This window comes from Bacillus sp. DWP3-1 (genome assembly GCF_049896565.1).
Lineage (GTDB): Bacteria > Bacillota > Bacilli > Bacillales > Bacillaceae > Bacillus.
In genome coordinates this window covers 857,746-914,259 of sequence record NZ_JAFCUN010000001.1, presented here as the reverse complement: position 1 = coordinate 914,259, position 56,514 = coordinate 857,746, and the positions used below count along the sequence as shown (strand labels likewise).

Annotated in this window: 64 protein-coding genes and 1 other annotated feature (2 of these 65 cut by a window edge); of the genes, 48 read left to right on the top strand and 16 right to left on the bottom strand. The window is 42.0% G+C overall.

Going from position 1 to position 56,514, the window contains the following annotated elements:
- From lpdA to ACP7A0_RS04695, 5 genes are all read left to right on the top strand, one after another.
- On the top strand, positions 1–698 hold the 3' end of the coding sequence (gene lpdA, locus ACP7A0_RS04715; protein ID WP_060596814.1) for a dihydrolipoyl dehydrogenase. It extends 727 nt beyond the left edge of the window; only the last 698 of its 1,425 coding nucleotides appear in the window; its start codon lies off the left edge, out of view; the stop codon is at positions 696–698.
- A gap of 17 nt (positions 699–715) precedes the next feature.
- Positions 716–1,708: a thiamine pyrophosphate-dependent dehydrogenase E1 component subunit alpha gene (locus tag ACP7A0_RS04710; protein WP_060596813.1), complete on the top strand. Its 993-nt coding sequence runs from the start codon at positions 716–718 to the stop codon at positions 1,706–1,708.
- A gap of 12 nt (positions 1,709–1,720) precedes the next feature.
- Positions 1,721–2,704, top strand: coding sequence for an alpha-ketoacid dehydrogenase subunit beta (locus tag ACP7A0_RS04705; RefSeq protein ID WP_034661229.1), 984 nt, complete (start codon positions 1,721–1,723; stop codon positions 2,702–2,704).
- 18 nt (positions 2,705–2,722) lie between these two features.
- Positions 2,723–3,979: a dihydrolipoamide acetyltransferase family protein gene (locus tag ACP7A0_RS04700; RefSeq protein ID WP_106039236.1), complete on the top strand. Its 1,257-nt coding sequence runs from the start codon at positions 2,723–2,725 to the stop codon at positions 3,977–3,979.
- A 65-nt stretch (positions 3,980–4,044) separates the two neighbouring features.
- On the top strand, positions 4,045–4,338 hold the full coding sequence (locus ACP7A0_RS04695) for a YesK family protein (RefSeq protein ID WP_034661226.1): 294 nt from the start codon (positions 4,045–4,047) through the stop codon (positions 4,336–4,338).
- 15 nt (positions 4,339–4,353) lie between these two features.
- Here ACP7A0_RS04695 and ACP7A0_RS04690 read toward each other — a convergent pair whose 3' ends face one another.
- A complete protein-coding gene (locus tag ACP7A0_RS04690) occupies positions 4,354–5,247 on the bottom strand; it encodes a YegS/Rv2252/BmrU family lipid kinase (protein WP_060596809.1) in 894 nt (297 codons plus the stop codon).
- A gap of 171 nt (positions 5,248–5,418) precedes the next feature.
- On the opposite strand from ACP7A0_RS04690, the gene ACP7A0_RS04685 reads away from it, so the two are divergent.
- From ACP7A0_RS04685 to ACP7A0_RS04660, 6 genes are all read left to right on the top strand, one after another.
- Complete coding sequence (locus ACP7A0_RS04685; protein WP_034661224.1) at positions 5,419–5,856, top strand: BrxA/BrxB family bacilliredoxin; 438 nt, start codon at positions 5,419–5,421, stop codon at positions 5,854–5,856.
- Positions 5,857–6,051: 195 nt separating this feature from the next.
- Positions 6,052–6,816: a transporter substrate-binding domain-containing protein gene (locus ACP7A0_RS04680; RefSeq protein WP_375565882.1), complete on the top strand. Its 765-nt coding sequence runs from the start codon at positions 6,052–6,054 to the stop codon at positions 6,814–6,816.
- 126 nt (positions 6,817–6,942) lie between these two features.
- On the top strand, positions 6,943–7,599 hold the full coding sequence (locus ACP7A0_RS04675) for an amino acid ABC transporter permease (protein WP_003215691.1): 657 nt from the start codon (positions 6,943–6,945) through the stop codon (positions 7,597–7,599).
- Positions 7,592–8,314, top strand: a complete 723-nt coding sequence (locus ACP7A0_RS04670; protein WP_034661222.1) for an amino acid ABC transporter ATP-binding protein — start codon at positions 7,592–7,594, stop codon at positions 8,312–8,314. The genes ACP7A0_RS04675 and ACP7A0_RS04670 overlap by 8 nt, the downstream gene beginning before the upstream one ends.
- Before the next feature lie 120 nt (positions 8,315–8,434).
- Positions 8,435–9,388 (top strand): aromatic acid exporter family protein, encoded by a 954-nt coding sequence (locus tag ACP7A0_RS04665; RefSeq protein ID WP_034661221.1) that lies wholly within the window; start codon positions 8,435–8,437, stop codon positions 9,386–9,388.
- A 53-nt stretch (positions 9,389–9,441) separates the two neighbouring features.
- Complete coding sequence (locus tag ACP7A0_RS04660) at positions 9,442–9,951, top strand: L,D-transpeptidase (RefSeq protein WP_034661220.1); 510 nt, start codon at positions 9,442–9,444, stop codon at positions 9,949–9,951.
- A gap of 38 nt (positions 9,952–9,989) precedes the next feature.
- On the opposite strand, the gene prli42 is transcribed toward ACP7A0_RS04660, so the two are convergent.
- Positions 9,990–10,082, bottom strand: coding sequence for a stressosome-associated protein Prli42 (prli42, locus tag ACP7A0_RS04655; protein ID WP_149865350.1), 93 nt, complete (start codon positions 10,080–10,082; stop codon positions 9,990–9,992).
- A 102-nt stretch (positions 10,083–10,184) separates the two neighbouring features.
- Between prli42 and mce the strand changes: the two genes are divergently transcribed.
- From mce to ACP7A0_RS04635, 4 genes are read left to right on the top strand one after another with little or no spacing between them, the layout of a single operon-like run.
- Positions 10,185–10,607, top strand: a complete 423-nt coding sequence (mce, locus tag ACP7A0_RS04650) for a methylmalonyl-CoA epimerase (RefSeq protein ID WP_034661218.1) — start codon at positions 10,185–10,187, stop codon at positions 10,605–10,607.
- Positions 10,594–12,063: an acyl-CoA carboxylase subunit beta gene (locus tag ACP7A0_RS04645; protein WP_426004397.1), complete on the top strand. Its 1,470-nt coding sequence runs from the start codon at positions 10,594–10,596 to the stop codon at positions 12,061–12,063. The genes mce and ACP7A0_RS04645 overlap by 14 nt, the downstream gene beginning before the upstream one ends.
- A gap of 16 nt (positions 12,064–12,079) precedes the next feature.
- A complete protein-coding gene (locus ACP7A0_RS04640) occupies positions 12,080–13,201 on the top strand; it encodes a M20/M25/M40 family metallo-hydrolase (protein WP_426004395.1) in 1,122 nt (373 codons plus the stop codon).
- Positions 13,202–13,215: 14 nt separating this feature from the next.
- On the top strand, positions 13,216–13,680 hold the full coding sequence (locus ACP7A0_RS04635; RefSeq protein WP_034661215.1) for a chemotaxis protein CheW: 465 nt from the start codon (positions 13,216–13,218) through the stop codon (positions 13,678–13,680).
- 36 nt (positions 13,681–13,716) lie between these two features.
- Here ACP7A0_RS04635 and ACP7A0_RS04630 read toward each other — a convergent pair whose 3' ends face one another.
- A complete protein-coding gene (locus ACP7A0_RS04630) occupies positions 13,717–14,535 on the bottom strand; it encodes a membrane protein insertase YidC (RefSeq protein ID WP_034661213.1) in 819 nt (272 codons plus the stop codon).
- Positions 14,536–14,562: 27 nt separating this feature from the next.
- Positions 14,563–14,844 carry a hypothetical protein gene (locus ACP7A0_RS04625; RefSeq protein WP_003215677.1) on the bottom strand — a complete coding sequence of 94 codons (282 nt, stop codon included), beginning with the start codon at positions 14,842–14,844 and terminating at the stop codon, positions 14,563–14,565.
- A 106-nt stretch (positions 14,845–14,950) separates the two neighbouring features.
- Between ACP7A0_RS04625 and ACP7A0_RS04620 the strand changes: the two genes are divergently transcribed.
- The 9 genes from ACP7A0_RS04620 to ACP7A0_RS04580 all read left to right on the top strand — a co-directional run bounded on the left by ACP7A0_RS04620 (position 14,951) and on the right by ACP7A0_RS04580 (position 23,912).
- Positions 14,951–16,207 (top strand): DNA polymerase IV, encoded by a 1,257-nt coding sequence (locus ACP7A0_RS04620; RefSeq protein ID WP_060596801.1) that lies wholly within the window; start codon positions 14,951–14,953, stop codon positions 16,205–16,207.
- Positions 16,208–16,305: 98 nt separating this feature from the next.
- Complete coding sequence (gene gndA, locus ACP7A0_RS04615; RefSeq protein ID WP_060596800.1) at positions 16,306–17,715, top strand: NADP-dependent phosphogluconate dehydrogenase; 1,410 nt, start codon at positions 16,306–16,308, stop codon at positions 17,713–17,715.
- 122 nt (positions 17,716–17,837) lie between these two features.
- Positions 17,838–18,686, top strand: a complete 849-nt coding sequence (locus tag ACP7A0_RS04610) for a GRP family sugar transporter (RefSeq protein WP_181185461.1) — start codon at positions 17,838–17,840, stop codon at positions 18,684–18,686.
- 12 nt (positions 18,687–18,698) lie between these two features.
- Entirely contained in the window at positions 18,699–19,484 is a 786-nt protein-coding gene (locus tag ACP7A0_RS04605; protein WP_034661209.1) for an SDR family oxidoreductase, read from the top strand.
- A gap of 143 nt (positions 19,485–19,627) precedes the next feature.
- The gene (locus ACP7A0_RS04600) at positions 19,628–19,939 is read left to right on the top strand and encodes a PTS sugar transporter subunit IIB (protein WP_003215713.1); all 312 of its coding nucleotides are present in this window, start codon (positions 19,628–19,630) and stop codon (positions 19,937–19,939) included.
- Positions 19,940–19,942: 3 nt separating this feature from the next.
- Positions 19,943–20,275 carry a PTS lactose/cellobiose transporter subunit IIA gene (locus ACP7A0_RS04595; protein WP_420734873.1) on the top strand — a complete coding sequence of 111 codons (333 nt, stop codon included), beginning with the start codon at positions 19,943–19,945 and terminating at the stop codon, positions 20,273–20,275.
- Between the two features lie 25 nt (positions 20,276–20,300).
- A complete protein-coding gene (gene celB / locus ACP7A0_RS04590) occupies positions 20,301–21,647 on the top strand; it encodes a PTS cellobiose transporter subunit IIC (protein ID WP_034661207.1) in 1,347 nt (448 codons plus the stop codon).
- Positions 21,631–23,037, top strand: coding sequence for a glycoside hydrolase family 1 protein (locus tag ACP7A0_RS04585; RefSeq protein WP_426004390.1), 1,407 nt, complete (start codon positions 21,631–21,633; stop codon positions 23,035–23,037). The genes celB and ACP7A0_RS04585 overlap by 17 nt, the downstream gene beginning before the upstream one ends.
- Before the next feature lie 152 nt (positions 23,038–23,189).
- Positions 23,190–23,912 carry a GntR family transcriptional regulator gene (locus ACP7A0_RS04580; protein WP_034661205.1) on the top strand — a complete coding sequence of 241 codons (723 nt, stop codon included), beginning with the start codon at positions 23,190–23,192 and terminating at the stop codon, positions 23,910–23,912.
- Positions 23,913–23,959: 47 nt separating this feature from the next.
- On the opposite strand, the gene zwf is transcribed toward ACP7A0_RS04580, so the two are convergent.
- Positions 23,960–25,435, bottom strand: a complete 1,476-nt coding sequence (gene zwf / locus ACP7A0_RS04575; protein ID WP_426004388.1) for a glucose-6-phosphate dehydrogenase — start codon at positions 25,433–25,435, stop codon at positions 23,960–23,962.
- A gap of 221 nt (positions 25,436–25,656) precedes the next feature.
- On the opposite strand from zwf, the gene rnz reads away from it, so the two are divergent.
- Complete coding sequence (gene rnz, locus ACP7A0_RS04570; protein ID WP_034661203.1) at positions 25,657–26,586, top strand: ribonuclease Z; 930 nt, start codon at positions 25,657–25,659, stop codon at positions 26,584–26,586.
- Positions 26,587–26,725: 139 nt separating this feature from the next.
- Positions 26,726–28,033 (top strand): aminotransferase class I/II-fold pyridoxal phosphate-dependent enzyme, encoded by a 1,308-nt coding sequence (locus ACP7A0_RS04565; RefSeq protein WP_066030694.1) that lies wholly within the window; start codon positions 26,726–26,728, stop codon positions 28,031–28,033.
- Positions 28,034–28,080: 47 nt separating this feature from the next.
- On the opposite strand, the gene ACP7A0_RS04560 is transcribed toward ACP7A0_RS04565, so the two are convergent.
- Entirely contained in the window at positions 28,081–28,845 is a 765-nt protein-coding gene (locus ACP7A0_RS04560) for an alpha/beta fold hydrolase (RefSeq protein WP_106036845.1), read from the bottom strand.
- A gap of 119 nt (positions 28,846–28,964) precedes the next feature.
- Positions 28,965–29,981 (bottom strand): NADPH dehydrogenase NamA, encoded by a 1,017-nt coding sequence (gene namA / locus ACP7A0_RS04555; RefSeq protein WP_095285364.1) that lies wholly within the window; start codon positions 29,979–29,981, stop codon positions 28,965–28,967.
- A gap of 140 nt (positions 29,982–30,121) precedes the next feature.
- Between namA and ACP7A0_RS04550 the strand changes: the two genes are divergently transcribed.
- Together ACP7A0_RS04550 and ACP7A0_RS04545 are read left to right on the top strand one after the other, a co-directional pair.
- A complete protein-coding gene (locus tag ACP7A0_RS04550) occupies positions 30,122–31,735 on the top strand; it encodes a M20/M25/M40 family metallo-hydrolase (RefSeq protein WP_426004385.1) in 1,614 nt (537 codons plus the stop codon).
- A gap of 126 nt (positions 31,736–31,861) precedes the next feature.
- Positions 31,862–32,344 carry a DinB family protein gene (locus ACP7A0_RS04545; RefSeq protein WP_060596791.1) on the top strand — a complete coding sequence of 161 codons (483 nt, stop codon included), beginning with the start codon at positions 31,862–31,864 and terminating at the stop codon, positions 32,342–32,344.
- A gap of 46 nt (positions 32,345–32,390) precedes the next feature.
- Here ACP7A0_RS04545 and proC read toward each other — a convergent pair whose 3' ends face one another.
- Entirely contained in the window at positions 32,391–33,218 is an 828-nt protein-coding gene (gene proC, locus ACP7A0_RS04540; protein WP_106036842.1) for a pyrroline-5-carboxylate reductase, read from the bottom strand.
- Positions 33,219–33,259: 41 nt separating this feature from the next.
- Positions 33,260–33,471: a binding site (T-box leader), on the bottom strand.
- 169 nt (positions 33,472–33,640) lie between these two features.
- Here proC and ACP7A0_RS04535 point away from each other — a divergent pair.
- Together ACP7A0_RS04535 and ACP7A0_RS04530 are read left to right on the top strand one after the other, a co-directional pair.
- Positions 33,641–34,591: an MBL fold metallo-hydrolase gene (locus tag ACP7A0_RS04535; RefSeq protein WP_106031027.1), complete on the top strand. Its 951-nt coding sequence runs from the start codon at positions 33,641–33,643 to the stop codon at positions 34,589–34,591.
- Between the two features lie 12 nt (positions 34,592–34,603).
- Entirely contained in the window at positions 34,604–35,380 is a 777-nt protein-coding gene (locus tag ACP7A0_RS04530) for an SDR family NAD(P)-dependent oxidoreductase (protein WP_106048344.1), read from the top strand.
- A gap of 64 nt (positions 35,381–35,444) precedes the next feature.
- Here the strand turns inward: ACP7A0_RS04530 and ACP7A0_RS04525 are convergent, their stop codons facing one another.
- A complete protein-coding gene (locus ACP7A0_RS04525) occupies positions 35,445–36,773 on the bottom strand; it encodes a CoA-disulfide reductase (protein WP_375565859.1) in 1,329 nt (442 codons plus the stop codon).
- Between the two features lie 187 nt (positions 36,774–36,960).
- Here ACP7A0_RS04525 and coaA point away from each other — a divergent pair, with 187 nt between their 5' ends.
- Positions 36,961–37,920 (top strand): type I pantothenate kinase, encoded by a 960-nt coding sequence (gene coaA / locus ACP7A0_RS04520; protein WP_034661193.1) that lies wholly within the window; start codon positions 36,961–36,963, stop codon positions 37,918–37,920.
- A gap of 30 nt (positions 37,921–37,950) precedes the next feature.
- Here coaA and ACP7A0_RS04515 read toward each other — a convergent pair whose 3' ends face one another.
- From ACP7A0_RS04515 to ACP7A0_RS04500, 4 genes are all read right to left on the bottom strand, one after another.
- A complete protein-coding gene (locus ACP7A0_RS04515) occupies positions 37,951–39,186 on the bottom strand; it encodes an MDR family MFS transporter (RefSeq protein WP_060596786.1) in 1,236 nt (411 codons plus the stop codon).
- A 188-nt stretch (positions 39,187–39,374) separates the two neighbouring features.
- Complete coding sequence (locus tag ACP7A0_RS04510; RefSeq protein WP_127687041.1) at positions 39,375–39,719, bottom strand: YolD-like family protein; 345 nt, start codon at positions 39,717–39,719, stop codon at positions 39,375–39,377.
- A 15-nt stretch (positions 39,720–39,734) separates the two neighbouring features.
- Positions 39,735–40,967 (bottom strand): DNA polymerase IV, encoded by a 1,233-nt coding sequence (locus ACP7A0_RS04505; protein WP_060596784.1) that lies wholly within the window; start codon positions 40,965–40,967, stop codon positions 39,735–39,737.
- Between the two features lie 150 nt (positions 40,968–41,117).
- Positions 41,118–41,567: a YfmQ family protein gene (locus ACP7A0_RS04500; RefSeq protein WP_127687037.1), complete on the bottom strand. Its 450-nt coding sequence runs from the start codon at positions 41,565–41,567 to the stop codon at positions 41,118–41,120.
- Between the two features lie 278 nt (positions 41,568–41,845).
- Here ACP7A0_RS04500 and ACP7A0_RS04495 point away from each other — a divergent pair, with 278 nt between their 5' ends.
- Both ACP7A0_RS04495 and ACP7A0_RS04490 read left to right on the top strand, forming a co-directional pair.
- Positions 41,846–42,325, top strand: coding sequence for a GNAT family N-acetyltransferase (locus ACP7A0_RS04495; protein ID WP_034661184.1), 480 nt, complete (start codon positions 41,846–41,848; stop codon positions 42,323–42,325).
- Positions 42,322–43,296: a GNAT family N-acetyltransferase gene (locus ACP7A0_RS04490; protein WP_106031032.1), complete on the top strand. Its 975-nt coding sequence runs from the start codon at positions 42,322–42,324 to the stop codon at positions 43,294–43,296. Before ACP7A0_RS04495 ends, ACP7A0_RS04490 begins: the two co-directional genes overlap by 4 nt.
- A 17-nt stretch (positions 43,297–43,313) precedes the next feature.
- Here the strand turns inward: ACP7A0_RS04490 and ACP7A0_RS04485 are convergent, their stop codons facing one another.
- Positions 43,314–43,976: an expansin EXLX1 family cellulose-binding protein gene (locus ACP7A0_RS04485; RefSeq protein WP_370876311.1), complete on the bottom strand. Its 663-nt coding sequence runs from the start codon at positions 43,974–43,976 to the stop codon at positions 43,314–43,316.
- Positions 43,977–44,233: 257 nt separating this feature from the next.
- Here ACP7A0_RS04485 and ACP7A0_RS04480 point away from each other — a divergent pair, with 257 nt between their 5' ends.
- The 3 genes from ACP7A0_RS04480 (at position 44,234) to ACP7A0_RS04470 (ending at position 46,380) form a co-directional block, all read left to right on the top strand.
- Positions 44,234–44,560: an iron-sulfur cluster biosynthesis family protein gene (locus ACP7A0_RS04480; protein WP_034661177.1), complete on the top strand. Its 327-nt coding sequence runs from the start codon at positions 44,234–44,236 to the stop codon at positions 44,558–44,560.
- 12 nt (positions 44,561–44,572) lie between these two features.
- Positions 44,573–44,812, top strand: a complete 240-nt coding sequence (locus ACP7A0_RS04475) for a YqkC family protein (protein ID WP_003215790.1) — start codon at positions 44,573–44,575, stop codon at positions 44,810–44,812.
- Positions 44,813–45,117: 305 nt separating this feature from the next.
- Positions 45,118–46,380, top strand: coding sequence for a tetratricopeptide repeat protein (locus tag ACP7A0_RS04470; RefSeq protein ID WP_034661176.1), 1,263 nt, complete (start codon positions 45,118–45,120; stop codon positions 46,378–46,380).
- Positions 46,381–46,406: 26 nt separating this feature from the next.
- Here the strand turns inward: ACP7A0_RS04470 and ACP7A0_RS04465 are convergent, their stop codons facing one another.
- Positions 46,407–47,333 carry an alpha/beta hydrolase gene (locus ACP7A0_RS04465; RefSeq protein ID WP_106031035.1) on the bottom strand — a complete coding sequence of 309 codons (927 nt, stop codon included), beginning with the start codon at positions 47,331–47,333 and terminating at the stop codon, positions 46,407–46,409.
- 124 nt (positions 47,334–47,457) lie between these two features.
- On the opposite strand from ACP7A0_RS04465, the gene ACP7A0_RS04460 reads away from it, so the two are divergent.
- Positions 47,458–47,682, top strand: coding sequence for a YqkE family protein (locus ACP7A0_RS04460; protein ID WP_106031036.1), 225 nt, complete (start codon positions 47,458–47,460; stop codon positions 47,680–47,682).
- A 322-nt stretch (positions 47,683–48,004) separates the two neighbouring features.
- Positions 48,005–48,286 (top strand): antimicrobial peptide LCI, encoded by a 282-nt coding sequence (locus ACP7A0_RS04455; protein WP_282066483.1) that lies wholly within the window; start codon positions 48,005–48,007, stop codon positions 48,284–48,286.
- Positions 48,287–48,728: 442 nt separating this feature from the next.
- Here the strand turns inward: ACP7A0_RS04455 and ACP7A0_RS04450 are convergent, their stop codons facing one another.
- Positions 48,729–49,652: an aldo/keto reductase gene (locus ACP7A0_RS04450; protein ID WP_060596776.1), complete on the bottom strand. Its 924-nt coding sequence runs from the start codon at positions 49,650–49,652 to the stop codon at positions 48,729–48,731.
- Between the two features lie 167 nt (positions 49,653–49,819).
- Between ACP7A0_RS04450 and ACP7A0_RS04445 the strand changes: the two genes are divergently transcribed.
- The 10 genes from ACP7A0_RS04445 to deoB all read left to right on the top strand — a co-directional run.
- A complete protein-coding gene (locus ACP7A0_RS04445; protein WP_060596775.1) occupies positions 49,820–50,377 on the top strand; it encodes an NUDIX hydrolase in 558 nt (185 codons plus the stop codon).
- A complete protein-coding gene (locus ACP7A0_RS04440; protein ID WP_106031039.1) occupies positions 50,374–51,555 on the top strand; it encodes a TIGR00375 family protein in 1,182 nt (393 codons plus the stop codon). Before ACP7A0_RS04445 ends, ACP7A0_RS04440 begins: the two co-directional genes overlap by 4 nt.
- Positions 51,542–51,994, top strand: coding sequence for a GNAT family N-acetyltransferase (locus tag ACP7A0_RS04435; RefSeq protein ID WP_034661163.1), 453 nt, complete (start codon positions 51,542–51,544; stop codon positions 51,992–51,994). The genes ACP7A0_RS04440 and ACP7A0_RS04435 overlap by 14 nt, the downstream gene beginning before the upstream one ends.
- 68 nt (positions 51,995–52,062) lie before the next feature.
- A complete protein-coding gene (locus tag ACP7A0_RS04430) occupies positions 52,063–52,284 on the top strand; it encodes a hypothetical protein (RefSeq protein WP_106031040.1) in 222 nt (73 codons plus the stop codon).
- Between the two features lie 109 nt (positions 52,285–52,393).
- Positions 52,394–53,524, top strand: coding sequence for a S8 family peptidase (locus ACP7A0_RS04425; RefSeq protein ID WP_106031041.1), 1,131 nt, complete (start codon positions 52,394–52,396; stop codon positions 53,522–53,524).
- 116 nt (positions 53,525–53,640) lie between these two features.
- Entirely contained in the window at positions 53,641–54,288 is a 648-nt protein-coding gene (gene spoIIM / locus ACP7A0_RS04420; RefSeq protein ID WP_060596772.1) for a stage II sporulation protein M, read from the top strand.
- Positions 54,289–54,406: 118 nt separating this feature from the next.
- Positions 54,407–54,859 (top strand): ferric iron uptake transcriptional regulator, encoded by a 453-nt coding sequence (gene fur, locus ACP7A0_RS04415; protein WP_003215577.1) that lies wholly within the window; start codon positions 54,407–54,409, stop codon positions 54,857–54,859.
- 118 nt (positions 54,860–54,977) lie between these two features.
- Positions 54,978–55,205, top strand: coding sequence for a YqzK family protein (locus ACP7A0_RS04410; protein ID WP_003215798.1), 228 nt, complete (start codon positions 54,978–54,980; stop codon positions 55,203–55,205).
- Between the two features lie 6 nt (positions 55,206–55,211).
- Positions 55,212–56,102 carry a site-specific tyrosine recombinase XerD gene (xerD, locus tag ACP7A0_RS04405; RefSeq protein WP_060596771.1) on the top strand — a complete coding sequence of 297 codons (891 nt, stop codon included), beginning with the start codon at positions 55,212–55,214 and terminating at the stop codon, positions 56,100–56,102.
- 151 nt (positions 56,103–56,253) lie between these two features.
- Positions 56,254–56,514, top strand: the 5' portion of a protein-coding gene (gene deoB, locus ACP7A0_RS04400) for a phosphopentomutase (protein ID WP_426004372.1). 924 nt of this gene lie beyond the right edge of the window; the window shows 261 of its 1,185 coding nt (coding positions 1–261); the start codon lies at positions 56,254–56,256; its stop codon lies off the right edge, out of view.

Below are 56,514 nucleotides of genomic sequence, written 5' to 3'. Positions count from 1 at the left end.
CGAAAGTACTGCCAGATACCATCAAAAAGCAGGAGAATCTCGTGACGATTCAAGCAGAAAAGGATGGAGACATTCAGACGTTTGAAGCGGAAAAACTTCTTCTTTCAGTCGGCAGAGTACCAAATATTGAAGGCATTGGTCTTGAAAACACGGACATCCAAACAGAAAAACAAGGCATTGTCGTGAATGAACATTATCAAACGAAAGAATCGCATATTTACGCAATAGGAGATGTCATTGGCGGGCTTCAGCTGGCACATGTGGCTTCACACGAAGGCATGATTGCTGTGGAACATATGGCTGGGAAAGATCCAAAGCCGCTCGATGAAACGCTCGTATCTAAATGTGTCTACTCTCACCCAGAAACCGCTAGTGTTGGACTCACTGAACAGGCGGCAAAAGAGCAAGGCTTCGAAGTGAAAATGGGAAAATTTCCATTTATGGCGATCGGTAAAGCGCTTGTGTACGGGGAATCTGATGGATTCGTCAAAATCATTGCCGATCAAAAGACAGATGATATTTTAGGGATTCATATGATTGGTCCTCATGTAACAGATATGATATCTGAAGCTGGATTAGCCAAAGTACTTGATGCAACGCCGTGGGAAGTGGGGCAAACGATCCACCCGCATCCAACCTTATCAGAGGCGATTGGTGAGGCAGCTCTTGCTGTTGACGGGAAGGCGATCCATTTTTAATCAAGGAGGGAAATAGGATGAGTAACATGCGTCATCAGGAATTAGGATTATCAGATGAACAAGCAATTGATATATATAGAACAATGCTTCTAGCAAGGAAAATTGATGAACGGATGTGGCTTTTAAACCGTTCTGGTAAAATTCCATTCGTGATTTCTTGTCAAGGGCAGGAAGCGCAGCAAGTCGGTGCTGCTTTTGCTCTCAATAGAGAAGAGGATTACGTCTTACCTTACTACCGTGATATGGGGGTTGTCCTCGCATTTGGGATGACAGCCAAAGATTTAATGATGTCTGGTTTCGCAAAACAAGACGATCCAAACTCGGGCGGAAGACAGATGCCAGGTCATTTTGGACAAAAATCAAATCGAATTGTGACGGGATCTTCACCTGTCACAACGCAGGTTCCTCATGCAGTGGGGATTGCACTTGCTGGACGTCTGGAGCAGAAAAACTTTGTCAGCTTTGTCACGTTCGGTGAGGGCTCTTCAAACCAAGGTGATTTCCACGAAGGCGCTAACTTCGCTGCTGTGCATAAGCTGCCTGTTATTTTCATGTGTGAAAACAATAAGTACGCGATTTCCGTGCCGTATGACAAACAAGTGGCATGTGAACGCATTTCAGATCGTGCAATTGGGTACGGAATGCCTGGTGTAACCGTTGATGGCAATGATCCGCTTGAAGTATATGCCGCTGTCAAAGAAGCGAGAGACCGTGCGGCAAGAGGCGAAGGGCCAACGTTGATTGAAACGATCTCTTACCGTTTAACTGCGCATTCAAGTGATGATGATGATTCAAGCTATCGAGAAAAAGAAGAAGTGCTCGAAGCGAGAAAGAAAGATCCGCTCATCCAATATGAAACGTATTTAATTGAAGGAAACGTCATGACTTCTGAAATGAAAGAAGAGATGACAAAAGAAATCATGCAAATCGTAAACGAAGCGACTGATGAAGCGGAAAACGCTGCTTATGCTGATGCAGAAAGCGCACTTCGTTACGTGTATGCGGAGTAAGGGGGAAGAAAAATGCCTGTTATGTCATATATAGACGCCATTACACTGGCGATGAAAGAAGAAATGGAACGAGATCCAAAAGTGTTTGTGCTCGGAGAGGATGTCGGGAAAAAGGGCGGCGTATTTAAAGCGACAGCGGGTCTTTATGAGCAATTCGGAGAGGCGCGCGTCATGGATACACCTCTTGCAGAATCAGCCATTGCTGGTGTAGGTATTGGGGCCGCGATGTATGGAATGCGCCCAATTGCGGAGATGCAATTTGCGGATTTCATTATGCCTGCAATCAACCAAATCATTTCAGAGGCTGCGAAAATCAGATACCGCTCAAATAACGATTGGAGCTGTCCAATGGTCATCCGCGCACCTTACGGGGGCGGTGTACACGGGGCGCTTTATCATTCACAATCGGTTGAAGCGATTTTTGCCAATCAGCCTGGTTTGAAGATTGTCATGCCTTCTACACCTTATGATGTAAAAGGTCTTTTAAAGGCTGCGGTGCGTGATCCAGATCCTGTATTGTTCTTTGAACACAAACGTGCCTACCGTCTCATCAAAGGAGAAGTACCTGAGGAGGATTACACACTCCCTATTGGAAAAGCAGATGTGAAACGTGAAGGCGATGATATCACGGTCATTACATATGGCCTCTGTGTCCATTTTGCGCTGCAAGCAGCAGACCGCCTTGCGAAAGACGGCATTTCTGCGCATATTCTCGATTTGAGAACAGTGTACCCGCTCGATCAGGAAGCCATTATTGAAGCGGCATCAAAAACAGGCAAAGTGCTTCTTCTAACGGAAGATACAAAAGAGGGCAGCATCATGAGTGAGGTAGCGGCGATCATATCAGAGCATTGCTTATTTGATTTAGACGCACCAATCAAACGTCTAGCCGGACCAGAAATCCCGGCAATGCCTTATGCGCCGCCAATGGAAAAATTCTTCATGGTCAATCCAGATAAGGTAGAAGCTGAAATGAGAGAGCTAGCGGCGTTTTAAGAAAGAGGAGGGTTTCAAGTGGCAATTGAACAAATGAAAATGCCTCAGCTAGGTGAAAGTGTAACAGAAGGAACCATTAGCAAATGGCTCGTTTCACCTGGCGATCATGTGAATAAATACGATCCGATTGCGGAAGTCATGACGGATAAAGTGAACGCAGAAGTCCCGTCATCTTTTACAGGAACGATTACAAAGCTATCGGCTGAAGAAGGCGATACGCTGCAAGTAGGAGAAGTGTTCTGTGAAATTGAAGTAGAGGGCAGCTCGCAGCAGAGTGCGAAAGAAGAAGCAGCACCTGAGCAAAGTGAAGCACCTGAAGCAGATCAAACAAAAGAGAATCAAAGTCAAAAGAAACGCTACTCTCCAGCAGTCCTTCGTTTAGCAGATGAGCACAGCATTGATTTAGCGGCTGTTCAAGGAACTGGAGCAGGCGGACGAATCACAAGAAAAGATTTACTTCAGCTCATTGAAAACGGCGGCGTACAAGAGAAGGCAGCACCTGTTAATGAACAGGCGGTAAAGCCGGAGCCTGCGCAGCCATCAAAACCAAAAGCGGCGCCTTCCGTCTCTACAATGCCTGGTGATGTTGAACTGCCAATCACGCCAATTAGGCAGGCGATTGCGGCAAATATGCTGAGAAGCAAACATGAAATTCCGCACGCATGGACAATGATGGAAGTCGATGTGACAAACCTTGTGACAAGAAGAAATCAGCTCAAGGACCAATTTAAAGCAAAAGAAGGCTTTAATTTGACGTTCTTTGCGTTCTTTGTCAAAGCAGTGGCTCAGGGCTTAAAGGAATTCCCAGAAATGAACAGCATGTGGGCTGGAGATAAAATTGTGCAAAAGAAAGCAATCAATGTCTCGATTGCTGTTGCGACTGATGACGCTCTTTTTGTTCCAGTCATTAAGGATGCGGATGAAAAAACGATTAAGGGCATCGCCAAAGAAATTCATGAGCTTGCTTCCAAGGTGAGACAAGGAACGCTGAATCAAAGTGACATGGAAGGCGGCACCTTTACTGTAAACAACACGGGATCATTTGGTTCTATACAATCCATGGGAATCATTAATTACCCGCAAGCGGCGATTTTACAAGTAGAATCGATCGTGAAGCGTCCAATGATTGTAAACGGCATGATTGCAGCAAGAGACATGGTCAACCTTTGTCTTTCATTAGATCACAGAGTACTTGATGGTCTTGTATGCGGCAGATTCCTTCAACGAATAAAACAAATCCTTGAAGGCATTGACGAGCAGACATCTGTTTACTAAAACAAGAATGTCCCCCTCCCGATATGGAGAGGGGGATTTCTACATAATGAGAAAGGAGCGGTGATATGTCTGGATTAGACTTTTTTGCGTTTTTAACGGTTGGGCTCATGTTTATCACAGCAATTGCGTTCGCTTTTCTTCGATATATTTCTAAATCACGCAATCATCCTGAAAGATTACTACTCATCATATCAATCGTTTCAATGATTCAAATTGTGTATTGCTTGCTGATTGTCGGTGGATTTAAAGGAGCAGCAAATAGCCTCTTAGGAATTTCTCTTCTTGCTGGGACGCTGCTTGGCTATGCACTTGAATATTTATACAGACGCTATATCAAAAAAACGCCCGAAAAAGAATGATCTCGGGCGTTTTCTTTATTCTGCTGGAACAATAAAGGTCAAATGCTGTTTTAACGCTTCTAAAGAAGTTGGGGCTGTCATATACACTTCGCCATCTGTATCAGCATCCATTTCCTCCTTTGTGTGGATCTGAATATTGGATGCTTGAATGAGGGAGAGGTCCCCGGTGAAATCCTCCAGTTCTTCCCGGTTCATAGAAAAGATTTCTTTTAGAGCAGAGAAGCTCGTATTTCTGCAAATTAAGATTTCCGCTTTCCCATCATCAATTGCTGCATTGGGCAAATCAATTTTATTTGTCCCGATGAAATGTCCATTCATGACAAGAACGATGACGGCTTCTTCTTCCCAGCTTTCCTCCTCTGTTTCAATTCGTACGTGAAAAGGATCTGTTTGCTGCAAGGTGCGCAGGGCACTTGTGAAGTAGCTGATTTTGCCGAGTACAGCTTTTTCCTTGTCATTAATATTGTTGGATGTGTCTGCAATCAGCCCGATGCCCCAAAAGTTTAACAAGTATCGATCTCCTGCTTTGATTAAGTCGACCTTCTTTTCTATGCCGTCTACAATTATTTGAGCGGCTTTTTGCATTTGTTGCGGAATACCAAGCGTTCGAGAAAAGTCATTGCATGTCCCGCCTGGTAATATCGCTACAGCCGGCCTTTTTTCTAAACCGCCGATGCCATTCATGCATTCATGCACGGTTCCATCTCCGCCTAATATGATCAGCAATTCTATCGTCTCATCAATTGCACGACAGAATTGATAAGCATCATTTGGCTGTTTTGTTGGTTTAAGAATGAGTTCATCAATATGTAGAGAAAGAAGAGGTACTGTTTGACCGAGAATTTTTTCCATGTTTTTTTGTCCAGCATTTCCATTATAAATGAGCATCGCTTTTTTGAATTGTGCCATCACGCAGTTCTCCCTTTCATCTCTTTATCATCACTTTTCCCCAATTTGACAGCTCATAAACGATGTTCGGAAAAAGTGGGGGGATGAAAAGACAACACATTTGCCCGCAGGCGTTTTCCTTGATATGATGTTGTTAAAATGGTTTTGGCATGCTAAAGGAGTGGACGGACAATGAATATTGATTTTAATTTATTTATGAATGATATTGTGAAACAAGCGAGAGAAGAGATCAAACAGGCAGGCTATACTGAGCTTACATCATCTGAAGAGGTAGATGAAGCACTGTCTAAAAAAGGCACAGCACTTGTGATGGTGAATTCAGTATGCGGATGTGCTGGCGGTATTGCAAGACCAGCTGCAGGCTATTCTGTTCATTACGATAAGCGTCCAGATCAATTGTTGACAGTGTTTGCTGGACAAGACAAAGAGGCAACAGCAAGAGCCCGTGAATACTTTGAAGGCTTCCCGCCATCTTCACCATCCTTTGCATTATTAAAAGATGGAAAGATCATTAAAATGGTCGAACGTCATGAAATTGAAGGACACGAGCCAATGGAAGTCGTGTCAAAGCTTCAAGCTGCATTCGATGAGCATTGCGAAGAAATTTAATGTGTGACGTTTGAATGATGAAATAAAAAGCAGTCCGGTCTTTAGATCGGTCTGCTTTTTGTTTTATAAGACCATTGAATCAAAATAATTTTAGCAAAATACTATTGCATCTTAAAAAGAAAGTGTTTAAAATACATTATAGTGAATAAATATTCAAAACAATACATGATTTTAAATACTGGGAGGCATTATCTTATGAAAAAGTGGTTATTATTACTTATGACAGCTGGTCTTGCAGCTGCACTCGCAGCTTGCGGAACTTCTTCTAATAATTCAAACGCATCAGGAGATGACAAAACACTCGTTATGGCGACATCAGCAGATTATCCGCCATTTGAATCAAAAGACGGAGATGAAATTGTCGGTTTTGATGTCGATCTTGCAACAGCACTAGCGAAAAAGAACGGCTACAAGCTAGAAATTCAAGATATGGATTTTGCAAGCCTTGTATCAGCGCTTAAAACAAATAAAGCTGATATCGTCCTTGCAGGCATGACCCCTACAGAAAAACGAAAAAAACAATTAGATTTCTCTGATCTTTATTACAATGCTAAAAACTTAGTTGTCTCAAAGAAATCTAGCGGAATGAAAACAGAGAAAGACTTAAAAGATAAAACAGTCGGCGTTCAATTAGGTTCAATCCAGCAGGATGAAGCAAACGGTTTGCAAAAGAAATATAACTTAAAAGTGGAAGACCGTAATAAAATCTCTGATATCATTCAAGAAATCAAAGCAGGTCGTTTTGATGCAGCCATTATTGAAGATAAAGTAGCTGCTGGTTATTTGAAAAAAGAAAAAGACTTCCAAGCATTTGGATTGAATAGTTCAAACGAAGGTTCAGCCATTGCATTCAAGAAAAATAGCGACTTAACAGCTAAATTTAATCAATCATTAAAAGAAATGCAAGACAATGGCGAACTTGATAAATTAATTAAAAAATGGTTTGGTGATGAAAAATAAGTCAGGAAAAGGATCAGCGTCATTCATGAAAATTCAGTAGAAAGCGCTGAAAAGTTCAACTTATGTTGAACTTTTTTCCTGTTTTATTTTTTGATTTCGTATGAAGGCATAAAAAAGGAGACTGTCATGTTAGATTTTAAAGATGTAATACCTCAGATGCCCTTTATTTTAGAAGGGCTTAAGGTCACACTTTCTATTGTTGTGGTATCACTTTTTCTTGGATTTATCTTAGGGATTTTATTAACGCTTTGCAAAATTAGTGTATTTAAGCCGCTCATTTGGCTTGCAGATTTTTATACATCCATCTTCCGAGGCACACCGCTTGTGCTTCAATTGCTCATTATTTATTTTGGTCTGCCTCAGCTTCTCGGGTTTCAAATCGATCAATACTGGGCTGCTGTAGCCGCATTTTCACTAAACTCTGCGGCATACGTATCTGAAATTATTCGTGCTGGTATTAATGCTATTGATAAAGGTCAAAAAGAAGCAGCCGTTGCTTTAGGCATCCCTTATGCTAAAATGATGAAGGACTTATTGCTTCCGCAGGCATTTAAAAATATTTCACCTGCACTTGTGAACGAAACGATTACACTGACAAAAGAATCAGCTATTGTGACAGTCATTGGACTGGGAGATGTCATGAGACGAGCTTACCAAGCAGGTGCCGTCACGTATAATTATCTTGAACCGCTTATTTTTGCAGGTCTCATCTATTATGTCATCGTGCTTGTTCTCACCTTTGTCGGCAAATCGGTGGAAAGGAAGTTAAAATCAAATGATTAACATAGAGAAACTCACAAAATCTTTTGGCAAAAATGAAGTATTAAAAGGGATCGACACCACCATTAAAGAAGGGGAAGTTGTGGCAGTCATTGGACCATCTGGTTCAGGAAAATCGACGTTTCTTCGCTGCATCAACTTGCTTGAAAAGCCGACTTCTGGTGTCATTACAATTCAGGATACTGAAATCACAAACCCAAAAACCAATGCACTCAAAGTGCGTGAGAACATCGGAATGGTGTTTCAGCATTTCCACCTGTTCCCGCATAAAACCGTGCTGGAAAATATCACGTATGCGCCAATGAATGTGAAGAATCAATCGAAGGAAGACAGCATCAAACAAGCTGAAGATCTGCTGAAAAAGGTAGGGCTTTTAGAGAAAAAAGATGATTTTCCGAACCGTTTGTCAGGCGGTCAAAAGCAGCGTGTGGCAATTGCACGTGCGCTTGCGATGACTCCAGACATCATGCTGTTTGACGAACCAACTTCTGCACTAGATCCAGAAATGGTCAAGGAAGTCCTAGAGGTCATGAAAGAGCTTGCTCAATCTGGAATGACACTTGTGATCGTCACACATGAAATGGGCTTTGCAAAAGAAGTGGCTGACCGCGTGATCTTTATGGATGATGGGAAAATTGTAGAGGATGCAAACCCTGTGCAATTCTTTGAATCGCCGTCGTCACAGCGCGCGCAAGACTTCTTACAAAAAATATTATAAAGAAAAAAGAGAAGGCGACTTAACATCTCCTTCTTTTTTTGATTATAATGGGGAAAGTAAAAAAAGTTCATCATTTCACAAAAGTGAATGGAAACAAGACAGAAAAGAGTGAATCACATCATGTTTAAAATCGGCTACCGAACGCTGAAAACAGCACTAGGAACAGCGATCGCCATTTATATTGCACAACTGCTCGGACTTCAAAATTATTCCGCTGCCGGGATTATTACGATCCTGTGTATTCAGGTGACGAAGAAACGGTCGCTCCTCGCATCAGGCGCCCGCTTTGCAGCTTGCAGTCTTGCCATTTTATTTTCTTATCTATTTTTCGATCTGATTGGGTATCATCCTTTTGTGATTGGTCTGATGCTGCTTGTCTTTATTCCGACAACCGTTTTGCTCCGCATTAAAGAAGGGATTGTCACAAGTTCAGTCATCATTCTCCATTTATACATGTCCGGCGGGATTACCCTTCACCTCATCTGGAATGAGCTACTGCTGATAACAATTGGTGTTGGCGTAGCACTTATCATGAACTTGTATATGCCAAGTGTCGATAAAAAGCTCAAACGCTACAGCGAACAGATTGAAGCCAACTTTGCAAAAATCTTTGAGGAAATCGAGCAATACTTAATGACAGGGAAACAAGACTGGACAGGAAAAGAAATACCAGAGACACATCAATTGATCAAAGAAGCGAAAGCTCTCGCATATCGTGATGTTGAAAACCATGTCCTAAGACATGAAAACCTGTATTATCATTATTTTAATATGAGGCAAAAGCAATTCGAAATCATTGAGCGTGTGCTTCCGAAAATCACGTCCATTTCCATCACAACAGAGCATGGGCAAATGATTGCCGAATACGTCAGAGACTTACGCGAACATATTCACCCAGGGAACACGGCGCATAAGTTTTTAAGACGTCTCATTGATATGAAAGAAGAGTTCGATAAGCTTCCGCTGCCGCAAACACGAGAAGAGTTTGAGGCAAGAGCTGCACTTTTTCATTTCCTAGGGGAAATGGAACAATATTTGGTACTGAAAAGCTATTTTAAAGGGATGAAAGAATAGAGACGCATGAGTTCCTCCTTCATTGGTCAATCTAATGAAAAAAGGAGGAGCCTATGCGTCTTTTATTTTATACCGTATTGACCATGTCCCTTTCACCTATCTGGCCGCTCGGACAAAACCCGCTTCCAGGAGACCCGTATGTCATTATTAATAAACAAACAAATGAACTTGCCTATATTGATCAAGGACAAATCCAAAAAATATATCCTGCTTCTACAGGGAAAACAGCCGATTTAACACCAGAAGGGGAATTTACCATTATGATCAAAGCGAAAGATCCCTATTACAGAAAAAAGAATATTGAAGGCGGTGCGAAGAATAACCCTCTTGGCCGAAGGTGGATTGGATTTGATGCACGAGGAACAGATGGCAGAACGTACGGAATTCATGGGACGAGTGACGAAACATCGATTGGGAAATTTATCACGGCAGGCTGTGTGAGACTTCATAATCAAGATGTAGAGCTTCTATTTGACCAGCTTCCGATTGGAACAAAAGTATGGATTACAACATCAAGCGATTCATTTGAAAAGCTTGCCAAAGACAAACAGGCCATTCGTTGATTGAACGAATCACCTGCTTGTCTGCTTTTATTGAAACCTTATAAAAAGGTTGCTGCTCCTGCTAAAAGTGAAGAAATTAACAGCAGGCTAATCATGAGCAATACCATGAATTTCATAAATTTCTGAGACATATCGCACCCCTATAACCGAAGATTTTTTGCGACGAACGCACCTTTCTTTATTCTAGCTGGTTTTTTCAAATGCGACAAGTGATCAACAAAGGAAGTGAACGGATGAATCAAATCGATCATATTGCCATTGCGGTCTTTTCTATTAAACAAACATCTCAACTCCTTCATCAGCTGTTTAACTGGCATTTTTCAGACATACAAGAGGTTCCTGAGCAGGAGATTAAAGCGTCCTTCGCTTCACTTGATCATGTGCACATTGAATTAATTGAACCAATGTCAGACAGCAGTAAACTACATACCTTTTTAACAAAAAGAGGAGAGGGGCTCCATCATATTGCGTTAAAGTCAGGTGACATTCATGCAGATCTTAACCATCTTGATCACCTTGGCGTGCAGCTTCTCCAAAAATCAGCACAGAAGGGCGCAAGCGGCAAGCAGATTGCATTTATTTCACCTAAAGAAACGTCTGGTGTGTTATTCGAATTGTGCGAGCCCTTGAAAGGAGAAAAACATGGCAATGAATGAATCGTTCAATGACTTGTCTAAATGGCGGGAAAAAGCATTAATGGGCGGCGGTGAAAAACGAGCAGCCGCGCACAGAAACAAAGGAAAGCTATCGGTTCGCCAGCGGCTGCATGAACTTCTTGACGGGGGCAGTTTCATGGAAATTCAGAGGTTTGCAACAGGCCGCATGTCAGAGCATGTCGGTGATGGCGTCGTCATTGGAACGGGACTTATTCATGGAAAGCCAGTATGTGTTTATGCACAAGATGCAACAGTGCATGGGGGCTCTTTAGGCGAGATACATGCCAAAAAAATTGCTTCACTAATGGATCTCGCTGCTAAAAATCAGATGCCGGTCATCGGTCTAAAAGACTCAGGTGGTGCGAGAATTCAAGAGGGTGTGGTATCATTAGAAGGATACGGACAGATTTTTAAACGGAATGTGCTGTACTCTGGTCAAATCCCGCAAATATCCGTTATTTTAGGCTCATGTGCTGGAGGTGCAGTCTATTCTCCTGCTTTGACTGATTTTGTCTTCATGACAGAACAAACAGCTCATATGTTTTTAACAGGTCCGAAAGTAATAGAAAAGGCAACAGGAGAAACGGTCTGTCCTGACCGTCTTGGCGGTGCAAGTGTTCAGCATCAGACAAGCGGGAATGTGCACTATACTGGGAAAGATGAGCAGGACGTGTTAAAGGCGGTTCGAACACTTTTAACGTACATACCAACGACTAAACAGCCTGACATGCACACTGAAGTGCAAAAGCATGACGCCGTTGATCCAGGCAAAATCTTGCCAAAGGATCCATCACGCACCTATGATGTCAAACAAGTGGTGACAGCGATCATCGATCCAGGCTCATTCTTTGAGACCCAGCCTTGTTTCTCAAAAAATATCGTCACAGGGTTTGCCAGATTACAAGGGGCTCCAATTGGCGTAGTTGCCAATCAGCCAAAGGTGCTGGCAGGAAGCCTTGACCTTGACGCTGCCGATAAAGCGGCCAGGTTTATTCGATTTTGCGATGCGTTTCATATTCCGATCTTAACGCTTGTCGACGTCCCTGGTTTTTTACCAGGGGAGAAAGCCGAGCATGCGGGAATTATCCGTCACGGCGCAAAGCTTTTATATGCGTACGCTGAAGCGACCGTTCCAAAAATCACGGTGATTTTAAGAAAGGCGTTTGGCGGTGCATATGTCGCGATGAATAGCAAGGGCTTAGGCGCTGACTTTGTTTATGCATGGCCAGCGGCAGAAATTGATGTCATGGGGAAAACGTTCGCAGACGAAATCGTTCATCCAGCTTCGCGCGAGGTTGAGACGGAGCCAAGTGTATTAAAAGCGGCTCAGGCAGGGCTGATAGACGATATTATCATGCCGGCTGAAACGAGAGAGCGATTGATTCGCTCATTTGATTTGCTTCGCAGGAAGGAAGAAGATAGACCGTTAAAAAAGCATGGCAACATGCCGCTATAAGAGGAGGAGCATCATCATGATCAATGAAAAACGTTTACTAGACGAATTTTTAGAACTAGTTCAGATCGATTCGGAAACAAAACACGAAGAGAAAATTGTGGAAGTCTTAAAAGAAAAATTCTCGCAGCTTGGTCTTAAAGTGGTGGAAGACGACTCAAAAGCGAAAACTGGCCACGGTGCAGGCAACCTCATCTGTACACTGGAAGGCAATCAAGAGGCTGATACTATCTATTTCACTTCTCATATGGACACAGTTGTTCCCGGCAATGGCGTAAAACCAGTCATTGAAGACGGCTATGTGAAGACAGATGGAACAACCATTCTTGGTGCTGACGATAAAACAGGGCTTGCGGCTATGTTTGAAGCCATCCGCGTGCTGAAAGAGAAGAATTTACCGCATGGAACGATTGAATTTGTCATCACAGCAGGTGAGGAATCAGGACTTGTTGGAGCAAAAGCGTTAGATCTAAAATTGATGACAGCAGCATACGGCTATGCCCTTGATTCAGATGGCAAGGTCGGGACAATTATCGTAGCTGCGCCAACACAGGCGAAAGTACGCGCAACCATTTACGGAAAAACAGCTCACGCAGGTGTGGCACCTGAAAAAGGCGTGTCTGCGATTACCATTGCATCAAAAGCCATTGCCAGCATGCCGCTTGGCCGAATTGATGAAGAAACAACGGCGAATATCGGGCGTTTTGAAGGTGGAACGCAAACGAATATTGTGTGCGATCAAGTCGATATCCTTGCTGAAGCACGCTCTTTAGAACCTGCAAAAATGGAAGCACAAGTAGCGAAGATGAAAGAAGCCTTTGAAAAAACCGCTAAAGAAATGGGCGGAAGTGCCGATGTACAAATTGACATCATGTATCCAGGCTTCAAATTCTCTCACGGCGATCAAGTCGTAGAAGTGGCGAAAAAAGCGGCTGCGAAAATTGGCCGTCCATCAGAACTACAGACGAGCGGCGGAGGCAGTGATGCAAACGTCATTGCAGGAAACGGCGTCCCAACTGTCAACCTAGCTGTTGGATATGAAGATATTCATACGAAAAATGAGAAAATGCCGATTGAAGAATTAGTCAAAACAGCTGAAATGGTTCTCGCCATTATCGAAGAAACGACAAATCTATCGTAAAGGCAGGAGACTCTGTGAGCACGCAAAAGATCATTATTTTCCAAGTGGGGCAAGAGGATTTTGGCATCAGTGTAGAGCATATTCGTTCGATTGAGAAGGTCCCTTATTTACAAGAAGTATCGAACCTTCCAAAAGAAATTAAAGGACTGATGTCATTAAGAGGAGAAGTCATCCCTGTCAGTGACACAGGCGTGATGCTTCACGGAAAGCCTCTTGATGTGAACGAACAGTCCAAGGTGTTGCTATTTGAATTAAACGATCAAATGATTGGCTGTCTTGTCTCAGATGCAAAAGATATTATCGATATCGAGCTAAGCGAGATCAAGCCATTTCATATGAACACGAAAGCCTCCGAATATTTCTTCGGCGTTGTGGAGAGAGAGAACAAGATGATTTTACAAGTGGACCCTAATAAGTTCCTTGGGAGAATTGATGACCTCGATCAACTGCCAGAGCGGTTAAAAGAAGAGTTGGCATAAAGAAAATCCCCCTATCTGATGATAAGGGGATTATTTTTATTCAGCAGCTGGGCTAGCTTGGTCGTTTGCCTCAGCTTTCGATTTTGATTTTTGGTACATGACATTCAAAATAATTGTTTGGATTGTGAGTAGTAATCCGCTTGTCATCCAGTATAAAGGAAGGGCAGCGGGTGCATTGATTGAAATAAACAGCATCATGATTGGGAAAATCATGCCCATGACTTTGGCTTGCTTCAGCGCAGCTTCTGTCTGGGTGCCTGATTGCTTCGCAAATCTTTGCGTAACATAAAATTGCAAGAAATACATGGCGCCTGCAAAGATCGCGACCAATAGATCGGTTTGTCCTAAGTTAAACCATAGGAACGAATGTGTTGCGATCTCAGGTGTTGAGCGGATCGCTGAGTAAAAGCCAAGAACAATTGGAATTTGAATCAGCATAGGCAGACAGCCCATTGCCAGCGGGTTCACATTGTTCTCTTTGTATACTTTCATCATTTCCATTTGTAGTTCTTTTTGTTTTTCAGGTTCTTTCGTTTTCTTCAATTTGCTTTGAATTTGGTCAATTTGAGGCTTCACCAGTGCCATTTTCTCCTGCATGACTCTTTGTTTCTTAAATTGGTTCGCAAAAAGAGGGAAAATCAGCAGGCGGACGATCAAGGTCACGAACATAATCGATAAACCATAATCATCATGGAAGAAGTTCGCAAGCCAAATGATCAGCTCCGAAAAAGGCTGGACAAAATAATGATGGAAAAACCCATCAGAGCTCGCATTCGTTTGCCCACTCGCTGCAAAAGCAGGTGAGGCAATCATCATTAAACATAAAGTCGTACAAATCGTCAATAAACGTTTCAATTCGTTTCCTCCTCATTTTTTAAAAAATTAATTAGAGAGAGGAAGCGAATGGTCTTCATCATCATTTGATGATCGTTTCATTCGAATGACTTTACTAATCCAAGTTGTAATGCGATCATATATGATAAACAGAAAGTCTGTTCGGTTCAATAAAGATGCGTCCAACTCTTCCAAACGATGTCCACCGAGGTGTTCGTTCATACGGCAGTCTTTTAATAAAAACGCAATGCCGATAGCCGTCAGCGCTGGAAGAATAATCGTAAAGAATTCAACAAGGAAAAAGACTTCATTGAATGTATCAATAATCATGATTATCACATCCATTTCATTACTCACAGTGTACTATACACTATATGAAATGTCTATTGGAACAAACATGAAGTAACAAGAGTCAATAAATGTAGGAGGCAGGCAAATGGGTGATTCTCAAAGGAAGGGTCGAATTATTTTTCATATTGATATGAATAGTTTTTATGCATCTGTCGAAATGGCGTATGATCCTTCTTTGAGAGGGAAACCTTTAGCCATTAGCGGAAATGCGAAAGAGCGTAAAGGGATTGTTGTGACGTGCAGCTACGAGGCAAGAGCACTAGGTGTAAAGCCCCCGATGCCGTTATGGGAAGCGAAGCGGCTTTGTCCGGGGCTGATTGTCCGTACACCTAACTTTGACCGGTACCGCAGCTCCTCACAAGAGATGTTTACGATACTAAGAGAATACAGCGATTTAGTCGAACCCGTATCCATTGACGAGGGCTATATTGATTTAACGCATACGCCATATGCTGAGCATGCGGTGAAAACGGCTCATGATATTCAAACGAGGCTTGTAGAGGAGCTCATGCTTCCTTCAAGTATTGGCATTGCACCGAATAAATTTTTAGCGAAAATGGCGTCTAATTGGAAAAAACCAATGGGCATCACGATTTTACGTAAACGAGATGTTCCGAAAATGCTATGGCCGCTGCCAGCCTGTGACATGCACGGAGTTGGACAGAAAACGGCAGATAAATTGAAAACGATTGGCATTCATACCATTGAAGATTTAGCGAAAGCAAATGAGTATACGCTAAAGGAATTACTGGGCATCAATGGACCGAGATTAAAGCAAAAGGCGAATGGTGAACATGACAGTATCGTGGACCCAGAAAGGATATACGAATTTAAATCCGTCGGTAATTCGTCAACCCTTCCTCATGATTCTGACGATCCAGATGAACTTGTCACGTTAATTGATAAGCTGTCACAATCTGTGAGTGCAAGATTAAGGAGAAAAGAAGTGATGGCAAATCGGCTTCTCATCATGATACGGTACGCAAGCTGGAAAAATATCACGCGAAGTGTCACACTCACGAATCCAACGGATCGAAAGGAAGACTTATTTGAGGCAGCAAAGCAGTTATTCCTTAAACATTGGAATGACCAGCCCGTGAGGCTCTTGGGTGTGACGGGGACAGACCTTGTAGAACGAAAAGCAGCTGTTAAACAGCTTGATTTATTTTCCTATACAGAAGATGCAAAAGAAGAGCCTCTCCAAACCGTTTTAGAAGGGCTGAAAGAAAAATATGGCAAATCACTCATTCAAAGAGGAATGACCATCAAGGAAAAAGAGAGCAAAACAAGCGGAACAAGTTTTAATAAAGACTTTTTTCAGGACGAAAAAGGAAATGACTAGCCTGAAAACTTGATAAAAGAGGTGGTGTTGTGGTAATTTCAAAGGGTACATCATTTCAGCAGTAATCAATATAGTGTGTTAGAAGGGACGTCAGAATTATGTCAAAACAACAAATCGGTGTGGTTGGACTAGCCGTTATGGGGAAAAACCTTGCCCTTAATATTGAAAGCCGCGGTTTCTCCGTGTCCGTTTATAACAGATCTAGCAGCAAAACGGAAGAGTTTCTCGAAGAATCAAAAGGAAAAAACGTTGTAGGCACATACAGCATTGAAGAATTTGTTCAGTCGCTTGAAACACCGCGTAAAATTCTTTTAATGGTAAAAGCTGGTGCAGCAACGGATGCAACCATTCAATCATTACTTCCTCACCTAGAGAAAGGTGACATCTTAATTGATGGTGGAAATACATATTACAAGGATACGCAAAGACGTAATCAAGAGCTTGCGGAAAGTGGTATCCACTTCATTGGTACAGGTGTTTCTGGCGGTGAAGAAGGTGCACTAAAAGGTCCATCTATCATGCCAGGCGGTCAAAAAGAAGCGCATGAGCTAGTGAAACCAATTTTAGAAGCGATCTCTGCGAAAGTAGATGGCGAGCCATGTACAACGTATATCGGCCCAGATGGAGCAGGACATTATGTCAAAATGGTCCATAACGGCATCGAGTACGGAGACATGCAATTGATCTCTGAATCATACTTTATCTTGAAGCATGTGGCTGGCTTGTCAGCAGAGGAGCTTCATGAAGTATTCTCAGAGTGGAATAAAGGCGAGCTTGACAGCTATTTAATCGAAATTACAGCGGATATTTTCACAAAAGTGGATGAAGAAACAAACCAGCCGCTTGTGGATGTCATCTTAGATAAAGCTGGTCAAAAAGGAACTGGAAAATGGACGAGCCAAAGTTCTCTTGATCTAGGTGTCCCGCTTCCAATCATTACTGAGTCTGTTTTTGCGCGCTATATTTCAGCAATGAAAGATGAGCGTGTAGAAGCAAGTCAATCAATTCAAGGTCCTGAGCCAACGCAATCAGCTGAGAATAAACAAGAGCTGATCGAAGCTGTTAGAAAAGCCCTATTCATGAGTAAAATCTGCTCGTATGCTCAAGGTTTTGCGCAAATGAAAGCAGCATCTGATGAATATAACTGGGATTTAAAATACGGTGAAATTGCGATGATCTTCCGCGGTGGATGTATCATTCGTGCAGCCTTCTTACAACAAATTAAAGAAGCATATGACCGTAACCCTGAACTGAAAAACCTATTGCTAGATCCTTACTTTAAGGATATTGCTCAAAGCTATCAATCATCACTTCGTAAAGTCATTTCACTTGCAGTGGAGCAAGGAGTTCCTGTTCCTTCATTCTCAAGTGCACTTGCTTACTTTGATAGCTATCGCACAGCTGTCCTGCCAGCGAACTTAATTCAAGCGCAGCGTGACTATTTCGGTGCACATACGTATGAGCGCACAGATAAAGAAGGCGTCTTCCATACGGAATGGATGAAATAAAATAGAACGTCAGAAAAACCTTACCATTGGATTGGTAAGGTTTTTTTGTGTTTGCATCTTTTCGGCTAAAAATGCGAAAAAGAGGGATGCTATGTAAAAAAGAAAAGAAAGTAGGGATAGAAGTGGGCATCTTATATGCACTTCTCCCAGCAATATTTTGGGGAAGTATTGTTCTGATCAGTGTCAAACTTGGCGGGAATGCATACCAGCAAACGCTCGGCATTACGCTTGGCGCATTTTTATTTTCAATTGCAGCCTTCTTCATCAAAATGCCAGAGCTGACACCGTTTATTTTTGCGGTTTCTGTGATTTCAGGCATCTTTTGGAGCATTGGACAAATGAATCAGCTTTCAAGTGTTGCGTTTCTTGGAGTCTCGAAGGCGGTTCCTTTGTCAACAGGCATGCAGCTTGTGAGCACTACTTTATTTGGTGTCATGGTTTTTAAAGAATGGCAAACGATGACGGTCATACTCATTGGTTCTTGCGCCATTTTACTGATTATTGCAGGTGTTGTGATGACATCGCTCGGTCAAAAGAAGAATGGCGGCGGGAACGGTGGAGGCAATTTCAAAAAAGGGATCATTATTCTGCTCATCTCAACGGTTGGCTATGTCGGATATGTCGTCATTTTAAGATGGTTTCATATTGATGGGTGGTCTGCCCTCGTTCCGCAATCGGTCGGTATGCTGCTTTCATCCTTGGCGATTAGTCTAAAACAGAACCCGTTTAGTAAATATACGTTTAAAAATATCATTGCCGGTTTGGTTTGGTCGACAGGAAATCTTGGGCTTCTTTTGGCCATTCCGCTCATTGGCGTAGCCGTAAGCTTTTCGATGTCACAGACAGGGATTGTCATCTCAACATTAGGCGGCATTTACTTATTAAAAGAGAAAGCATCCAGAACAAGCTTTGTCATTGCAGGCTGCTTGATGATCATTGCAGGCGGCGTGCTGCTAGGCTTTACAAAATAGGAGGGTAAACGAATGTATCCAGATTTAGAAGGAAAAACAGTCCTGATTACAGGAGCCGGCACAGGAATAGGGCAAGCAATGGCGCGCCGGTTTGGACAAGAAAAAGCCAATGTGGTGATCAATTATTTCTCAGATCAAGAAAATCCGGATGACACCATTGCGGATATTCAAAAAAATGGCGGCCAGGCTGTGAAAATCAAGGGAGATGTATCAAAGGAAGAGGATATGCGGGCAATGATTGATAAAGCCATTCATACGTACGGCAGCCTTGATGTCATGATCAATAACGCAGGTATTGAAAACGAAGTGCCTTCCACAGAAATGACGCTGGATAATTGGAACAAAGTCATGTCGACTAATTTAACAGGTATGTTTCTCGGCTGCCGTGATGCACTGAAGTATATGACAGATCACGGGATAGAAGGATCGATCATCAATATGTCGTCGGTTCACCAGCAAATCCCTTGGCCTCATTTCGTTCATTATGCAGCAAGTAAAGGGGGCGCCAAGCTGCTGACAGAAACGCTGGCACTAGAATACGCCCCTAAAAAAATCCGTGTAAACAGCATTGCACCAGGCGCCATCGATACCCCGATCAATGCGGAAAAATTCGATGATCCCGCATTGAAAAAAGGCGTGATTGAATTGATCCCCATCGGCTATATTGGAAAGCCGGAAGAAGTGGCAGCATGTGCTGTCTGGCTGGCGTCAAAAGAGGCAAGCTATGTCACAGGCTTGACGCTCTATGTGGACGGCGGCATGACAAAGTATCCTGGCTTCCAGGCAGGAAAAGGATAGGGAGAAAGACAAAGAGCGTACACACATGACGCTCTTTTTTTATATAAAATACAGACAAATAAAATTAAATGTCTAGACATTTAAAAATAAAAATATATAATATTAAATGGAAGCGCTTTTATTACAACAATGGGGTGAGAGAAATGAAACGTATTTTATTAGCATGCAGTTCAGGAATGTCTACGAGTTTACTAGTTACAAAGATGAAGGCTCATGCCGACTCAATAGGGGACGAGGCAGAAATTTGGGCAGTTGGGCAAGATCAAGCGAGAAAAGAAATGGCGAATGCGGATGTTGTGTTAATTGGACCGCAAATGAGCTTTTTAAAAGGGGATCTTCAAAAAGAAGCAACAAAATACGGGATTGCAGTAGAGGTCATAGATATGCAGGCGTACGGGCTTGCCGATGGACAAAAAGCGTATGAACAAGCCGTTACATTGATGGAGGAATCGTAAAGAATGGAAAAGAAAACACTCGAAGGGCTCACGGAGGAACAAGTCAGTTTTCAATTGATCTTACACAGTGGAAATGCACGCAGCAAATTGCTTCAATCTCTTAAACAATTTCGAGAAGGTCAAGAAGTTGAGGCATTTAGTCTCATGAAAGAAGCGGAAGAAGATTTACGTCATGCACATGGCATCCATTTTCAACTCGTGCAGCAAGAGGCAGGCGGGGAGAAAACACCTTTCTCCTTATTGCTCATGCACGCCGAAGATCACTTAATGTCCACCATTACGATCAAGGAGCTTGTGGGAGAGCTCCTGCCGATTTTCCAATCGCTTAAACAATAAAGGGTGTAAACAAGGGGGGAAACCAATGTTTGATAAAATAAGTGCCATTTTGGTTCCGATTGCTGGGAGATTGAACAACAACCGCTATTTAGGCGTATTACGGGATGCTTTTATGCTTGCGTTCCCGCTCACCATTTTTGGTTCCATTATGGTTGTGCTAATGAATTTGCCATTTTTAGATAAAATCATGAGTCAAACCGCACTGGAAGGAGTCCAGTCTGCACTGAATATCGCGCCAAGTGCGACCATCAGCATTATGAGCGTGTTTGTTGTATTTGGGATTGGCTACTATTTATCGAAAAGCTATGATGTGGAAGCTGTATTTGGCGGCGTGATTGCTTTAGCCTCTTTCTTGCTTCTGACGCCATTTTTACTAGAACAAGAAGGCGGTGCATCTATTGCAGGTGTGATCCCAGTCGATCGTTTAGGAGCAAAGGGGATGTTCCTAGGAATGATCACAGGCTTTTTGTCTGCTGAAATTTATCGTTATTTTGTCCAAAAGAAATTTGTCATCAATATGCCGCAAGGGGTTCCGCCAGCTGTTTCAAAGTCTTTTGCTGCACTGATCCCGGCTACTTTGACACTCACAACCTTTTTACTGATCAATATCATCATTACACAAGGCTTCAAAACAAACATGCATGACCTGATTTATCATGCCATTCAGGCGCCGCTTGTTGGACTTGGAAGCGGTATCATCCCGACCTTGATCGCTGTTTTCTTTATACAAATTCTTTGGTTCTTTGGGCTCCACGGCCAAATTATTATCAACTCTGTCATGGACCCGATTTGGAATACATTGTCCATTCAAAACCTAGAGAGCTACACAAAAACTGGTGAGGTTCCGAATATCATCAGCAAGCAGTTTATCGAAATCTATACGGTTGGCATGGGCGGAACCGGTATGACGCTGGCTGTTGTGTTTACGATTTTAATTTTCCTGAAAAGTAAGCAATTAAAACAAGTAGCAAAGCTCGGCTTAGGACCAGGATTATTTAACGTCAATGAACCGATTATTTTCGGTTTACCGATTGTCATGAATCCACTTATTCTCATTCCATGGATTTTGGCGCCAATGGTCATTACATGTATTTCTTATTTTGCGATGGCAACAGGCATTGTACCGCCGCCGACAGGCGTGAATATTCCATGGACGGTGCCGATCTTTATTAGCGGAATAATGGCAACAAATTCACTAGCGGGCGGTCTGCTTCAGCTGTTTAATCTGATGATTGTGTTTGTCATTTGGTTCCCGTTCCTGAAGTTTATTGACCGTATGAATGTGAAGAATGAAAAAATAACCCCAACGGAAAAAACGAAGACAACAAACATCAAAGGCGAAGGAGACTCAATACATGTCGATGGAAAATAACAAGCAATCATATACATTTCCAGAAGGTTTCTGGTGGGGATCTTCTGCCTCTGCCACGCAAACAGAAGGCAGTGTCCCTGGAGATGGTAAGGGACCGAATATTTGGGATCATTGGTTTGAACAAGAGTCGACTCGTTTTTTTGATGGTGTAGGCCCAAACGTGACATCCCAATTTTATCGAAAATATAAAGAGGATATCCGTCTGATGAAAGAAATTGGGCACAATTCATTTCGGCTGTCCATTTCATGGTCACGTCTTTTACCTGAAGGGAAAGGTGTGGTCAATGAAGAAGCAGTATCTTTTTACAATGATGTGATCAATGAACTGATTGCACATGATATTGAGCCGTTTGTGAACCTGTACCATTTCGATATGCCAATGGCGCTGCAGGAAAAAGGCGGATGGGTGAACAGACAGGTAGTAGATGATTATGTCAGCTATGCGGAATTGTGCTTTCAATTATTTGGCGACCGGGTGAAAAAATGGTTTACCCATAATGAACCGATAGTTCCTGTAGAGGGCGGGTATATGTATAGCTTTCATTATCCAAACGAAGTCGATTTCCAAAAGGCTGTACAGGTCGGTTTTCATGAACTTTTATCAAATGCTAAGGCGATTGCGGCTTATAAAAAGCTGCAGCAAGGCGGGAAGATTGGCATCATCCTAAATCTTACCCCATCTTATCCAAGAAGCCAGAATCCATGCGATGTAGAAGCAGCTGAGATGGCTGATGCTTTCTTTAACCGTTCCTTCCTAGATCCTGCGGTGAAGGGACATTTCCCAGAAAAACTAGTAGAGGTCTTAAAGAAAGAAGGCTTTATGCCAAGTATTGAAGAAGGAGACCTTGAGCTCATTCAAGAGAATACCGTCGACCTCCTTGGGATCAACTATTATCAGCCAAGAAGAGTGAAAGCGAAAGAGCATATGCCGCATCCGAAAGCACCATTTATGCCAAATCATTATTTTGATGCGTTTGAAATGCCGGGAAGAAAAATGAATGTGTATCGAGGCTGGGAAATCTATGAAAAAGGTATTTATGATATATTGAAAAAAGTTCAAACAGACTATGATAATATTGAATGCTTTATTTCTGAAAATGGAATGGGTGTCGAAGGAGAAGAGCGGTTTAAGGATAAAGAAGGAATGATTCATGACGATTACCGCATTGACTTTATTTCTGAGCATCTCAAATGGGTGCATCAAGCCATTCAAGAAGGAAGTAATGTAAAAGGCTATCATCTGTGGACGTTTATGGATAACTGGTCATGGTCGAATGCCTATAAGAATCGTTATGGATTTGTCTCAGTTGATCTTCAAGAAGACGGGAAACGAACCATCAAGAAAAGCGGATACTGGTTTCAATCGGTATCAGAGAATAACGGTTTTTAATCAAGATACTTGCTCTTTCCTGAAAAGGGCAAGTATTTTTCTTATGTGACGGTAAGTGGATGAAACAAAAATGGCTGGTACCTTTTAAGCTCACTAGGCTTAGTGTAGAATGAGAGGAAGCTATGAAAAAACAAGTCAGTTGGTGGTGTGAGATGAAAAAGTACGAACTCATTTCAGAAGAAATCAGAAAACGAATAGGAACAGCTTATTATCCAGAAGATCAACCCATTCCAGATGAAAACTCGCTTGCCGCTGAATTTCAATGCAGCCGAATGACGATGAAGCGTGCGCTCGATCTTCTCGTAGCAGAAGGTCTGCTCTTTAGAAAAAGAGGCCACGGCACATTTATTGTGAAGGCAGCGCTAAACCAAGGGGCTATTAATGTATCTGGTCATGAAAATAAAGGATTCACGAAAGTCATGGCGGACAAAAACGTCACGAGCCAAATCATTCGCTTTGATGTCCATTTTCCAAGCGAAGAAGTGGCAGCCCACCTATCCATTGACTTAACCACACCCGTTTATGACATCATCCGGCTCCGCCTCGTGGATGAGGAGCCATATGTATTAGAAAAAACGTTTATGCCGGTCAATGTCATTAAGGGCATAGATGAAGAGGTTTTATTGGGATCGATTTATGGCTACATATCAAATGAACTCCATTTAAAAGTGGCAGGAGCGCACAAGAAAATTAGAGCGGCTAAATCAGATGAGCTGGACCAGCAATATTTAGGCTGTGACCCAACGGATCCTGTGCTCGAAGTCGAGCAGGTTGCTTATTTAAACACAGGCCGCCCGTTTGAGTACTCCTTTAGTCATCACCGCTATGATAAGTTCGACTTTTCAACGGTTGAAATTACGAAAACAGGACGTTAAAAAAAGAGCAGAACCCCCGAGGGAGACTGCTCTTTTTTTATTTCATTTTATATATTCCACCAATGATATCCGTCTTTTTCTAGAAGCTGATCGGCTTCTTTTGGTCCCATTGAACCAGCAGGATAATTTGGTTTTAATGTTTTGTTTTCTGCCCATTTTTCAGAAATCGGATCAACAAAGTTCCAAGAAAGCGCCACTTCATCCCAGTGAGCAAAGTTCGTTGCATCGCCTAGCAAGCAGTCATGAATCAGCTTTTCATATGCTTCTGGTGTATTCATGATGTCGTTATAGTTTGTTTGGTAGTCGAGCTTAATCGGTTTCGCATACGTACCGCCATCAAGCTTGCGAGCGTTCAGGTGAAGGGTAATGCCTTCATCTGGCTGAATGTGAATGACGAGTAAGTTTGGATGCATGGAATTTCCGTTTCCATAGTACAGGTTCATTGGAATGTCTTTAAATTGAACAACGATTTGAGTAGATTTCTTTTCTAATCGTTTTCCTGTACGAATGTAAAATGGCACCCCGGCCCATCTAAAGTTATCAATGAGCAGCTTCCCTGCAACGAAGGTTTCTGTGTTTGAGTTCGGGTCTACATTTTGCTCTTCAAGATAGGAAGGAACCATGCTGCCATCAACCGTACCAGCATCATACTGTCCGCGGACAAAGAATTGATCGACCTCATCTTTAGAGAAAGGACGAAGAGCGCGTAATGCTTTCCGTTTTTCGCTGCGGATCTCCTCTGTATTCAGCTTAATTGGCGGCTCCATTGCTAAAAGTGCCACCATTTGAAGCATATGGTTTTGGACCATATCTCTTAGTGCACCTGAACTTTCGTAATAGCGAGCCCGGTCTTCAACCCCTAATGATTCACTAGATGTAATTTGAATGTTTGAGATATATCGGTTTGTCCAAAGTGGTTCAAAGATGGCATTCGCAAAACGGATGACCTCAATGTTTTGAACCATTTGTTTACCGAGATAGTGGTCAATACGATAAATTTGATCTTCAGAGAATGCATCTCGAATTTCTTCATTTAATGTTTTGGCACTTGGCAGGTCATGGCCAAATGGTTTTTCAATGACAAGTCTTGACCAGCCGGTTGTTTTTGATACGCCTTCACTTTTTAGGAACTTCGCAATCGTTCCGAAGAATTCCGGTGCCATCGCTAAATAGAACATCCGGTTATTTGGGATACTGTACGTATCTTCAAGGCCTGCTAAAAGTGTGTTAAGCGATTGATAGGAAGCAGCGCTTGATACGTCAAAGTCGTGATAATAAAAATGCGAACTGAATTCCTCTATTTTCGCTTCTGCATCATCAGAAGAAATAGATTCTTTCACCACAGCTCTGAGATCCTCATGAGACCACGGACGGCGTCCAACACCGACGACGGCGAATTGATCACCAAGCTTTCCGCTATGAAAAAGTCTATGTATAGAAGGGTAGAGCTTGCGTTTGGCAAGATCTCCTGTTGCGCCAAAAATGACAATGACTGCTTTTGGATTGTTAGTTTCTGTATTCACGAAAAGTACCTCACTTTATTCGTAGCATTGTTGTAAAAACCGAGATTGTATGTACATTTTCTTTATTTTAAAGGTTCATTGTTCGTAAAGCAAACATTTGATTCGACTTTTTCTGCTCTCGTTTGACTTTTTTCGAAAATTCCGCTGAATTCACATTTACCTTGTCTTCATGTATTCTATATGAATGAAGATATTGTATACCGGCTTTAGGAGGAAAAGTAATGGAACTGCTCTTTTTAGGAACAGGTGCAGGCATTCCTGCAAAAACTAGAAACGTCACTTGCACTGCGCTAAAGCTTTTAGAAGAAAGAAAAGCAGTGTGGCTTTTTGATTGCGGAGAAGCGACGCAGCATCAAATATTACATACAACGATTAAACCGAGAAAGATCGAGAAAATATTTATCACTCATATGCATGGTGATCATGTATACGGTCTCCCAGGACTGCTTGGCAGCAGATCCTTTCAAGGCGGAGAGGATGAACTAACGATCTATGGGCCTAAGGGCATCAAAGCGTTTGTGAACGCAGCACTTTCAGCTACACAAACGCATTTGACATATCCGCTGCATATCATAGAGATAGATGAAGGGATCATATTTGAAGATGATACCTTTCAAGTAGAAGCAAGACGAGTATCTCACGGTATTCCAGCTTACGGCTATCGGGTAGTGGAAAAAGATGTACCAGGTGCATTAAAAGCCGAAGACCTGAAAGAAATCGGTGTAAAACCTGGACCTTTGTATCAGAAGTTAAAAAATGGGGAAACCGTGACACTCGAAGATGGAAGAATCATTGATGGAACCGATTATTTGGAACCCCCTAAAAAAGGGAGAATCGTTGCATTTTCAGGAGATACCCGTTTATGCGAGAATATAACAAGGCTTGCCAAAGATGCGGATGTGTTAGTCCATGAAGCAACATTCGGTAAAGAAGATGCTGATCTAGCCTACAATTATTATCACAGCACGACAGAACAAGCAGCGAAAACGGCGCAGGAAGCAGGCGCAAAAAGATTAATTTTGACCCATATTAGTGCACGTTACCAAGGAGAAGAGGCACTGAAACAACTATTGAAAGAAGCCCGCGATATATTCCCGCTGACAGAAGCTGCACATGATTTCTTTTCTTTTTCCATTGACCGCACGCTGTAAAAATTGGATGAATCGTCAAAAAAAGTTGTGTGATTTTTTTGATATTTATAATGACTCTCTTTTTCAGGTAGTGGTAAAATGGTGAAGAAAAAACAAATGACGAATGAAACTATGAAGAATACGGGAGGCACAATCAAAGATGAGCGGTTTTACAGCGTTAAGTGAAGCAGAATTAAATGACCTATATGCAGCACTACAAAATGAGTACGAAACTTATAAAAGTAAAAACTTACACTTAGACATGTCTAGAGGAAAACCTTCACCAAAACAGCTCGATTTGTCTATGGGCATGCTCGATGTTGTGACATCAAAGGATGCGATGACTGCTGAAGATGGCACAGATGTGCGAAACTATGGCGGCTTGACAGGGCTTCCTGAAACGAAGACATTTTTTGCAGATGTACTCAATCTGAAGCCAGAACAAATCATCATCGGCGGTAATTCCAGCCTTAATATGATGCACGATACCATTGCCCGTGCCATGACTCACGGCGTATATGACAGCAAAACACCTTGGGGAAAGCTGCCAAAAGTAAAATTCCTTGCACCAAGCCCAGGATATGACCGTCACTTTGCCATTTGTGAGCTATTTAACATAGAGATGATCACAGTCGATATGAAGGCTGATGGACCTGATATGGATCAGGTAGAAAAATTGGTCGCAGAAGATGAAGCGATTAAAGGCATTTGGTGTGTACCAAAATATAGCAACCCAGATGGCATTACGTATTCAGATGAGGTTGTTGACCGCCTCGCTTCTATGAAAACAAAAGCAGACGACTTCCGCATTTTTTGGGATGATGCATACGCAGTCCATCATCTAACTGATACGCCTGATACGTTAAAAGATATTTTTCAAGCAGTAGAGGAAGCAGGGCACCCAAATCGTGTGTTTATGTTTGCGTCTACTTCTAAAATTACATTCCCAGGATCAGGTATTGCACTGATGGCGTCTAGCCCGGACAATGTAAGCTTCACTCAAAAGCAATTATCGGTTCAAACGATCGGACCAGACAAAATCAATCAATTAAGACATCTTCGTTTCTTCAAGAATCCAGAAGGCTTGAAGGAACATATGAAAAAACATGCAGCGATCATTAAGCCAAAGTTTGACCTCGTTCTTTCCATTCTTGATGAAACACTTGGCGGGAAAGACATTGCTGAATGGCACAAGCCAAATGGCGGATATTTCATTAGTTTAAATACGCTCGATCATTGTGCAAAAGCTGTTGTGCAAAAGGCAAAAGAAGCAGGTGTTACAATGACAGGTGCAGGCGCGACATATCCTTATGGAAAAGACCCGCTTGATCGTAACATTCGCATTGCGCCAACGTTCCCAACACTTGAAGAGCTAGAGCAAGCGATTGACATCTTTACATTATGTGTTCAGCTTGTCAGCATTGAAAAGCTGCTTTCTAAAAAAAGTCAGTCTGCTCCAACGGCATAAAGAAAAGAAAACTCCTTGACTGATAACTAGTCAAGGAGTTTTTGTTTTTAATTGGCTGTTTGATAATAGGAAACAGGTTGTTTGGCTGCGCACCATACATCATAGATCGCAAGCTGCACAATATGCGGTTCATCATGATGAATATAGTGCGAGCTGTTCTGCGCCTGAATCCATCCGCTTTGGGATGACAAAGACAGCATCCGTTTATGAAGTCTGAGCCAAGCTTCATGCGCTGGATGAAACAATCGGCTCTTACCTGAGGAAATGACAAGGAGCGGCATCATCCCATAATGGGTTTGCTCCTCTTTCATTGTACTTAGCATTTGCTGAAAGTCCTCATGTGTACATTCTGCTGTGAATTGCGCCATATATGAGGTGCGTTCTTCCTTTGATAAAAGCGGCAGGATGACCTGTTCTTGCTCCTCACTTGCTGGGTCTAACATCACCATGCCAATGACGTCATCTCCTCTGCGACTTGCCCATAACCGGCTGACAAGAGAGCCAAATGAGTGAGCCACAATGAGAAAGGGTGGCTGAATATTGGCTTCTTCTAGCAGCGCATCTAAATCATCTGCAAGATCATGCAATGTTCTTCCTTCACTGCTGTCACTGCTCTTTCCATTTCCTAATCGATCGTATAAGAAAACCCCAAGCTCAGGATCAATATCGCGGACCATATTCGACCACGTATCACCCGAAATGCCGTAGCCTGCTTCAAAGATAATGGTGGCTTGCCTTTTGCCTTGACGATGTTTTGTATAAAAATGATGTCCATCTATATGATACATTCTTTCAATCATTGCCGAGTTCATTCTTCCATCTCCTCTAAGTGGTTCTTTAGATAAAAGACGGCACAAAAGGCTGATATGTTTCTCTTAAAAACAAAAAAGATGCCTATTTCAAAAAATAGACACCTTTTTTCTATGAGCTTTTACCAAGCGCGATCATATTGACGCGGGCCTTCGATAGATGTACGAAGTTCTTGAGCAGCTGTTTTTGGAAAGTATGGATCCCGTAAAAATTCTCTGCCTATAAAGATTAAGTCTGCACGCTGATTTCGTAAAATTTCCTCTGCCTGTACACCAGATGTGATCAGACCGACTGCCCCTGTTTGAATACCGGCACCTTCTTTTATTTTTTCTGCGAAGGTCACTTGGTAGCCAGGGAATGTGTTGATTTTCGCCTGTACGACAGCGCCTGAGCTGACATCGATTAAGTCGACACCTTGTTCCTTCAGCCATGTAGCAATGCCAATGTAATCTGCAATATCAAGTCCTTTTGTCGTGTAATCAGAAGCAGACACACGGACAAATAATGGTCCGTCCCATACTTCATTGACTGCATCGATGACTTCTCTTAAGAAACGATAACGGTTCTCTGGTGAACCGCCATAGTCATCTGTTCGATGATTTGCCAGCGGTGAAAGAAATTCATTGATCAAATAGCCATGCGCCCCATGAATTTCAATGATGTCAAAGCCGGCCTTTTTTGCTCGGACAGCTGCATCCTGAAACGCCTGAACGGTATCTTTGATTTGATCGATAGACATCTCGGCAGGGGTTTTAGACTGTTCATCAAATGGAATGCTTGATGGTGCCAGGATGTCACCACCTAGTTCAGCCTTACGCCCTGCATGAGCCAGCTGGATAGCTGTCTTGGTTCCGTATGCTTTGATTTGTTCGTTTAATGAAGCAAATCCTTCAATGTGCTCATCACTCCAAATACCGAGGTCTTGATCACTAATTCTTCCCTCGGGAGAAACAGCACTTGCCTCCACCATGATCAGGCCAGCCTGACCTTGGGCACGGGAAATATAATGTGTAAAGTGGAAAGGCTGTAATTTCCCATCATGGTCATAGGATGAATACATACACATCGGGGACATCACGATGCGGTTTTTCAGTGTAACACCTTTTAATGTCCAAGGTGAAAAGAGTTTTGTTTCCAAATACCTTCGCCTCCTCATGGAATTGTATAGCCGATTATAACAGCCATTCAAACTTTCGTCATAAAAGGTGCTCAAAGAATATAGCTTTTATACGCGTTTTTGTATAATGGAGAGATAGAGACAACAAAGGGGGAAAAGGGATGAAATGGCAAACAGAGAGTGAACTAAAGGAACTGCTCACCGCTCTTATGCAGTATGAAAGCATATCGGGTACAACTGGAGAAGTTGCGTTAGCTGAATATTTATATTATTTGCTGAGGGAGCGGCCTTATTTCAAGCAGAACCCTGATCATTTGGCTTTGCATCCGATGAAAGATGGCCGGTATTATTTAACGGCGCTTGTAAAGCGCAGCACGCTGCCACGTACCGTTTTGCTGCTTAGTCATTTCGATGTCGTCGATACAGAAGATTACGGTGAATTTCAAAACATGGCATGCAAACCAGAAGAGTTAATGGCGTCATTTTCTCAAAAAAGTGCGCTTCTCCCAAAAAGAGCAAGAGAAGATCTTGCTTCAGGTGACTGGTTGTTTGGAAGAGGTGCCATGGATATGAAAGCAGGTCTTACTGTACAGCTTTCTATGCTGGAAAGAGCGATGACAGAAACCTTTCATGGAAATGTCCTGCTCGTCACAGTCCCTGATGAAGAAGTGAATTCTCAAGGAATGCTTGAAGCTGTTCCGAAACTAAAGGAGCTTAAGGAAAAGCATGACCTTGACTATACCGCGTGCTTAAACAGTGAGCCCATGTTTGAAAAATATCCAGGTGATGAACACAAATATATGTATACAGGCAGTATAGGGAAGGTACTGGCCGGATTTTTCTGCAAAGGAATTGAAACGCATGTAGGAGAGCCATTCTCAGGCTTAAATGCGAATTTTATGGTATCTGAATTAAACCGGCTGTTAGAGCTGAATAGTGATTATTGTGAGGAAGTAGACGGTGAAATAACGCCGCCGCCCACCAACTTGATGCAAAAGGACTTAAAAGAAGCCTATTCCGTTCAAACACCTCACACAGCTGTTTCTTTATTTAATGTGCTGATGATGAATCGTTCAAGTGAAGAACTGCACGGGCTTCTCTATGACACTGCGAAACGAGCAGCAGACGAAATCGAGGCAAATCTCAAACAGAAAACAGTTGAATTTCAGCGCTTTAAACCTTTTACACCGATTGATACGAAGATTACGGTTCTCACGTATCATGAGCTGTATCAAAAAGCTGCAGAACGCTCAGGTAAACAGGAGGTTGAACGCATTGTTAACTATGCGTTCGCCAATCGAGGTGAGCTTGGAGATCGTGATTTTTCAACCAAAATCATCTCTGAGCTGACGACGCTTTGTAAGGAAGAAGGGCCGCTGATTGTTCTATTTTATAGTCCGCCATTTTATCCTGCGGTTTCTTCAACGGAAGATCCGCATATCCAAGCAACCTTAAAGAGGATTCAAATAGAGGCAAAAAAGAGTTATGGACTTGAAATAGAAGAAGTGAAATATTTCCCTGGATTGTCTGATTTAAGTTACTTACAGCTCGAAAAACAGGAAGTAGGTCATTACACGACCAATATGCCGCTTTATCAAAAAGGCTATTCTTTACCGGAAGGAGAAAAGGGAGCACTTTACGTTCCAGTTATCAACGTGGGGCCATTAGGAAAGGACCCGCACAAATGGACAGAGCGGCTGCACATCCCGTTCTCATTCGGCATTTTGCCAGAATTACTAGAATCAGCGATTCATGCTTTGTTAGAGAAAAAGTAAGTATATGATGAAGAGCCCTATCGTGATGATAGGGCTTTTATTTTTAAATAGACGATCCATCGACTTAGATAGAGTATGATAAAGAATAAGACTTACACTTATTTGAAGGGAGATTGTGAGGATGAAATGGAAACTGGAAAATTAACAAAAACATACATCATTACATCGCTTCAGGAAAGTATCCGTGAACTAGAAAAGCTAGTGGAAATATGTGATGAGCACACGCTAGATCAATCTTTGGGAGAGGGCAAGTGGTCGATCAAGCAAATCGCAGGGCATTTGTATGATACAGAAGAAGTCTGGTCAGAGCGGATAGAGCAGGCGATATCAGATGAGCAGACGCCTTTTCAATCGTATGATCCTGAAATATATGTGAAGGAAAGAGGCTATGAAAGGTATAACGAACAGGAGATCAAAGCACTGATCAAACGATTGAAAGAGAGAAGAAACAACACACTTCATCTATTAGAAAAGGATACATGGGAGCAATCGGGTGTGCATCCTGAAGAAGGGGTGATGACAGTGCAAATATTAGCTGAAACCATCGCTTTACATGAACAACATCATCTGGATCAAATCAAAGCCATCATGTCAAAGAGTGAACGATAGCAGTATGTAAAAAAGCACCTGTCATCAAAACAGGTGCTTTTCTCTATCATTTATACGTGCTTGCTGAAAACATTTCGTTTAATTCTGCTGCGCGTTTTGTTGCCGTTTTAACACAATCGACAACGGCTTCTTCAAATTGATAGGCAGCAAGTGTGTTCAGGCCGGCTTCTGTCGTTCCGCCTTCACTTGTGATTTCTTTGCGCAATTCAGCAGGTTCTTTACCGCTGCTTTGAAGCATGTTGGCGGCGCCCGCAATCATCTGGCAAATGAGTAACTTCGCTGTTGCTTGGTCCATCCCAAGTTCCGAGGCGCCTCGCTCCATTCCTTCAATCAAATGATAAATGAAGGCAGGGCCGCTTCCTGCAATAGCTGTAACAGCATTCAGCTGTGATTCATCCAATACCGTCACATGACCGATCGTTTCAAACAGCTCGATTGCTTTATTCTTTTGATCCTCTGTCACTTCTTGACTTACGGCAATGCCTGTTGCTGATTGCTGAATCGCCGCTGATGTATTTGGCATTGCGCGAACCACCGCAGTCTTCTCGCCAGCATAGTGCTGAATCGTTTCAATGGAGATGCCAGCTAAGATCGAAATGATCAACTGTCCTTGTAAATGAGGCCGCACATCAGATATCCCGCTTTCCGCATCTTTCGGTTTTAAAGCAAATACGAGAATATCCGCTTCTTCATAAATAAAAGAACGAGAGAAATCCGTTTTGACCCCATAACGCACCTTTAATTCTTCTAGACGTTTTTCATTCGTTTTGTTTGTGATAATAATATCTTCATTTGACATGATGCCGCTTTTTAATAAACCTTTTATCATCGACTCTGCCATCGAGCCTGCACCAATAAATCCAATTTTACTCATAAGCTGCTCCTCCTTGTAGAAAATAAAAAAACCTCTCGCCTGAAAAGGACGAAAGGTTTTTCGCGGTACCACCCTCAATTAGCATGCAGACATGCATACTCAGCTCTAGTCCCTTAACGCGGGAAACGTTTAGGTTTGCCTAACAGCTCAAAGGGCAGGTTCAGCAAATAAGAGGACGGTGAGGCCTTACAGCCGGCGGACCTCACTCTCTTTCATCATTATTTTGCTTACTAATCCTTGTCATCGCGCATCTTATATTTGTTGTTCATTATGCAACGATGGACAAGTTTGTGTCAATAGGGACAGATAAAAAAATTGACCGCCTAAACCGCATGACAGTCTGCCTTTTGCAAGATACAATGAATAAAGAAGACAGAGTTACAATGAACCATGAGTCAAAAAGCAGGAGATGACATATAAAAGTGAAAGAAGACATCATTCAATTATCCATCCCTACACCGTTTGCTGTTGGGGATGTACATGCATATATATTAAAAGGAGAAGCCGTGACCTTAGTGGACTGCGGGCCGATGACAGAAGAGGCGGAGCACGCCTTTGTCGCGCAACTACAAGAGCATCGTTTATCGATAGACGATATTGATCAAGTGGTGTTGACCCATCATCATGCAGATCATGTCGGTCTTTTAAATCTGATGAAACCTCATGTCCGTGTGATCGGACATGAGTTAAATGAGCCGTATATTAGCCAGGACCCTGTGTTTAAAGAGCGTCAAATTGCTTTTATGGAACGCTTTTTTCAGCAGTTAGGTGTGCCGCTTCGTCAAGGTGAGTGTGAAAGAATCGTGAAGCAATCTTATACATATTCCTGTACTGCACATGTAGATGACGTCATCAAAGAAGGCGATCGGTTGAAAGAGCATGAACACTTCTTCGTGATGGAAACACCGGGACATGCACAATCTCATCTTTCCTTTCTAGATGAAACAACGGGCCATTTCATTGGTGGAGACCTGCTTTTGACGACCATTTCCTCAAACCCGTTAATGGAAGCGCCGTTTGAAGGGGAGGAACGCCAAAAATCGCTGCTTCAATATAAAGCATCACTCAATCGATTATTGCATCTGCCAATCAAGACGATTTATCCAGGACACGGTGAGCTCATTACCTCTCATCATGAATTGATCGAAGAAAGATTTAAGAAACAAGAGAAACGGGCAAATACGATGTATCAGCTGCTCAAACGAAAAGAAATGACTGCCTTTCATCTTTGCCGCAAGCTATTTCCAGTGCTGTATGAAGAGGCCTTATTTTTAACGATGTCGGAGACAGTTGGGCAGCTGGATGTCCTCTTAGAAGCCGGGCAAATTGAAGAAGTGCAAAAAGACGGAATTCTCTATTACAGGGCAAACTAAGGAGTGAAACGCATGGGGAGATTAACAGGAAAGAGGATATGGATTACAGGCGCATCTGGGGGCATTGGTGAAAAAATGGCGTACTTGGCAGCAGAAGAAGGCGCAGAAATCATTATTTCAGCAAGACGAATCGAAAAGCTGACGGGTGTAAAAGAAAAGATTATGAGTGCTGGCGGGGTGTGTCACATCGTGGAGTTAGATGTCAGTCACCTTGAGGACATTGATCGCGCATATCAAGAAGTGGGGGCTGTTGATATTTTGGTTAACAATGCCGGTTTTGGTGCGTTTGACCTCGTTGAAGATGCGTCCATTGAGGAAATGGTGTCGATGTTTGAAGTAAACGTGTTTGGCTTAATCGCCTGCACGAAAAAGGTCATTCCAGAGATGAAACAAAGAGGACAGGGACATATTATCAATATTGCTTCTCAGGCAGGAAAGATTGCCACTCCGAAATCAGCCATTTATTCGGCATCAAAGCATGCCGTCCTTGGATTTTCAAACAGCCTTAGAATGGAGCTGGCAGACCTCGGCATTCACGTCACCACGGTGAATCCAGGACCGATCGCCACTGACTTTTTTACCATCGCCGATCGCAGCGGTGAATATGTGAAGAATGTTGAATTCATGATGCTTAGTGCGGACAAGGTGGCTGGGAAGGTCGTATCCGCCATGATGACGAAAAAAAGAGAGATTAATCTGCCTGGATGGATGAACGCTGGCAGTAAATTGTATCAATTATTCCCGTTTTTATTTGAAAAAGCAGCACGCAAAGCGATGATGAAAAAATAACAAAAAGAAACCGGTCGTGAGCTGGTTTCTTTTTTTGAGATAAGACGCCATTTTGACCGTCTTTTTATCTCCGCCTTGCCGCTTGCTGAAGCGGGTCCCACACACTGTTAAAAGGCGGGGCATAGCTAATATCTAAATCTTCTAGATCTGTTATGGTCAGCTGTTGGTAAAGGGCTGTTGCCATCACATCGATCCGTTTATCTACACCGTTTCTTCCGATGATTTGGGCACCGAGCAAGGTGTAGTCATCACTTCTGTAAATCAGTTTGACTTTCATTTTCTGCGCATCTGGAAAATATCCAGCGTGATCCGTACTGTCAATGGTGATGGTGGAATAAGGAATGTCAGCTGCTTGTGCTTCCTTTTCTGATAAGCCCGTTCGTCCCGCTGTCATGCTCATAAATTTCATCACTGCTGTTCCAGTCACGCCTTGAAACGCCCGGTTTGTTCCCGTCATATGAAAACCAGCGATTCTTCCTTGTTTATTCGCCGTTGTACCGAGCGGAATATAATCTAGTGATTGTTTGATGCGGTGATAAGTTGCTGCGCAATCCCCGGCAGCATAGATGTCTTTTACATTGGTTTGCATGTATTTGTTTACAACAATAGCACCATTTGGAAGCCGCTTGATTCCTGTTTTGTCTAAAAAGGATGTTTGCGGTGTGACGCCGATGGCCATGATGACCATATCCGTTTTAATGGTTTGTTTGTCTGTTTGAACAGCTGTTACATGTGACTCGCCCTCTAATGTCTGCACGGTTTCCCCAAGTGTCACGTGAATACCTTGGGCATCCGCCTCTTCTTTCAGGTGCTTCGCCATATCGGGGTCAAAGCCCGGACCTAGTGTTGAACCCCGCTGAATGATATGTACTTTTTTTCCCAGCGCTTTTAAATTTTCAGCCATTTCTAAGCCAATATACCCGCCGCCAATGATGGTGACATGTGTGATATTTTGTTTTAAATGGTCTAAAATGGACAGCGCATGCGGAATGGTTTTTAATACGTGTACGCCTTCTAGCGGCTGATTGTCTAAACCCAGTGTGACGGGGCTTGCTCCTGTCGCAATTAAGAGGCGGTCATAGCTTTCGGTAAATGGTTCTTTTGTTTTCGTATGATGACCTGACACCGTTTTTTGCTTTGGGTCAATGGAGGTCACGTCGTGTAAGCATCTAGCATCAATTCCATATTTGTCGCGAAAGGTTTCAGCGCTGCGTGCAATCAGCTTGCTGTGATGATCAATGAGACCGCCGATCAAGTAGGGAAGGCCGCACTGTCCATATGAGAAAATCTCTCCTTTTTCAAAAGCGACAATATGTGCCTCTGGATCCTCTCTATATATTTGCATAGCACAGCTCATTCCTGCCGCATCTCCGCCAATCATCACATATTTCATTTGGTGTGCTCCCTTCTATCTATCGAACTGAATACTCTTATTTACCCTCATTTTCCTTTTTTTAATGCTTTTTTTCGCAAAAGAAGCAAACTTTAGTTGAAAAATAAAGACAGCGCCTTCATTTTAAGCTACAATCGGATTATCGTCTTTTTGGTTACGAGTTTAGTGAAGATTGGTGGGAAAGACTTTGAGTGACACGCGACTAGATTTTAATACTTTATATACACGGCATACAAGAGAGGCTTGGTCTGCTCTTGGGGAATATATGCCGGTATCTGTTTCAGAAGAGGAAGCGAGAGCACTTCAAGGGTTAAATGACTATTTATCGCTTGAAGAAGTTCAAGATATTTACATACCACTTATTCGTTTTCTGACATTGCATGTCTTTGCAGAAAAACAAAAAAATCAGCATGTGAATGCCTTTTTAAACTACCCGCATCATGCGAAAATCCCTTTTTTAATTGGGATTGCTGGAAGTGTGGCTGTCGGGAAAAGTACAACGGCTCGTATCATTGAAACGCTTTTATCGAGACTTGGAGATGGGCTGAAAGTGAGTCTTGTGACAACAGATGGCTTTTTGTATCCTCAAAAAGAATTAAAGGATCGAGGACTCATGGAAAAGAAAGGCTTCCCGGAAAGCTATGATGTCAAAGCCTTGTTATCTTTTTTAAACGAATTAAAATCAGGCAAACAAACTGTTCATGCCCCGGTATATTCGCATCTGACCTATGACCGGCTTGAAGGGGTGTATGAAACAGTGGAGGATGCCGATATTGTCATCATTGAAGGAATCAATGTGCTGCAATCACCAGCGCTGGATGATCTGAAGGATGAACCGCGTGTGTTTGTATCAGATTTCTTTGATTTTTCGATTTATGTAGATGCTGCTGAAACGCAAATTCAATCATGGTATAAAGAACGGTTCCGTTTGCTAAGGGAAACAGCTTTCCAAGACCCTGAATCCTTTTTTCATCAATACAAAGATTTGACGGATGAAGAGGCAGATCACATGGCAAGCACGATTTGGAATACCGTCAATCGCCCTAATTTATATCAAAATATTTTACCGACAAAATATCGAGCCGATCTCATTTTGAAAAAAGGTGATCAGCATAAGGTGGAAGAGATTGCTATCCGCCGAGTATAAAGAAAAACCGCTCAAACGAGAGCGGTTTTTTTAATGATCTCCACTGACTTTAACAGCGACCGCAGCTGCGGATCGCTTTTTCAGGCGGTAGTATCCAATGAGTAAGAACGGGACACCTGCGATGGTGACCATCGACAAGACTGAAAAAATGGAGAAGGGATGGGCTGCGCCAAAATAGTCAATGCACAGTCCGCCGATAAATGGTCCGATGACGCTGCCGAGCTGAGAAAATCCCATCGCACCAAAGTACGATCCCTTTACTTCTGGCTTTGCCACATTGTCTACAAAAAGATCCATCATCGCAAACAGCAGAACCTCTCCAATTGTAAACACGACAATGATGAAAGCAAGCATGCCGAGACTCTGTGAAAAAGCAATGGCAAACAAACTGCCGGCAAGAAGAATATTCCCAGTGGTCAGCGACAAAATGGTGGAGTAGCGCTTGGCGATCATGATGAGCGGATATTGTACGACAATGACAACAACTGCATTTAAAGATAAAAGGTATCCAAACAGTTTCGGACCATCCTCAATCATAGGTGAAGCGGATAAATATTGAGGCAGCGTTGAGCTCAAATGCGAATACCCGAACGAACATAAGGTCACGCCGATGAGGATAATGCTAAAGACCGTATCTTTTTGGATAATGGAAAGGGCTTTTTTGACACCAATTTGTTTCGTGCTTTCTGGAGCAGCAACTGGATGTTTCTGAAATTGCCAGACCAGCGTTAATCCGTATAACAAGTAAATGAAGGCAGCAACGAGAAATGGGAACGTTGTTTTCGATGACCCGAGATATAAGCCAAGAAGAGGACCGAAGATGACCCCTATGTTAATGGCTGTATAGCGTAAATTAAACACAAACAACCGAATACTTGATGGGGTGACATCAGATAAGAGCGCCTTAGATGTTGGTTCAAAAAGTGCCCGGCACAGTCCGTTTAAAGCGTTCATGATAAAGAAGACCCAAATGGCATCTGCAAATGCAAAGCCAACAAAGACAAGTGACCAACCGAAGATCGATAGAAGCATGACCTTTTTTCTGCCGATACGATCAGAAATATATCCGCCGTAAAAACTCGCAACGATCCCAATCAGAGAGCTAACGGCAATGATTAATCCAGCAGAAGACGCTGAGGCGCCTTTGACTTGTGTCAAATAAACGGCCAAAAAAGGAATGCTCATGGACGTCGCCATTCGGCCAAATATGGTGCCGATGATGATCGTCCAACTAAGCGGATGTAACGTACGTAAGTTATTTTTCATGCTGTTTCTCCCCTGAGTTTGTAAGATGTTCCAATCATACATGAAAAATTGTGCAAATTAAATACACAATTTGATGGAGGAGACATCTGCCATATGGCAAAGAAGCAAGATTGGCTCGCCATTTGGAGGTTTGCTTTTTGCTGCCAGTGCTTCTATGTCACTGATTCGCGCGGTCATTTGGCGACCATTTAATCAAGGTCGATCGCGACGATTTGCTGCAAGGACAGGTTGAGAACATCCTCATCATTGACGATTTTTATGCGCTGCGTTTCATAATGAATGGTTTTTACCCAGCCCCAAAACTGCTCTTTCATACCTGCTGCGGCATATGTCACGTAAATCGCTTGATCCTCGGTAATCGACTGTGTGATCAAAAAATTCATTTCCTCCAGTTGATCGGTGCTCAGCGGGGGAGGGGTGTACTCTTTTTTCTTCCGTTTTTGAGCAAGCAGCTGCTCCCGGTGCTCTGGAAGCATCATTCGGCTTGATTCCCACATGAGGTTGTATCCAGGTGTTAATTTATTGGGATTCATGGCTGTTCGCCTCCGTTATTTGTAATGTCCGCCAATTTTTTCGGCGCGGTGATACGCCTGCCCTGCGCTTGTCAGTGACGAAGCGTGCAGCAGGGCAGCAGGTCCATACTTCATGTGGATCGCATCAAATACTTTGCTGAGTTTGTCTTTTTGAACATGGTGATCAAATAAAGTCAGCTGATATTGGCTGTCAGACTGCAGCTGTGAGAGAGTAATCCCCACACTGCGAATGGGCTGGCCATCCCAGTGCTGCTGGCATAGCTGAATGGCTGCGTCTGCAATATCTGTCCCGTACTGTGTAGGTGAATGAAGCTTGATTTGTCTATGAAATCCAGTCGGATGAGAAAAATCAGCGCCTCTCACGCCAACAGACACTGTTTGCCCAAGATAATGCTTAAAGCGTGCACGTCTTGCCACTTCTTCACTCAATTCAAGAAGAGCGACTTTGATATCCTCAAAAGACGCATAATCATGGGGAAGAGTCATATGATGTCCAACCGCTTTTTGCTGATCATGTGTGTGAATGGTGACCGGAGAGGGATCATGCCCTAAAGCTGTTCGCTGCAAAAGCTCTCCGTTGATTCCCCAGCGTTTTTTAAGCCGGTCTAACGGATAAGCAGCAAGCGTCCCAATGGTACTGATGCCCATTCGTTTTAAATGGTGCTCCATTCGTTTGCCGACGCCAAATAATTTTCCAATCGGAAGCGGCCATAAATCAGCCGCAACACTGTCTGTACGAAGTTCATAGATACCAGATGTGTTTTTTTTAGCAAAATGGTCACAGGCCATTTTAGCGAGCACTTTATTAGGACCGATGCCAACACGTGCGTAAATGCCAGTCTGGTTCATAATGGTTGTTTGTATATTTTGAGCGATCTCGCGGGGAGAACCGAGTAGTGTCAGACTGCCTGTAATATCAAGAAATTGTTCATCAATTGAATAGGGTTCGACAAGATCTGTGTATTGTTCGAGCAGCTCTGTTATCATGACAGAGATATCAAGATAGCGCTGCATACGGGGGCGTACGACGACAGCTTCGGGGCATTTCTCCTGCGCTTCCCATAATCTTGATGCATTTTGTACGCCTCGTTTTTTAGCGAGCGGGCAGGCGGCAAGTACGACCCCGCTCCGCCGCTCAGGATCTCCAGAGACGATGAGCGGCACATCCTTCAAGTGGGGAGCCTCCACTTTTTCGACTGACGCATAAAACGATTGCATATCCACAAGCAGAATGGCTCGTTCATTCATTATTTTCACCTCTTAGAACGTATGTTCCGTTTATATTGTAACCGTCAGGAGGCGAAATTGATACTGGTAAATCATTCAAAGAAAAGAGTGTAAATCCATACAAAAAAGACGAAGTGTCTTCCACTTCGTCTCATTTGATGCAACATTATTTTAAGCATGTGCCAAGTTGTGAGATGTTTGGAGCGGCTCAGAACGCAAACGATAGGCCGTCAGTTTTTTCTTAGGCTTATGTGTAAACTGCCGCACCACATCCACGTGGTCATCGTAATGATACAGATAAAGGGTCACATCATGTTTGCCAAGCTTTGTTTGCATGGTAAGCGGCGCAGGCCCTTCCTGCGGATGAAGAAAACGCTCTTCATCACCAGGATAAATATAATAGCGTTCAATAAAGATCGCATCATTAAAATGTTGAATAATTTCAGATACTTGCTGATCATTGAGCGGACGATCTTCAAACATGATCGTTGTTTGATCACTTGTTACTTTTGCATGCACCGCATAACGATTAAAAAGGCGTTCCACAACACCAGAAGGCAGCGAAGTGACAAGAAGCTTTAAAAGACTAAACACAACAAGTGAAGTAACAATCCAAACCAATATCATCATCTCCAATAAACATTTGTTACATTTCCTATATGAACCATCTTAACATACCAAAAGAATGAAACTTTCGCACAAAAAGTGAACTTTTTGAAATAAGTGTGAAGATTTAAAAGGAGATGACGGCGAAAGAACGAAGAATCAACAAAGCTGAAAGGAAAAAAGGCTGACACGTGATCTTTACAAACAATTAATCGAACAGGTAGACTATTGAAACAACAGTTTTTTAAAAAAAAGAGAGCGGTAAGCCAAAAATGAAAAGGGGCGAGGTCATCATGATACGTCAAGTGAAGCCGTCAGATTTTTACGCCGTCACATCCGTCATCCAAAGCTGGTGGGGAGGCAGAGATTTGCGCGCAAAATTGCCGAAGCTATTTTTTGAACATTTTCAGCAAACAAGTTTTGTCGTCGTTGAAAAAGGTGAACTTATTGGCTTTTTAGTCGGTTTTTTATCGCAATCTCATTCAGATGAAGCGTATATTCATTTTGTAGGTGTACATCCAGACCATCGGAAATTAAAGATAGGAAAAATCCTATATCAAGCCTTTTATGATGTGGCAAAACAGGAAGGAAGAACAACCATTAAAGCGGTAACAGCACCTGTAAATAAAGTATCGATTGCCTATCATGCAAAATTGGGCTTTCAAATTGAAAAAGGGGACAAAACTGTAGAAGGAATCTCCGTGTTTTCAGACTATGATGGAATAAATGAAGATCGTGTTTTATTTGTGAAAAAATTAGAGGCAATGCAATGATTGTCAATTTAGATCAAACAATAAGTGATGTAGCAAAGCAGATCTTACATATTCAACTAGCTGCATACCAACAAGAAGCTGAACAAATTGGCTATGCCGATCTCCCACCATTAAAAGAGACCATTCAAGATGTAATGAAAGCAAAAGAGCAATTTATTGGTTTTGAGCAAAAGGGAATCTTACTAGGCGTTGCCTCTTATGAAGAGCAGAAAGATTATTTGATCATTAGTCGATTGGCTGTACATCCAAAAGCGCTAAAGCAGGGTATTGGAACAAGACTTATGTCCACAATTATGGAGAAAAATGTCCCTATAGAACTGACCACAGGGCAAAAAAACACCCCTGCAAAAAGGCTATACGAAAAGTTAGGATTTCTTGAAACAGATGTGATTCATGTTGCAAAAGAGCTCACCTTATCAAAAATGAAATGGAGACCAAGGCGAAAGGTTGAGGTTGTCGAATTCAAAAAAGAGTGGCATGAAGAATTCCATCAAGAAAAGCAGCAACTCAAGCAAATCATTCAAAAGAACTGGATAGAAGGACATCATATTGGTAGTACGTCAGTTGAAGGGCTTGTTGCCAAACCAATTATTGATATCTTAATAGAAGTAAGTCATATAAAAGAGATCGATAAAAAAAGAGAGAGCTTTGAACATCTTGGATATCAAGCGCTAGGTGAAAATGGCATAAAAGGGAGACGTTTTTTTCAAAAGGGTGGCTTGAATCGTACGCATCATGTCCATGTTTATGAGAGAAATCACCCTGATGTGAAAAGGCATTTATTGTTTCGAGATTACTTAAGGGCCCATTCAGAACGAGCTGTAGCGTATGCGTCTGTCAAGGAACAATTAGCAAATCAGTATCCGGAAGATATACAAAGCTATATGGCAGGAAAGAATGAAATCATAAAAGAAATAGAAAATGAGGCATATCACTGGGATAGAGAAGGAAGAGAGGAAGCTCTTAAATAAGCTACCTCTTTTCCTCGTTAATTAGGAAGCTGAACATTGCCTTTTACAATATAGGCCTGTGAAGCAGCAGTAGATGGAAGAGCGGGTAATTTATCCTTTACTATGACCCCGCGGATATCTGTGATTCGAACAGGAAGAGATTTAGACCCCATATTAAATCCAAGGAAATGGTTGTAGTCTGTTTTTTCCATGTTCACCCATTGTCCATCTTTGTAATATTCCATTTTCATAATCGGATATTTATGATTGCGCACTTGAATCGCAGCCCACCACTCACTGCTGCCTTCTTTTATTCTGTAAGCTACATTTCCGCTAATCGGTGCTTTTACAATTTTCCAACTAATTGGGATTTTTCCATCTGCCATATTACCGATTTTGGCAAAGGCATTAGGAGAAAGATCAAGAGCTCCTTTTGCTCCTTCTGGATATTTATCGGTTACATACACAACGGTTTTTCCTTTTGGACCCTTTACTTCAAGGTAAGCACCAGCAAGTGCCGCATTTACCCCTTTATAGTTATAGTCATGAGGATTTAAAGCCGTAATTTTCATGTCAGATGGAATAGGATCTAATAATGCGGCGCCCCCTGAGTAACCAGATCCCGTATAAGTCGCATAGCTTTCTCGTACTTCATCAAGGACAGATGCCGCTTTCATGTTTGGCACAGCGAAACTCAACATAAATATCAGTGCCCCGATGAAGCAGAGAGATAATCTTTTTTTCACGATCTAAAACCTCCTGTTTATTCTTTTAAAATTGGTAGCGTCATAAGTATAATTCTAAAAAACAAGAAGCGAAAAGAGCCAATAGATAGATATAATCCTAGTGAGAAGAGCGTGTATTTCAAAGAATATGACTTTCGGATTTAGTCGTGTGTCATGTTTTATGGTGTTTTATGTGTTACAATGTAAGCATCAATTTAAAAAGGATGTTCGCCATGTATATTCACATCACAGAACTGGCTAAAACATATATAGAAAAACAGCAAATAGGAAACGAAACTAAGGAATTACTGCTTCGCTACGATTCAGAAGGTTGTGGCTGTGCAGTGAGTGGCGTACCAATGCTTTGGTTAACAAGTGAAAGAACAGGTGAATGGGAACAACTGAATAATAGCCAACATTTAAAACTATATATACACATTGCACAGAAGGTATTTTTTGATGAGGAAATGACCATCGATTTTAATGAAAAAGCCAATACATTGATGCTGAAAAGTCCTCAGCAAATACTCAGTCCAAGAATGGGCATACTTGTAAAGTAAGGTGGAAACGTAGTGGATCAGAAGCTTAGAGTGATACAAAACACGGCACAAAATAAAACATGGGTGTCGTTTTTAAATAACAATCATCCCTATACCCTTTTGCATTGGTCAATAGGTGGAATGGATTCGGTGAAAAAGGACGTTTGGCTTCTTCAAGATGAAGTCACATTTGAAACGGAAGAATTTCCAACGCTCGAATTAGCTGTCAATTGGATCAAAGAGAATATGGAACAGGTAACAGATGTATTATAAAAGCCCTTTTTTGACAAAAGGGTTTTTTTCGTGCCTTCATCATCTCATCAAACAGCAGGGATGTCTAATCTGAAAAATGATCTTTTAAAACGCAAAAAAACCGTTTTATAACAACCAATTCGACAAAATGAGAAAAATAGAAATGAAAAAATCGTGGTTATAAATGCCGAAAAATAGGCAATGAAAGTGTTTATTGCGGGATACCGAAAACTTTGCGAAAAATGACATTTCATATTTCTTCCATTCGAGGGAATGTGATAGAATACAACATGTATCGTATATGAGAAGGGAGGTGCTAAAGTGAATTGAAGCTCAAGCTGTCATCGCCTCAGGTTGGAATCAAAATAAACGAATGGTATAGGCAGATTTGCGGATTTCATGTCATGAAAGCAGAGAAACTGAAGGCCGAGATCGAGCAGGAAATTCTGGAGATGGAACAGGATCAAAACTTGTTGCTGTTTTACCAGCTGATGGATTTTCGCCATAAGGTGATGCTTGAATATTTTGAACCGGCAAAGAAAGCCTCAAACGATGAAGAAATTAAGAACCTGCTAGAAACGATCGAACATTCGCAAACGAAATTAACGGACATGCTTGAATACTATGTTCATTTTTTCACAGGAATGTTTGAGTTTGAACAGCAAAACTATTTAAGTGCCATTGCTTATTACCGTTCAGCAGAAAAAAAGCTCAATCTCATATCAGATGATATAGAAAGAGCAGAATTTTACTTTAAATTAGCTGAAATATACTACCACATGAAACAAACCCACTTTTCGATGCACTATGCCTTGCAAGCGTTAGATACGTACTCTGCCTACAGAACGTACACGCTGAGAATCATCCACTGTGAATTTGTCATCGGTGCAAACTATGATGATTTGAAATGCTATGAACATGCATTGCCCTACTTTAAAAATGCTCTAAATCGAGCACGCTCAATTGGAAACCCTCGAGTCATAGGTTCGGCCCTTTTCAACTTAGGTAACTGTTATTACCAAATGAACGATCTTGCGGAAGCAAGCCGTTATCTGAAAGACTCTCTTGAAGTGTTTGAAAAGGAGAATTTAACCCATCTTAATCGCTCTCTAGACCCACTATTTATGCTGACCCAAATCCTGTTTAAACAAAAACAAATAGAAGAGTCGTTAACCCTCTATCAACAAGGTATTATGAAAGCCTGTGAATTAGAAGATGAAATTTACATCTGCAAATTTCAGTTCTTAAAAGCATTATACGTTGATGCAGAAATAACGATCATAGACGATACATTAGACCTGCTCGAGGACAAGCGCTTATACCCAGATATTGAGGAATTGGCACTTGATGCGGCTCATTATTACAATGAGCTTGGACTGTATGAAGCATCTACACGGTTTTACGAAAGGAAGATTCAAGCCATATCAAAAATTCAAAATGGGGGTCATTTATATGAAAACGAGTTTGATAGTTCTTTTATTGGCAGCAACTGCAGGATTATCGGTCATGAGTCAGCAGCAATCGGAAGAGAGTCATATGGAGCTGGCGGGCAGACATCATACAACAGTGGTGACTATCGCATAAGTTAGCTCAAAAAGAGGAGACGAACCGCTGTTCATTCTCCTCTTTTATCTTCATTCGATTCAAATTGTTGAAGAAATCCTTGAACTTCTTGTTCATAAGCTGCCTTATTTTCGCTAAAAGACATCGCATGTGCCCCGTGCGGCGCTATAAATAGCTGTTTATCACCTTTTTTTCGAGCATATAGCTGCTGACTCTGCTCGCATGGAATATAGTCATCATGAAGACTATGGATAAAAAGCACAGGTTCTTTCACCTGATCGATCACATCCAGCGGTGAAACTTGCCGAATGCTGTATCCATCCCGCCATTTTAACACTCGATCACTTAGTGGAAGAATCCATTGCCCTGAAAGACGAAAATCTGTTTTTAATCGATAGAGAAGCTGATCCTCAAAAGAAGCAAAAGGACAGTCAGCTATGTAAAAATTGGCGCTTGCTTCCGGATTTGCAGCATATAACAAAGTCGTGACTGCACCCATTGATTCTCCATGTATGCCGATAATGGCATTTTCCCCGAGTCTTTGTCTGAGCCACTTCGCGACCTGCGCTAAATCTTCTTTTTCATAGTATCCATAACTCGTGGTTTTCCCGCCGCTCATTCCATGTCTTCTATGATCATAAAGCATCACATTCCATCCGAGCTTTTGGAATAATTTCATATACTTAACGGAATTAATCAAACTGACTGTGACGCCATGACAAAGTACAATGGTGCGTGTTGTATGTGGATGCGGCACAAAATAGCCATGAAGATCATAACCAAATGCTGAAGGAATACACACTTTCTCTTTTTTAAGCTGTTGAAACTCTTCGTGATGATAGTGTCCTTCATCTGATTCTCTTTTGATGAGCTCTTCATCTGTTAATTTTCGAATATACATCATTTTATTGGTGAAAAAAATGCCGATTGCAGCGAGCGGACATAATATCAAGGCAAGTATAGCGATCCATTTCTTCATCCAGCTGATTCTTCCTTTCCGAAGTTTTTCCTATGACGATCATACCACATGTTGGGAGATTGGCGTGACTCTTGCTCAGCAAATAAAACGGATGATACACTTAGGGCAAAAGGAGAGAGGCACAATGAAAAAGACCAATCAAGATCAAGCGAAATTAAAGGACGGCATAAACGAGGATCTCAAACAGCAGCTCCTTCAAATGAAGCAGAACCTTGCCGCCGAGACAGAAAAAAGAGAAGAACAAAAACGACAAGACCTCCTTCGGCAGCAGAAAGAAAAAGAAAAAAATAAAAGCTTCTCCGAGCTGCTAGATGAAAGTCATTTGGACTGGAGAAAATATAAAAGCTAAAAAAAGGGAGCTCTGATGCTTCCTTTTTTTCATGTCATCATTGAGATTGAGCAACAGAAATGAACTTGTTCAAAACATAGGTGCTTTGAGAGCAGACTCTTCTGACTCCTTCGAATTTCACTTCATTTCAGCTTCGTGACAATATGATTTAAAACTAAATCCCATCACCTATTTTATACGTGATCAAAATAGAAGAAACGGGAGTATTGATTTATTAAAATTCCTTTTTATTACAAATATAGTAATTAAGACCCTTTAAATAGAGGAGCATTCTTCTTATAATGAAGATGCATTGAAAAATTTGGAAATGGAGATGATTCACATGAAATTGAGAAGAACAATGACTGGAGTTGCTTTATCTTTAGGATTGCTTTTACCTGTTTCTGGACAAGCTCTTGCTACAAATGATTTAACGAATGCGGATTTGCGTACAAAGGCTACTTCAATTGTAGATTGTTCTGTAACTCCTTTTAAAGGCGCAAGTAATCGATTATGTATGTATTCGGATAATGGTTCTTTTGCAAATAGTTTCAGTCGTTTTGGTACGACATTTTATCTTAAAGGCAAATCTGGAAATTATGCATATTATGAAAGTGCAAGATAAGACAACGGAGCTTTTAGTCCCTTCAGGCTGTCGAGAAAATCTCGACAGTTTTTTTGAAGGTTTAAACACACCGTATATTGAATGAACTCCAAGTGAAAAACACCATATATCGTTTATCGAACAGTTCAAAAGACAAAAATGAGGGTTTTGTGGACATCTTGTCTTAAAAACCCTCACTTTCTCTTCAAGCTGACGGGGCTTTTAGCCCCTTCTCTCTTTTTAAGAGAGAAAAAATCCACTTTTTCGGTGAACTGATCGAAGAAATGATAGATACTACAATCAGTTCCAGAAAAAATGTGCATAAACGAAGCTGTGCAGCAAGGCTTCTCCACTGCCTGTTGAACATGAAAAAGAGTTCATACATACGATAAAATAAAAAATTGTAGAAAAACATAAGTTTCTCTACAATCCAAGAGATCACATGATGTGATCTCTTTTTATCTTATTTAAACCGGTGCGCCTCATACACAGATGGTTTTGTATAGTAAGTCAATGCTTTTACTTCTTGGTCACTTAAAGAACGTGCATTTGCCGCTGCAACATTTTCTTTTAACTGTTCCACCGAGCTTGCGCCAAATACAACGGAACTGACCGCAGAATGCTTAAGCAAATATTGAATGGACAGCTCTGTGAGTGATAGGTCATAAGCGACTTTCTTTAAAGAAGGAATGACCTGCTGGAGATCGTCAAATGAATATTGAAGATAGCCGTTTTTTTGAATCGCTGCACTTGCTTGCGAAAGTGGTTTTTCAGTTAAAAGCCCTTTTGCTAAAGGTCCTCTTGCGACGACACTAATGCCTTGTTCTTCAAGAAGAGAGAACCATTCCTCTGGACGGCGGTCGAGTAAACTATATTGCATCATCACACTGACGATGTTGGATTTTTTGGCGTATTCTTTAATGACGTTTGGACGGATAGAAGAGATGCCATAATAGCGAATAACGCCTTCTTCCACTAATTCTTCAAAAGCCTCAATCGTCTCATCGATAGGATCATCTATCGTGCCTCCGTGCAGTTGGTATAAATCAATATAATCTGTTTGCAGCCGCTTGAGGCTTTGTTTCACGGCCTTTTTTATGTACGCCTTTGAAGGGTCCCAGTCCCAGCCAGATTTGCCTTTTTCAAAGCGGTTGCCGCCTTTTGTGGCCAAAATCAAATCTTGCCGCCTGTTTTTAATAGCCTCCCCGACAATTTCTTCATTTGTCCCAAAATCATATAAATCGGCTGTATCCAAATAATTAATTCCAAGGTCTATAGCCTCATCTAATAAAGAGAGCGCTTTTCCTTTTTCCGTTCCAAGGGACATACATCCTAGTGCTGCCTCGCTCACCAAAAGATCCGAGGTACCAATTCGTCTTTTTTTCAATTCCATCACACTCCTATCCCTTCACATTAAGTGAAAAAAATCTGGAATTCAAGCTAGGTGATTTCAAGTGGCGCATTGAAGCAAGCGTTCGCATTTCGCTTCTCCTAAATCATCTATGTTAAAATGAATGAAGTAAAAAGTGAAAGTAGAACGAGGAGCTGACAAAATTGAAGGACTTTGAAGAAAAAACATTATCGACTAAAGAATTATATAACGGAAAAATCATTGATTTGGTTCTTGAAGATGTAGAATTGCCAAACGGAAAACAAGGCAAACGCGAAATCATCAAACATCCTGGTGCAGTGGCCGTCATTGCTCGTACAGACGAAAATAAAATCATCTTGGTCAAGCAATACCGTAAAGCACTAGAGAGAGCCATCGTTGAAATTCCGGCTGGAAAATTAGAGCCAGGAGAAGAGCCGGCACATACAGCACTGCGAGAATTAGAAGAAGAAACAGGGTACACCACTCAGCAGCTCCAAAAGCTGACGGCCTTTTATACATCACCTGGTTTCGCAGATGAAATCGTCCACATTTATCTTGCAGATCAGCTGGTTCCGCTTGAAGAAAAAAGAGAGCTGGATGAAGATGAATTTGTTGAAGTGATGGAAGTTTCATTAGAAGAAGCCTTGCACCTCATTGAAAAGCAGCACATTTATGATGCAAAAACAGCCTATGCCATTCAGTACTTACAATTGCAAGAGGTACTTAAGTCAACAAAATGAGGGAGTTTTTTGCAGACATCCATATTCATATTGGCAGAACCAGAACAGGCAGAGCTGTTAAAATTACAGGTGCAAGGTCACTGACAATTGACCAAATTCTCATTGAAGCAACGCAAAGTAAAGGGATGGGGATGATTGGTGTGATTGATGCACAATCTCCAGAAGTCCTAGAAGAATTAATAGAGGGTGTAGAGGAAGGCAAGTACACTGAACTAAATGATGGCGGTCTATCATTTGGACAGACCGTGCTGCTTTTAGGCAGTGAATTAGAAATTAACGATAACCATTCAAAAGGTCCAATTCACGTGCTTGCATTTATGCCCACACTTCACAAAATGTCTGAGTTCTCCGCATGGCTCGCGCTTCATATGAAAAATGTGCATTTGAGTTCACAGCGCCTCTATGTTGATGGGAAAACACTTCAGCGCAAGGTCAAGGAGCTAGGAGGCTTGTTTATTCCTGCTCATATTTTCACGCCGCATAAAAGCTTATTTGGCAAAGGAGTCAACACGTCTTTAACGGAAGTATTCGACCCAGACCTCATTGATGCTGTTGAACTAGGTCTTAGCTGCGATACGTCAATGGCGTCCCAAATAAGTGAGCTGAACCGTTATCCCTTTTTAACGAATTCAGACGCTCATTCTTTAGGGAAAATTGCGCGAGAATATACAAAAATCCGAATGGATCATGCCTCTTTTGCCGAATTCAAACTAGCCCTTGAAGGGAAAGAGGGCAGAGCCATTACAGGAAATTATGGACTCGCTCCGCGGCTTGGGAAGTACTATCATACAACCTGCGAGAAGTGCGGAGTAAGACCTCGCGCGCTAGATCAAGAAAAGTGCCACGCATGCGGACATACCCGGATGACAAAAGGGGTGAGTGAGCGTTTAAAGGAGCTTGCTGACCAAGAAAGTGACAAAGGAACAAGACCTCCTTATGTTCATCAGCTCCCGCTTCAATTTATTCCGGGTGTCGGAGCCAAAACGCTGGAGAAGCTAAAAGCCGTGTTTCACACAGAGATGAATATCCTTCATCAAGCAACAGAACAAGAACTAAAAGCTATCCTGCCAGAAAAAACAGCCAATTACATCATCAAAGCAAGAAAAGGTGAAGTCGAACTGATCGCTGGCGGGGGCGGAGTGTACGGTAAGGTGGATATCAATCATGAATCAAGTTAACTGGACATGTCAAACGTTTGACCAATTAACAAAAGAGGATCTTTACCTAATTTTAATGGAAAGAGTCAATGTGTTTGTTGTTGAACAAACATGCCCTTACCCTGAAATTGATCACCGGGACCAAGAAGCGCTTCATCTGTCTGCAAAAGAGGACGGCACGATTGTGGCTTATTGCCGAATTTTTCAAAGCGGAATCATGTACGAAGAGGCGTCCATTGGCCGCGTTCTTGTGACGCAGGCAGGCCGAAAAAAAGGCTATGGAAAAATGCTGCTCAGCAAGGCTTTGGAAAAGCTGAGTGAATTAGGTGAAACAAGTGTCAAAATTCAGGCGCAGGCCTACTTGAAGTCGTTTTACGAATCATTTGGTTTTAAGGCCGTTTCAGATTGTTATGATGAAGATGGGATTCCTCATCTTGATATGGTGAAAACAGAAAGATAGGCGTGTATACGTCTATCTTTTTTATGTCACATCGTGTATCATAACGTCAACGAAAGGGGTTTTGCCAAATGGGAAAAAGCAATGCAAAGAAAAAACGAGAACATATTGAAAGGCAGCACAGCCGAAACCCGGAACTGTCGAGAGGAAACATGCCGCATTTTAGCACACATGAAAGAAAGACAAAAACAAAACAAGAAGCCTTGCAGCACATGATGAAAAAACATAAAAGAAGGAATGCTTATGATCACTTTCAAGAGGATCATAAGCATTTTTATTTTGCTTTTTTGTGACAACTAGTTCAAATAAATGGAAAAATTTTAAAAAATAGGACAAACGGTCGTTTCTTTTTGTCTGAAAATGTAGTTAAATGACAAAAAGATGAAAGGGAGAGTGAGTATTGTGAACGTCAAGTCAATTGGAGCAAGGCTTTGTATGGCAAGTATGATGCTGGCATCGGTCACGTTCGGCGCCTCACATATTTCTGCAAAGGAGCAAGCAAAAAAAGAGTACATGATCGGCTTTTCTTCTTCCGTTCAAGATCATACACAAAAACAGCTTGTCGAAGAAGCTGGTGGGCATGTAAAAGAATCCATAGAGCAAATAGATATGATGAAAGTTTCCTTGAATGAGGCATCGAAAGAGAAACTGAATCAGGCAAAAGAAGTGACCTTCATTGAGGAAGACCAAAAGGCAAAAACAAGCGGTCAAACGATCCCATATGGCATCAAAAGCATCAAAGCACAAAAGGTACATAAACGGGGATACGCCGGACAGAATGTCAAAGTAGCCGTTCTTGACAGCGGCATCGATGGCAAACATGAAGATTTACATGTCACCGGCGGAGTCAGCTTTGTTCCAACAAAGTCAGATCCGCTTGTTGACCCGCATGAACACGGAACGCATGTGGCAGGCACAATTGCAGCGTTAGATAATAAGGTAGGTGTCGTTGGTGTTGCGCCAAAGGCTTCTATCTATGCGGTCAAGGTGGCAGATGAAAATGGTGACGGCTACTATAGCTGGATCATTAAAGGAATTGAATGGGCCATTGAGAATGACATGGATGTCATCAATATTAGTATGGGAGGAGCAAGTGAATCTGAAGCGCTGAAAGAAGCGGTAGATCGAGCATATGGCAAAGGGATTCTCATTGTGGCTTCTGCTGGGAATGCAGGAAGTTATGGCTCTCTCAACACGGTTGACTATCCAGCTAAGTACGCCTCAGTGATGGCGGTTGCCTCTGTTGACGAAAGAAAACAAAGAGCCTTTGATTCATCTGTCGGCGAAGAAGTGGAAGTCTCAGCACCGGGCGTTTCAACGCTCAGCACCATTCCTCATAATGAATATGGCTATAAGAGTGGAACATCCATGGCATCACCGCATGTAGCGGGCGCTGCGGCTGTCATTCTATCAAAACATCCGAATTTGACAAACGATGAAGTGCGCGAGAGACTTTCAAAAACGGCTGCAAAGCTTGGAGATCCTTTTTATTATGGTGCCGGGCTTGTGAACGTACAAAAAGCCGCCCGATAAATGATAAGAGAGAGCAGTGTTTAGGCTGCTTTCTCTTTTTTCTTTCAATAAAACTGTCATGTTTCGTAATCTCTCTCATAGAATCTAGTAACCTTTACTATTTGGGAGGAAGACGCATGCGGAAAAAGTCTTGGAAGGAACATCTTCTTCAGCACGTAAAAGACCATCTATCGATTTATTTGTTTGTCTCTGTACTCTTTTTAATGGGCGTGATCTTTGGGGCCATCATCGTTAATAGTATGACAATTAGTCAGAAAGAGGATTTATTCTATTATTTAAATCAATTTTTTGGTCAGCTGACGAATGAGAAAGCAGCAGAATCAAAAGAAATGTTTTTGCAAAGCTTTTTGCATCATATGAAATATTTAGGTCTTATGTGGATACTAGGAATATCTATCATTGGCCTGCCGCTCATCTTTCTCATGATCTTTTTAAAAGGAATTGTCGTTGGGTTTACAGTTGGTTTTCTAGTAAATCAAATGGGGCTGAGTGGTTTTTTCCTTTCGTTCGTATCGGTTCTTCCGCAAAACATATTGCTTATTCCAGCCTATTTAGTGATTGGTACATGTGCGATTGCGTTTTCCATCCGTCTCATTGGGCAGCTGTTCATGAAAAAAACCATCAGTCAAGCACCTGTTCAGTGGTTCGCCCGGTATGCATCTGTTTTGCTGATGATTTTAACGCTTGCTGCACTTTCGTCCTTTTTTGAATCTTACGTATCTTTCATGCTCATGAAAAAGCTGGCAGGTGTTCTTTTTTCATAATTTTATAATCGTTATTAAATAATAATCAATTTATTTATCAATTTAAAATGATTATAGTTGGCTCTCAGCACATCATTTGATATAATGATCAAGTAATGTGGCGTAGGAGGGAAAGTCAATGGAAAATCGGATTGATCGAATTAAGAAACAGCTTCATTCTTCCAGCTATAAGCTCACGCCACAGCGTGAAGCAACAGTAAGAGTACTGCTTGAGAATGAAGAAGACCATTTAAGTGCAGAAGATGTATACCTCCTCGTAAAAGAGAAGTCTCCTGAAATTGGTCTTGCTACTGTTTATCGAACGTTAGAATTGCTAACTGAACTGAAAGTTGTTGATAAAATTAACTTTGGAGACGGCGTTTCGCGATATGATCTTCGCAAAGAAGGAGCCGCTCACTTCCATCATCATCTTGTCTGCATGGAATGCGGGACAGTCGATGAGATAGAAGATGATTTATTAGAAGACGTTGAAGAGATTATTGAACGTGACTGGAAATTTAAAATTAAGGATCATAGATTGACATTCCATGGTATTTGCCACCGGTGTCATGATGATGAATCCGGCAAATAATCCGAATTGGAACCTTTTCATTTAAGATGAAGAGGTTTTTTGCATTTTCGCTGTATATTCCTTGTCCCACCTGGCATATGCTGAAGTAATGAGAAGCTTGAGAAAGGACATGAAAATCATGCGAAAATGGCTCAAAACAACAGGTGAAGTGATGAAAGTATTCATCTTGTTCACTGGTTTTACCGTCTTGTTCTATTATGCTATGATATGGATAAATTCAGAATATGAAAGCTACCATCGTTATGATAAACCAGAGGGTGCAGCAATTAAAGTGATGGAAATGGATCAGCCGAATCAAGACAACTGGCAAGACCGATTGATTTATTTTTATCAAAACGGGGAGTAGAAATCATTGAACGATCAATTATCCGACTTTATTCATTTTATGACAGTAGAGAGAGGACTCTCTGAAAATACCATTGTTTCTTATAAACGAGATTTACAGAACTACCTTTCTTTTTTAATGACACATGAGCAGCTGACGGATATCAAAGATGTCACGCGCCTGCATATCATTCATTATTTAAAGCAGCTAAAGGAGGAAGGGAAATCGAGCAAAACGTCAGTGCGGCATCTATCCTCGATCCGTTCCTTCCATCAATTTCTGCTCCGGGAAAAAGTGACAACAGATGATCCGTCGTGGAACATTGAAACGCAAAAAACAGAGCGGAAACTACCGAAAGTTCTATCACTAGGGGAAGTCGAAAAGCTGCTTGATACACCAAATCAGCACACTCCGTTTGACTACCGTGACAAAGCGATGCTCGAGCTCTTATATGCAACAGGCATTCGCGTCAGTGAAATGCTGGATCTGACTCTTGCTGATGTTCACCTCACAATGGGCTTTATCCGTTGTTTTGGAAAAGGAAGAAAAGAGCGGATTGTGCCAATTGGTGAAGCTGCTGCAAGTGCGATTGAAGAATATATCGAAAAGGGAAGAAGCAAGCTGTTAAAAAAACAGCCGGCAGATGCCTTATTTCTCAATCATCACGGAAAAAAAATGTCGCGGCAAGGTTTCTGGAAGAATTTGAAAAAAAGAACCATCGAAGCAGGGATTCAAAAGGAACTCACACCCCATACACTCAGGCATTCATTTGCAACACATCTGCTTGAAAACGGTGCAGACCTAAGAGCCGTGCAGGAGATGCTCGGACATGCCGATATCTCAACAACACAAATTTATACACATGTGACGAAAACAAGACTGAAAGATGTGTATCACAAATTCCATCCAAGGGCATAAGTAAAGCATGACACAGTGAACGTGTGTCATGCTTTTTCATGTTTGCACCGTTTATGGTTGTCAACCGGCTTGTAAACGGTTTATACTTGAGATGTCAGACCTCTCTTTTTGAAAGGTCAAAAGACAAGAATATTGAAGGAGGCGCTTTTTAATGCCTGATTATCAGTATAAACGCATTTTCCTCGTCGTAATGGATTCAGTAGGAATTGGGGAAGCACCCGATGCTTCTGAATTTAATGATGTAGGTGCAGATACACTAGGACATATTGCTGAAAAAATGAACGGGCTTCATATGCCGAATATGGCGAAGCTTGGGCTGAGCCATATTAAAGAAATCAAAGGAATTCCAGCGGATGAAAAGCCGCTTGCGTATTATGGGAAAATGCAAGAAGCATCAAATGGTAAAGACACA

Excerpts from the sequence above, each read along its gene's own strand:
- ACP7A0_RS04710 (WP_060596813.1), top strand. The coding sequence starts at position 716 with ATGAGTAACATGCGTCATCAGGAATTAGGATTATCAGATGAACAAGCA.
- ACP7A0_RS04705 (WP_034661229.1), top strand. The coding sequence starts at position 1,721 with ATGCCTGTTATGTCATATATAGACGCCATTACACTGGCGATGAAAGAA.
- ACP7A0_RS04695 (WP_034661226.1), top strand. The coding sequence starts at position 4,045 with ATGTCTGGATTAGACTTTTTTGCGTTTTTAACGGTTGGGCTCATGTTT.
- ACP7A0_RS04690 (WP_060596809.1), bottom strand. The coding sequence starts at position 5,247 with ATGGCACAATTCAAAAAAGCGATGCTCATTTATAATGGAAATGCTGGA.
- ACP7A0_RS04685 (WP_034661224.1), top strand. The coding sequence starts at position 5,419 with ATGAATATTGATTTTAATTTATTTATGAATGATATTGTGAAACAAGCG.
- ACP7A0_RS04680 (WP_375565882.1), top strand. The coding sequence starts at position 6,052 with ATGAAAAAGTGGTTATTATTACTTATGACAGCTGGTCTTGCAGCTGCA.
- ACP7A0_RS04675 (WP_003215691.1), top strand. The coding sequence starts at position 6,943 with ATGTTAGATTTTAAAGATGTAATACCTCAGATGCCCTTTATTTTAGAA.
- ACP7A0_RS04670 (WP_034661222.1), top strand. The coding sequence starts at position 7,592 with ATGATTAACATAGAGAAACTCACAAAATCTTTTGGCAAAAATGAAGTA.
- ACP7A0_RS04665 (WP_034661221.1), top strand. The coding sequence starts at position 8,435 with ATGTTTAAAATCGGCTACCGAACGCTGAAAACAGCACTAGGAACAGCG.
- ACP7A0_RS04660 (WP_034661220.1), top strand. The coding sequence starts at position 9,442 with ATGCGTCTTTTATTTTATACCGTATTGACCATGTCCCTTTCACCTATC.
- prli42 (WP_149865350.1), bottom strand. The coding sequence starts at position 10,082 with ATGTCTCAGAAATTTATGAAATTCATGGTATTGCTCATGATTAGCCTG.
- mce (WP_034661218.1), top strand. The coding sequence starts at position 10,185 with ATGAATCAAATCGATCATATTGCCATTGCGGTCTTTTCTATTAAACAA.
- ACP7A0_RS04645 (WP_426004397.1), top strand. The coding sequence starts at position 10,594 with ATGGCAATGAATGAATCGTTCAATGACTTGTCTAAATGGCGGGAAAAA.
- ACP7A0_RS04640 (WP_426004395.1), top strand. The coding sequence starts at position 12,080 with ATGATCAATGAAAAACGTTTACTAGACGAATTTTTAGAACTAGTTCAG.
- ACP7A0_RS04625 (WP_003215677.1), bottom strand. The coding sequence starts at position 14,844 with ATGATTATTGATACATTCAATGAAGTCTTTTTCCTTGTTGAATTCTTT.
- ACP7A0_RS04620 (WP_060596801.1), top strand. The coding sequence starts at position 14,951 with ATGGGTGATTCTCAAAGGAAGGGTCGAATTATTTTTCATATTGATATG.
- gndA (WP_060596800.1), top strand. The coding sequence starts at position 16,306 with ATGTCAAAACAACAAATCGGTGTGGTTGGACTAGCCGTTATGGGGAAA.
- ACP7A0_RS04605 (WP_034661209.1), top strand. The coding sequence starts at position 18,699 with ATGTATCCAGATTTAGAAGGAAAAACAGTCCTGATTACAGGAGCCGGC.
- ACP7A0_RS04600 (WP_003215713.1), top strand. The coding sequence starts at position 19,628 with ATGAAACGTATTTTATTAGCATGCAGTTCAGGAATGTCTACGAGTTTA.
- ACP7A0_RS04595 (WP_420734873.1), top strand. The coding sequence starts at position 19,943 with ATGGAAAAGAAAACACTCGAAGGGCTCACGGAGGAACAAGTCAGTTTT.
- celB (WP_034661207.1), top strand. The coding sequence starts at position 20,301 with ATGTTTGATAAAATAAGTGCCATTTTGGTTCCGATTGCTGGGAGATTG.
- ACP7A0_RS04585 (WP_426004390.1), top strand. The coding sequence starts at position 21,631 with ATGTCGATGGAAAATAACAAGCAATCATATACATTTCCAGAAGGTTTC.
- ACP7A0_RS04580 (WP_034661205.1), top strand. The coding sequence starts at position 23,190 with ATGAAAAAGTACGAACTCATTTCAGAAGAAATCAGAAAACGAATAGGA.
- rnz (WP_034661203.1), top strand. The coding sequence starts at position 25,657 with ATGGAACTGCTCTTTTTAGGAACAGGTGCAGGCATTCCTGCAAAAACT.
- ACP7A0_RS04565 (WP_066030694.1), top strand. The coding sequence starts at position 26,726 with ATGAGCGGTTTTACAGCGTTAAGTGAAGCAGAATTAAATGACCTATAT.
- ACP7A0_RS04560 (WP_106036845.1), bottom strand. The coding sequence starts at position 28,845 with ATGAACTCGGCAATGATTGAAAGAATGTATCATATAGATGGACATCAT.
- ACP7A0_RS04550 (WP_426004385.1), top strand. The coding sequence starts at position 30,122 with ATGAAATGGCAAACAGAGAGTGAACTAAAGGAACTGCTCACCGCTCTT.
- ACP7A0_RS04545 (WP_060596791.1), top strand. The coding sequence starts at position 31,862 with ATGGAAACTGGAAAATTAACAAAAACATACATCATTACATCGCTTCAG.
- proC (WP_106036842.1), bottom strand. The coding sequence starts at position 33,218 with ATGAGTAAAATTGGATTTATTGGTGCAGGCTCGATGGCAGAGTCGATG.
- ACP7A0_RS04530 (WP_106048344.1), top strand. The coding sequence starts at position 34,604 with ATGGGGAGATTAACAGGAAAGAGGATATGGATTACAGGCGCATCTGGG.
- ACP7A0_RS04525 (WP_375565859.1), bottom strand. The coding sequence starts at position 36,773 with ATGAAATATGTGATGATTGGCGGAGATGCGGCAGGAATGAGCTGTGCT.
- ACP7A0_RS04515 (WP_060596786.1), bottom strand. The coding sequence starts at position 39,186 with ATGAAAAATAACTTACGTACGTTACATCCGCTTAGTTGGACGATCATC.
- ACP7A0_RS04510 (WP_127687041.1), bottom strand. The coding sequence starts at position 39,719 with ATGAATCCCAATAAATTAACACCTGGATACAACCTCATGTGGGAATCA.
- ACP7A0_RS04505 (WP_060596784.1), bottom strand. The coding sequence starts at position 40,967 with ATGAATGAACGAGCCATTCTGCTTGTGGATATGCAATCGTTTTATGCG.
- ACP7A0_RS04495 (WP_034661184.1), top strand. The coding sequence starts at position 41,846 with ATGATACGTCAAGTGAAGCCGTCAGATTTTTACGCCGTCACATCCGTC.
- ACP7A0_RS04490 (WP_106031032.1), top strand. The coding sequence starts at position 42,322 with ATGATTGTCAATTTAGATCAAACAATAAGTGATGTAGCAAAGCAGATC.
- ACP7A0_RS04485 (WP_370876311.1), bottom strand. The coding sequence starts at position 43,976 with ATGTTGAGTTTCGCTGTGCCAAACATGAAAGCGGCATCTGTCCTTGAT.
- ACP7A0_RS04480 (WP_034661177.1), top strand. The coding sequence starts at position 44,234 with ATGTATATTCACATCACAGAACTGGCTAAAACATATATAGAAAAACAG.
- ACP7A0_RS04465 (WP_106031035.1), bottom strand. The coding sequence starts at position 47,333 with ATGAAGAAATGGATCGCTATACTTGCCTTGATATTATGTCCGCTCGCT.
- ACP7A0_RS04460 (WP_106031036.1), top strand. The coding sequence starts at position 47,458 with ATGAAAAAGACCAATCAAGATCAAGCGAAATTAAAGGACGGCATAAAC.
- ACP7A0_RS04455 (WP_282066483.1), top strand. The coding sequence starts at position 48,005 with ATGAAATTGAGAAGAACAATGACTGGAGTTGCTTTATCTTTAGGATTG.
- ACP7A0_RS04440 (WP_106031039.1), top strand. The coding sequence starts at position 50,374 with ATGAGGGAGTTTTTTGCAGACATCCATATTCATATTGGCAGAACCAGA.
- ACP7A0_RS04435 (WP_034661163.1), top strand. The coding sequence starts at position 51,542 with ATGAATCAAGTTAACTGGACATGTCAAACGTTTGACCAATTAACAAAA.
- ACP7A0_RS04430 (WP_106031040.1), top strand. The coding sequence starts at position 52,063 with ATGGGAAAAAGCAATGCAAAGAAAAAACGAGAACATATTGAAAGGCAG.
- spoIIM (WP_060596772.1), top strand. The coding sequence starts at position 53,641 with ATGCGGAAAAAGTCTTGGAAGGAACATCTTCTTCAGCACGTAAAAGAC.
- fur (WP_003215577.1), top strand. The coding sequence starts at position 54,407 with ATGGAAAATCGGATTGATCGAATTAAGAAACAGCTTCATTCTTCCAGC.
- ACP7A0_RS04410 (WP_003215798.1), top strand. The coding sequence starts at position 54,978 with ATGCGAAAATGGCTCAAAACAACAGGTGAAGTGATGAAAGTATTCATC.